General features: G+C 72.0%; 49 protein-coding genes (2 of these 49 only partly in view). 30 read left to right on the plus strand and 19 right to left on the minus strand.

Annotation, left to right across the window (positions count from 1 at the left end):
• From ACQPXD_RS04250 to deoC, 5 genes are all read right to left on the minus strand, one after another.
• Positions 1-1,511, minus strand: partial view of a hypothetical protein gene (locus tag ACQPXD_RS04250; RefSeq protein ID WP_432835007.1) — the start only. 1,924 nt of this gene lie to the left of the window's left edge; only the first 1,511 of its 3,435 coding nucleotides appear in the window; the start codon lies at positions 1,509-1,511; its stop codon lies beyond the left edge, outside the window.
• 234 nt (positions 1,512-1,745) lie between these two features.
• A complete protein-coding gene (locus ACQPXD_RS04255; RefSeq protein ID WP_432835008.1) occupies positions 1,746-2,825 on the minus strand; it encodes a DNA primase in 1,080 nt (359 codons plus the stop codon).
• Between the two features lie 159 nt (positions 2,826-2,984).
• The gene (locus ACQPXD_RS04260) at positions 2,985-3,854 is read right to left on the minus strand and encodes an aldehyde dehydrogenase family protein (RefSeq protein WP_432835010.1); all 870 of its coding nucleotides are present in this window, start codon (positions 3,852-3,854) and stop codon (positions 2,985-2,987) included.
• Positions 3,844-5,274: an aldehyde dehydrogenase family protein gene (locus tag ACQPXD_RS04265; protein WP_432835012.1), complete on the minus strand. Its 1,431-nt coding sequence runs from the start codon at positions 5,272-5,274 to the stop codon at positions 3,844-3,846. The genes ACQPXD_RS04260 and ACQPXD_RS04265 overlap by 11 nt, the downstream gene beginning before the upstream one ends.
• Before the next feature lie 5 nt (positions 5,275-5,279).
• Positions 5,280-6,215 carry a deoxyribose-phosphate aldolase gene (gene deoC, locus ACQPXD_RS04270; RefSeq protein ID WP_432835014.1) on the minus strand — a complete coding sequence of 312 codons (936 nt, stop codon included), beginning with the start codon at positions 6,213-6,215 and terminating at the stop codon, positions 5,280-5,282.
• A 25-nt stretch (positions 6,216-6,240) separates the two neighbouring features.
• On the opposite strand from deoC, the gene upp reads away from it, so the two are divergent.
• Complete coding sequence (upp, locus tag ACQPXD_RS04275) at positions 6,241-6,888, plus strand: uracil phosphoribosyltransferase (RefSeq protein WP_432835016.1); 648 nt, start codon at positions 6,241-6,243, stop codon at positions 6,886-6,888.
• A 266-nt stretch (positions 6,889-7,154) separates the two neighbouring features.
• Here upp and ACQPXD_RS04280 read toward each other — a convergent pair whose 3' ends face one another.
• A complete protein-coding gene (locus ACQPXD_RS04280; protein ID WP_432835018.1) occupies positions 7,155-8,882 on the minus strand; it encodes a phospho-sugar mutase in 1,728 nt (575 codons plus the stop codon).
• 19 nt (positions 8,883-8,901) lie between these two features.
• Positions 8,902-10,698, minus strand: a complete 1,797-nt coding sequence (locus tag ACQPXD_RS04285; RefSeq protein ID WP_432835020.1) for a serine/threonine-protein kinase — start codon at positions 10,696-10,698, stop codon at positions 8,902-8,904.
• Positions 10,699-11,507: 809 nt separating this feature from the next.
• Here ACQPXD_RS04285 and ACQPXD_RS04290 point away from each other — a divergent pair.
• Together ACQPXD_RS04290 and ACQPXD_RS04295 are read left to right on the plus strand one after the other, a co-directional pair.
• Positions 11,508-12,803, plus strand: a complete 1,296-nt coding sequence (locus tag ACQPXD_RS04290) for an amidohydrolase (protein WP_432843628.1) — start codon at positions 11,508-11,510, stop codon at positions 12,801-12,803.
• A gap of 36 nt (positions 12,804-12,839) precedes the next feature.
• Positions 12,840-15,074 carry a hypothetical protein gene (locus ACQPXD_RS04295; RefSeq protein ID WP_432835022.1) on the plus strand — a complete coding sequence of 745 codons (2,235 nt, stop codon included), beginning with the start codon at positions 12,840-12,842 and terminating at the stop codon, positions 15,072-15,074.
• Here the strand turns inward: ACQPXD_RS04295 and ACQPXD_RS04300 are convergent.
• Positions 14,992-16,191: a DUF4349 domain-containing protein gene (locus ACQPXD_RS04300; RefSeq protein WP_432835024.1), complete on the minus strand. Its 1,200-nt coding sequence runs from the start codon at positions 16,189-16,191 to the stop codon at positions 14,992-14,994. The genes ACQPXD_RS04295 and ACQPXD_RS04300 overlap by 83 nt on opposite strands.
• A gap of 124 nt (positions 16,192-16,315) precedes the next feature.
• Between ACQPXD_RS04300 and ACQPXD_RS04305 the strand changes: the two genes are divergently transcribed.
• From ACQPXD_RS04305 to ACQPXD_RS04320, 4 genes are all read left to right on the plus strand, one after another.
• Positions 16,316-16,945 carry an MBL fold metallo-hydrolase gene (locus ACQPXD_RS04305; protein WP_432835025.1) on the plus strand — a complete coding sequence of 210 codons (630 nt, stop codon included), beginning with the start codon at positions 16,316-16,318 and terminating at the stop codon, positions 16,943-16,945.
• Positions 16,946-16,957: 12 nt separating this feature from the next.
• The gene (locus ACQPXD_RS04310) at positions 16,958-17,746 is read left to right on the plus strand and encodes a hypothetical protein (protein ID WP_432835027.1); all 789 of its coding nucleotides are present in this window, start codon (positions 16,958-16,960) and stop codon (positions 17,744-17,746) included.
• 82 nt (positions 17,747-17,828) lie between these two features.
• Positions 17,829-18,578: an SCO6745 family protein gene (locus tag ACQPXD_RS04315; RefSeq protein WP_432835029.1), complete on the plus strand. Its 750-nt coding sequence runs from the start codon at positions 17,829-17,831 to the stop codon at positions 18,576-18,578.
• Positions 18,579-18,595: 17 nt separating this feature from the next.
• Positions 18,596-19,564 (plus strand): GNAT family N-acetyltransferase, encoded by a 969-nt coding sequence (locus ACQPXD_RS04320; RefSeq protein WP_432835031.1) that lies wholly within the window; start codon positions 18,596-18,598, stop codon positions 19,562-19,564.
• Positions 19,565-19,712: 148 nt separating this feature from the next.
• Here the strand turns inward: ACQPXD_RS04320 and ACQPXD_RS04325 are convergent, their stop codons facing one another.
• Positions 19,713-20,168 carry a gamma-glutamylcyclotransferase family protein gene (locus ACQPXD_RS04325; RefSeq protein WP_345124357.1) on the minus strand — a complete coding sequence of 152 codons (456 nt, stop codon included), beginning with the start codon at positions 20,166-20,168 and terminating at the stop codon, positions 19,713-19,715.
• Positions 20,169-20,333: 165 nt separating this feature from the next.
• Between ACQPXD_RS04325 and ACQPXD_RS04330 the strand changes: the two genes are divergently transcribed.
• From ACQPXD_RS04330 to ACQPXD_RS04340, 3 genes are all read left to right on the plus strand, one after another.
• Positions 20,334-21,737: an NAD(P)H-quinone dehydrogenase gene (locus ACQPXD_RS04330; protein ID WP_432835033.1), complete on the plus strand. Its 1,404-nt coding sequence runs from the start codon at positions 20,334-20,336 to the stop codon at positions 21,735-21,737.
• 129 nt (positions 21,738-21,866) lie between these two features.
• Entirely contained in the window at positions 21,867-24,716 is a 2,850-nt protein-coding gene (locus tag ACQPXD_RS04335) for a hypothetical protein (RefSeq protein ID WP_432835035.1), read from the plus strand.
• Positions 24,717-25,603: 887 nt separating this feature from the next.
• Positions 25,604-25,759, plus strand: a complete 156-nt coding sequence (locus ACQPXD_RS04340; RefSeq protein ID WP_432835037.1) for a hypothetical protein — start codon at positions 25,604-25,606, stop codon at positions 25,757-25,759.
• Positions 25,760-25,947: 188 nt separating this feature from the next.
• Here ACQPXD_RS04340 and ACQPXD_RS04345 read toward each other — a convergent pair whose 3' ends face one another.
• The gene (locus ACQPXD_RS04345) at positions 25,948-26,463 is read right to left on the minus strand and encodes a 2'-5' RNA ligase family protein (protein ID WP_432835039.1); all 516 of its coding nucleotides are present in this window, start codon (positions 26,461-26,463) and stop codon (positions 25,948-25,950) included.
• A complete protein-coding gene (locus tag ACQPXD_RS04350) occupies positions 26,463-27,275 on the minus strand; it encodes an Fpg/Nei family DNA glycosylase (RefSeq protein WP_432835041.1) in 813 nt (270 codons plus the stop codon). The genes ACQPXD_RS04345 and ACQPXD_RS04350 overlap by 1 nt, the downstream gene beginning before the upstream one ends.
• Before the next feature lie 200 nt (positions 27,276-27,475).
• Here ACQPXD_RS04350 and thrS point away from each other — a divergent pair, with 200 nt between their 5' ends.
• The 5 genes from thrS to ACQPXD_RS04375 all read left to right on the plus strand — a co-directional run bounded on the left by thrS (position 27,476) and on the right by ACQPXD_RS04375 (position 31,456).
• Positions 27,476-28,699 carry a threonine--tRNA ligase gene (gene thrS / locus ACQPXD_RS04355; RefSeq protein ID WP_432835043.1) on the plus strand — a complete coding sequence of 408 codons (1,224 nt, stop codon included), beginning with the start codon at positions 27,476-27,478 and terminating at the stop codon, positions 28,697-28,699.
• On the plus strand, positions 28,696-29,442 hold the full coding sequence (locus tag ACQPXD_RS04360; protein WP_432835045.1) for a DUF3152 domain-containing protein: 747 nt from the start codon (positions 28,696-28,698) through the stop codon (positions 29,440-29,442). The genes thrS and ACQPXD_RS04360 overlap by 4 nt, the downstream gene beginning before the upstream one ends.
• 46 nt (positions 29,443-29,488) lie before the next feature.
• Complete coding sequence (locus tag ACQPXD_RS04365; protein ID WP_432835047.1) at positions 29,489-30,010, plus strand: SigE family RNA polymerase sigma factor; 522 nt, start codon at positions 29,489-29,491, stop codon at positions 30,008-30,010.
• Positions 30,007-31,035 carry a hypothetical protein gene (locus tag ACQPXD_RS04370; protein WP_432835049.1) on the plus strand — a complete coding sequence of 343 codons (1,029 nt, stop codon included), beginning with the start codon at positions 30,007-30,009 and terminating at the stop codon, positions 31,033-31,035. Before ACQPXD_RS04365 ends, ACQPXD_RS04370 begins: the two co-directional genes overlap by 4 nt.
• Before the next feature lie 82 nt (positions 31,036-31,117).
• Complete coding sequence (locus ACQPXD_RS04375) at positions 31,118-31,456, plus strand: YbjQ family protein (protein ID WP_432835051.1); 339 nt, start codon at positions 31,118-31,120, stop codon at positions 31,454-31,456.
• Positions 31,457-31,463: 7 nt separating this feature from the next.
• Here the strand turns inward: ACQPXD_RS04375 and ACQPXD_RS04380 are convergent, their stop codons facing one another.
• On the minus strand, positions 31,464-33,215 hold the full coding sequence (locus tag ACQPXD_RS04380) for an acetyl/propionyl/methylcrotonyl-CoA carboxylase subunit alpha (RefSeq protein WP_432835053.1): 1,752 nt from the start codon (positions 33,213-33,215) through the stop codon (positions 31,464-31,466).
• 124 nt (positions 33,216-33,339) lie between these two features.
• Here ACQPXD_RS04380 and ACQPXD_RS04385 point away from each other — a divergent pair, with 124 nt between their 5' ends.
• The 6 genes from ACQPXD_RS04385 to ACQPXD_RS04410 all read left to right on the plus strand — a co-directional run bounded on the left by ACQPXD_RS04385 (position 33,340) and on the right by ACQPXD_RS04410 (position 38,982).
• On the plus strand, positions 33,340-33,975 hold the full coding sequence (locus ACQPXD_RS04385; protein ID WP_432835055.1) for a PadR family transcriptional regulator: 636 nt from the start codon (positions 33,340-33,342) through the stop codon (positions 33,973-33,975).
• Between the two features lie 82 nt (positions 33,976-34,057).
• Entirely contained in the window at positions 34,058-35,011 is a 954-nt protein-coding gene (locus tag ACQPXD_RS04390; RefSeq protein ID WP_432835057.1) for an ATP-binding cassette domain-containing protein, read from the plus strand.
• Positions 35,012-35,014: 3 nt separating this feature from the next.
• Positions 35,015-35,770: an ABC transporter permease gene (locus ACQPXD_RS04395; RefSeq protein WP_432835059.1), complete on the plus strand. Its 756-nt coding sequence runs from the start codon at positions 35,015-35,017 to the stop codon at positions 35,768-35,770.
• A gap of 58 nt (positions 35,771-35,828) precedes the next feature.
• Positions 35,829-36,992, plus strand: coding sequence for an MFS transporter (locus ACQPXD_RS04400; protein ID WP_432835061.1), 1,164 nt, complete (start codon positions 35,829-35,831; stop codon positions 36,990-36,992).
• A gap of 201 nt (positions 36,993-37,193) precedes the next feature.
• Positions 37,194-38,294 carry an ArsR/SmtB family transcription factor gene (locus ACQPXD_RS04405; RefSeq protein WP_432835063.1) on the plus strand — a complete coding sequence of 367 codons (1,101 nt, stop codon included), beginning with the start codon at positions 37,194-37,196 and terminating at the stop codon, positions 38,292-38,294.
• 22 nt (positions 38,295-38,316) lie between these two features.
• Entirely contained in the window at positions 38,317-38,982 is a 666-nt protein-coding gene (locus ACQPXD_RS04410; protein WP_432835065.1) for an O-methyltransferase, read from the plus strand.
• 122 nt (positions 38,983-39,104) lie between these two features.
• On the opposite strand, the gene ACQPXD_RS04415 is transcribed toward ACQPXD_RS04410, so the two are convergent.
• Together ACQPXD_RS04415 and ACQPXD_RS04420 are read right to left on the minus strand one after the other, a co-directional pair.
• Positions 39,105-39,764 carry an O-methyltransferase gene (locus ACQPXD_RS04415; protein ID WP_432835067.1) on the minus strand — a complete coding sequence of 220 codons (660 nt, stop codon included), beginning with the start codon at positions 39,762-39,764 and terminating at the stop codon, positions 39,105-39,107.
• Positions 39,761-40,372, minus strand: a complete 612-nt coding sequence (locus tag ACQPXD_RS04420) for a Maf family protein (RefSeq protein ID WP_432835069.1) — start codon at positions 40,370-40,372, stop codon at positions 39,761-39,763. Before ACQPXD_RS04420 ends, ACQPXD_RS04415 begins: the two co-directional genes overlap by 4 nt.
• Positions 40,373-40,395: 23 nt before the next feature.
• Between ACQPXD_RS04420 and mscL the strand changes: the two genes are divergently transcribed.
• On the plus strand, positions 40,396-40,953 hold the full coding sequence (gene mscL, locus ACQPXD_RS04425) for a large conductance mechanosensitive channel protein MscL (protein WP_432835071.1): 558 nt from the start codon (positions 40,396-40,398) through the stop codon (positions 40,951-40,953).
• Here the strand turns inward: mscL and ACQPXD_RS04430 are convergent.
• Positions 40,868-41,053 (minus strand): acyl-CoA carboxylase subunit epsilon, encoded by a 186-nt coding sequence (locus tag ACQPXD_RS04430; RefSeq protein ID WP_432835072.1) that lies wholly within the window; start codon positions 41,051-41,053, stop codon positions 40,868-40,870. The two genes, mscL and ACQPXD_RS04430, sit on opposite strands and share 86 nt — an antisense overlap.
• A gap of 167 nt (positions 41,054-41,220) precedes the next feature.
• Here ACQPXD_RS04430 and ACQPXD_RS04435 point away from each other — a divergent pair, with 167 nt between their 5' ends.
• Positions 41,221-43,356, plus strand: coding sequence for a prealbumin-like fold domain-containing protein (locus tag ACQPXD_RS04435; RefSeq protein WP_432835074.1), 2,136 nt, complete (start codon positions 41,221-41,223; stop codon positions 43,354-43,356).
• Positions 43,357-43,430: 74 nt separating this feature from the next.
• The gene (locus tag ACQPXD_RS04440; RefSeq protein ID WP_432835075.1) at positions 43,431-45,275 is read left to right on the plus strand and encodes a serine/threonine-protein kinase; all 1,845 of its coding nucleotides are present in this window, start codon (positions 43,431-43,433) and stop codon (positions 45,273-45,275) included.
• A 140-nt stretch (positions 45,276-45,415) separates the two neighbouring features.
• Here ACQPXD_RS04440 and ACQPXD_RS04445 read toward each other — a convergent pair whose 3' ends face one another.
• Both ACQPXD_RS04445 and ACQPXD_RS04450 read right to left on the minus strand, forming a co-directional pair.
• Positions 45,416-46,774, minus strand: coding sequence for an IS110 family transposase (locus ACQPXD_RS04445; protein WP_432824405.1), 1,359 nt, complete (start codon positions 46,772-46,774; stop codon positions 45,416-45,418).
• Between the two features lie 866 nt (positions 46,775-47,640).
• Positions 47,641-49,248, minus strand: a complete 1,608-nt coding sequence (locus ACQPXD_RS04450) for an acyl-CoA carboxylase subunit beta (RefSeq protein WP_432835077.1) — start codon at positions 49,246-49,248, stop codon at positions 47,641-47,643.
• Between the two features lie 34 nt (positions 49,249-49,282).
• Here ACQPXD_RS04450 and ACQPXD_RS04455 point away from each other — a divergent pair, with 34 nt between their 5' ends.
• Both ACQPXD_RS04455 and ACQPXD_RS04460 read left to right on the plus strand, forming a co-directional pair.
• Entirely contained in the window at positions 49,283-50,119 is an 837-nt protein-coding gene (locus ACQPXD_RS04455; RefSeq protein ID WP_432843630.1) for a biotin--[acetyl-CoA-carboxylase] ligase, read from the plus strand.
• Between the two features lie 68 nt (positions 50,120-50,187).
• A complete protein-coding gene (locus ACQPXD_RS04460) occupies positions 50,188-50,727 on the plus strand; it encodes a PH domain-containing protein (protein ID WP_432835079.1) in 540 nt (179 codons plus the stop codon).
• Between the two features lie 30 nt (positions 50,728-50,757).
• On the opposite strand, the gene ACQPXD_RS04465 is transcribed toward ACQPXD_RS04460, so the two are convergent.
• A complete protein-coding gene (locus tag ACQPXD_RS04465) occupies positions 50,758-51,399 on the minus strand; it encodes a GtrA family protein (RefSeq protein WP_432835081.1) in 642 nt (213 codons plus the stop codon).
• A 61-nt stretch (positions 51,400-51,460) separates the two neighbouring features.
• Entirely contained in the window at positions 51,461-51,937 is a 477-nt protein-coding gene (locus ACQPXD_RS04470; RefSeq protein ID WP_432835082.1) for a GtrA family protein, read from the minus strand.
• Positions 51,938-52,198: 261 nt separating this feature from the next.
• Here ACQPXD_RS04470 and ACQPXD_RS04475 point away from each other — a divergent pair, with 261 nt between their 5' ends.
• The 4 genes from ACQPXD_RS04475 to ACQPXD_RS04490 all read left to right on the plus strand — a co-directional run.
• Positions 52,199-54,025: a phosphoenolpyruvate carboxykinase (GTP) gene (locus tag ACQPXD_RS04475; RefSeq protein ID WP_432835084.1), complete on the plus strand. Its 1,827-nt coding sequence runs from the start codon at positions 52,199-52,201 to the stop codon at positions 54,023-54,025.
• A 135-nt stretch (positions 54,026-54,160) separates the two neighbouring features.
• Complete coding sequence (locus ACQPXD_RS04480) at positions 54,161-54,931, plus strand: isoprenyl transferase (RefSeq protein ID WP_432835086.1); 771 nt, start codon at positions 54,161-54,163, stop codon at positions 54,929-54,931.
• 1,151 nt (positions 54,932-56,082) lie between these two features.
• Positions 56,083-57,429, plus strand: coding sequence for a PhoH family protein (locus tag ACQPXD_RS04485; protein WP_432843632.1), 1,347 nt, complete (start codon positions 56,083-56,085; stop codon positions 57,427-57,429).
• Positions 57,430-57,655: 226 nt separating this feature from the next.
• A protein-coding gene (locus ACQPXD_RS04490) for a lytic transglycosylase domain-containing protein (RefSeq protein ID WP_432835088.1) crosses the window boundary here: on the plus strand, positions 57,656-57,671 show its start. It continues 698 nt past the right edge of the window; only the first 16 of its 714 coding nucleotides appear in the window; the start codon lies at positions 57,656-57,658; the stop codon falls past the right edge of the window.

A 57,671-nucleotide genomic window follows, 5' to 3' on the forward strand; every position in this document is an offset into this window, starting at 1 on the left:
TAGGTCGGCGTGGGTGGCGTGTACGGGGCGGGCGTATACGGCGGCGGGGCGGCGTGCGCGGCCGGCGTGTAACCCGGCGGGGTCGACGTCACCGGCGGGGCCGAGGTGACCCCGTAGGCCGGCGGCGCCGAGGACACCTGCCCGTAGGCGGGCGGCGCCGACGAGACCTGCCCGTAGGCGGGCGGGCCGGAGATGACGTGGCTCCCGGCGGCCGGCGTGTAGCCGGGCGGGGTCGAGATGACCGGCGGGGTGGACGTCACCGCGGCGGCGGGCGGCGCGGAAACCACCGGCGGCAGGGCCTGGCTCGGCATGGTGCCCGGCGTGCTCTGCGCGCGGCGACGGCCGCCGACGGCGCGCGCGGCGGCCGCCTCCTCGGCGCGAGCGGCCTCGGCGGCGCGGGTCGCGGCCCGGGAGCGGGTCGGTGCGGTGTCGGCGGAGGCGGCGGCCGGGCGGGCGTTGGAGGCCACCGAGGCGGCCCGCGAGCGGGACGGCATGGCGTCCGCGGCGCCGGCCGGGCGCAGCGGCGTGGCGGGGGCGAGCGGCGCGATGGGGCCGCCCGACGTGAGCTGCGCGGCCGGGCGGGGCCGTCCGGCCGTGGCGCGGTGCACGGCCGGGCTCATCTTGTCGGCCAGCACCGCCACCAGGGCGGCGGCCGCGGCGTCGCTCGCCCGCACGGCGGCGACGGACTGCCGGATCGTCTCGGCGACGGCCTCGGTCACGACCCGGTTGACGCCGGTGCGGCGCGGGGTCTCGGCGATCGCGACCCGCAGCGCGGTGATCGCCTCGCCGAGCGTGTTGGCGTCGGCGACGCCGGCGCCGGCCAGTTCCGTCACGACGGTGGCGTCGCGGGTGCGGCCGTTGGCGCCGCCGCCCAGGATGCCGGGCTCGGGCAGCGCGTCGAGGATGGCCAGCGGGATCGCCTCGGCCGGGTCCGGATACGCCCGCAGGGCCGCCGGGTAGAGCTCGCGCAGCACCTCGCGCAGCGTGGCCGCGGCGCTCTGCCGGCCGGAGACGACCGCCGCGTGCGCGGCGAGGACCGGCTTGAGCGGCAGCATGTCGCGCGGCGGGCTCTGCCCGACCGCGGAGAGCACGCCGGCCTGCAGCGCGCGGGCGAGGCCCACGGCGCGGCGCTCGGCGGCGTTGGACTGGATCTCTTCGGGTGACTCGTCGTCGGCGAAGCGCTCGGCGTAGTCGTCGGCCGAGTCGTCGTCGGTGAAGGCGAGGTTGCGGCCCGCCGCGGTGAGCAGCTGGGTGACGACGTGGTCGTCGCTTTCGGCCGCGACCGCTACGGCGGACGTGCCGCCGGAGCGCTGCGCCAGCAGAGCGCTCAGCTCGGCGTAACCGCCGGCGTCGTCGCTCACCTCGCAGATGTCGATGAGTCGGCCGGCGTCGTCGACGACCGCGACGGTCAACCAGATGTCGGAACCCGACTGCGGCTCGGCGAGATCAGCCGACGCCAGACCGCAGTACACCCGAACGAGCGCCACCGCGTCGTCCTCCTCTCGGGACATCAGTTGAGCTTTCGTCACGTCGGTAGGGACTGTCCCGGCGCCCTGCCGCCGTGTTGCCGCAGGTCAAACTGAACGACCTCTAGTGAACAGGTTGACGGCCAGTGACGCGATCAGCCGTTTCGGCTGAATGCCAAGTTGGCTGATCGTCGATCACCGCCGCCACCCGTCCGGCCAGCGGCCGAGTCGAGCCCGCCGTGCGAAAATGCCCACGGCTTAGATCCTGTCGGTCACAAATCAATCACGCCAGTCCACGGCGGCAGAAATCTTGCCAATAATCGTCCGCCAGCCCAGCGCTGCCTGTTGTGCCCCGATTTTCTTCAGCCGGCGCTTGGCGAAGAACCCGCCGACACCGCCCGATGCCGCAGCTCGGAGGCCCTCGTCAAGGTCGTCGAGGGGGGAGCCGGCGGCGAGCGCCGTGCGGACCGGTTCGAGCCGCAGGGCGTAAGCAAGGTCACGTGCCGCCTCGCCCGCCGCGAGGAGCAGGTCGGTGTCCCAGGCGTCCTGGCCGCCGCGCAGGTTCTCCACCACGAGGTCGAGCTCGTAGCGGTTCTCGTCGGTGGGCACGACCGCCGACACCGTGATCCGCGACTTGAGGCTCTCCCAGGTGTCGATCTGGGTCAGGTCGTGCTCGGCGTCGGACTTCACGAACTCGACGAGGCCCTCGACGCTGCGGAAGAGCAGCAGCTTGCCGTGGTGGCTGAGGAACGCGGGAACCTCCTCGGGCTCCTCCTCGTCCTCCTCTGCTTCGTCTTCATCCTCGTCGTCTTCGGCCTCCGCCTCCTCGGCGCCGGCCTCAGCCTCGTCCGTTTCGTCGGTTTCCGGAGATTCATCGGACTCGTCCGAATCCGCGGCGGCCGTCTCGTCGGAGTCGTCCTTCTTCCCCTTGCGCTTGGCGGGCGCGGGGGCCGGGGCGGGCTCCTCCTCTTCCTCGAACAGCTCCGCGTTTTCGAGGATCACGACCCGCTCGTCGTCATCGTCGGCGGCGCGCCGGTCGAGGATCGCGAAGTCGTCCTCCTCCTCGTCGACCTGCGTCGGGGTCAGCTCGTTGGAGAGCCGGTACGCGCGCAGCGTGTAGCCGACGCCCTTGGGCAGCGCCAGCTCGACGGGCTCGATCCGCACGTCGTTCCACATCGCGTCGGCCTGGGCCGAGCGCTCGCTGCCGCCGTCCTCCTCGTTGAAGTCGGCCTCGTCGTCGGCGTCGGCATCGTCGGCGTCGGCCTCGTCGTCGACCTCGACAACGTCAGCGACGTCGGCCTCGTCCTGCACCGCAACCTCGGCGTCGACGTCTTCGACGGCGTCGAGCTCCTCTTCCACCTGCTCGGTCTTCTTGGTCGGCCGCGACGGCGTTGACCGGGAAGACTGCGAAGACTGGCGGGCCACTGTGACCTCCGTAGTCGGGCTCGGCGTGCGGGCACACCAGGGACGTGTGTGGCCTCGCGCACAAAACACCCTAGTGTGCCTGGTCTGCGGCGGTCAGACCCCCTTGGGGTGCCAGACCGTCTTGATCTCCAGCAGCGAGAGCATCCGGGAAAGGCCAGGGTCGGCGGCCCAGTCCGGATCGCTCGGGCGGATCACCCGCTTCAGGTTCTCCGCCGCGGCGGCCTCGAGCTCCGCGGCGAGTGTGGGGTCCGTCACACCGGTCAGATCGATGGCGTTCACGTCCATGTGCGCCGCGAGCCACGGCGCCAGCTCGGCGACCGAGCCGGTCAGCAGGTTGACCACCCCGCCCGGCAGGTCCGACGTGGCGAGCACCTCGCCCAGCGTCACCGCCGGCAGCGGGCGCTCGGGCGCGGCGAGCACGACCACCGTGTTGCCGGTGACGATCGCCGGCGCGATCACGCTCACCAGCCCCAGCAGCGACGAGCCGGCCGGCGCGACGATCCCGACCACCCCGGTCGGCTCGGGCGCGGAGAGGTTGAAGTAGGGCCCCGCGACCGGGTTGGCCCCGCCGTGCACCTGGGCGATCTTGTCGGACCAGCCCGAGTACCACACCCATCGATCGATCGCGGCGTCGACGATTCCGGCGGCGTCACCCGGCGTCAGGCCCTCGGCGGCGGACACCTCGGCGACGAACTGCTCGCGCCGGCCCTCCAGCATCTCCGCGATCCGGTACAGGATCTGCCCGCGGTTGTAGGCGGTCGCGCCGGACCACTTGGCCACCGCCGCCCGGGCCGCCGTGACGGCGTCGCGGACGTCCTTGCGCGAGCCGAGCGCGGCGTTGGCGAGGAAGTCGCCGGAGGCGGCGTGCACCTGGTAGGACCTCCCGGACTCGCTGCGCGGGAACGCCCCGCCGATGAAGAGCTTGTAGGTCTTGCGCACCGCCAGGCGGGCTTCAGTGCTCAAGGTAGGCCTCCAGCCCGTGCCGGCCGCCCTCGCGGCCGTAGCCCGACTCCTTGTAGCCGCCGAACGGCGAGGCGGGGTCGAACTTGTTGAACGTGTTGGCCCAGACCACGCCGGCCCGCAGCCGGTCGGCGACGCTGAGGATCCGCGAGCCCTTCTCGGTCCAGATGCCCGCGGAGAGGCCATATGGGGTGTTGTTGGCCTTCTCGACCGCCTCGGCCGGGGTGCGGAAGGTGAGCACCGACAGCACCGGCCCGAAGATCTCCTCCCGGGCGATCCGGTGCGCCTGGGTGACCCCGGTGAAGATCGTCGGGGCGAACCAGAAGCCGCGCTCGGGCAGCTCGCACGGCGCCGACCAGCGCTGCGCGCCTTCCTCCTCGCCGACCTGGGACAGCTCGCGGATGCGGGCCAGCTGGGCGGCCGAGTTGATCGCGCCGACGTCGGTGTTCTTGTCCAGCGGGTCGCCGACGCGCAGCTGGGCCATGCGTCGCTTGAGCGCGGCCAGGAACTCCTCGGCGATCGACTCCTGCAGCAGCAATCGCGAGCCCGCGCAGCACACGTGGCCCTGGTTGAAGAAGATGCCGTTGACGACGCCCTCGACCGCCTGATCCAGCGCCGCGTCGTCGAAGACGATGTTCGCCGCCTTGCCGCCCAGTTCGAGCGTCAATTTTTTGGGGGTACCGGCGACCGCCCGGGCGATGGCCCGCCCGACCTCGGTCGACCCGGTGAAGGCGACCTTGTCGATGCCGGGGTGCTCGACCAGCAGCCGCCCGGTCTCGCCGGCTCCGGTGATGATGTTGACGACGCCCGGCGGCAGGTCGGCCTGCCGGCAGATGTCGGCGAACAGCAGCGCGGTCAGCGGAGTCGTCTCGGCCGGCTTGAGCACCACCGTGTTGCCGGCGGCGAGCGCCGGCGCGATCTTCCAGGCGAGCATCAGCAGCGGAAAGTTCCACGGGATGACCTGGCCGGCGACGCCCAGCGGGCGCGGGTCGGGCCCGAAGCCGGCGTAGGGCAGCTTGTCGGCCCATCCCGCGTAGTAGAAGAAGTGCGCGGCCACCAGCGGCAGGTCGACGTCGCGCGACTCGCGGATCGGCTTGCCGTTGTCCAGCGACTCGAGCACCGCGAGCTCACGGGAGCGCTCCTGGATGATCCGGGCAATGCGGAAGAGGTACTTCGCCCGCTCCCGCCCCGGCATCGGCCCCCACACGGTGTCGTAGGCGTGCCGGGCGGCGCTGACCGCGGTGTCGATGTCGGCGGCGTCGGCGCACGCGACCTCGGCGAGAGTCTCCTCGCTGGCCGGGTTGATCGACTTGAACGGCTCGCCCTTGCCGTCGACGAACTCGCCGCCGATGAAGAGCCCGTATGAGGCGCGGATGTCGACGATCGAGCGCGACTCCGGCGCCGGGGCGTACGAAAATTCCATGACGGCTAGTCCAGGGTGAAGTAATCGGGGCCGCTGTAACGGCCGGTGGCGAGCTTCGTGCGTTGCATGAGCAGGTCGTTGAGCAGCGTGGACGCGCCGAAGCGGAACCGGTCCGGATCGAGCCAGTCGGGCCCGGCCGTCTCGTTGACCAGCACGAGGTACTTGATGGCGTCCTTGGCGGTGCGGATGCCCCCGGCCGGCTTCACGCCGATGATCCGCCCGGTCTGCTCCCGGAAGTCGCGGACCGCCTCCAGCATCACCAGCGTGACCGGCAGCGTCGCGGCGGGCTGCACCTTGCCGGTCGAGGTCTTGATGAAGTCGGCGCCGGCCAGCATCGCCAGCCACGACGCCCGGCGCACGTTGTCGAGCGTGGCCAGCTCGCCGGTCTCCAGGATGACCTTGAGGTGCGCGGACCCGCAGGCCTCCTTGACCGCCGCGATCTCGTCGTGGACCTCCGCGTAGCGGCCGGCCAGGAACGCGCCGCGGGAGATCACCATGTCGATCTCGTCGGCGCCGTCGGCGACCGCGGCCCGGGTGTCCGCGAGCTTGACCGCCAGCGGCGCCTGCCCGGACGGGAACGCGGTGGCGACGCTGGCCAGGTGCACCTTCGTGCCGCGCAGCGCCTCGGCGGCGGTCGCGATCATCGCCGGATACACGCAGATGGCGGCGGCGCTGGGGCAGGTGGCGTCGGCCGGGTCCGGCCGGACCGCCTTGGCGCACAGTGCGCGCACCTTGCCCGGAGTGTCCGAGCCCTCCAGGGTGGTCAGGTCGACCATGCGGATGGCCAGGTCGAGGGCCTGGGCCTTGGCGGTGGTCTTGATCGAGCGGGTGCCGAGCATGGCGGCGCGCTGCTCGGCGCCGACCTGGTCGACTCCCGGCAGGCCGTGGAGGAAGGTTCGCAACGCGCCTTGTGAGCGCGCGACCTCGGCGGTGAGGGTCATGCGGAAAATACTAGGCTGTCGGCTCGTGGACGTACTCGTGGTGGATCATCCCCTGGCCAAGTCGCGGCTGACCGCGATGCGCGACGAACGCACCGACAACGGATCGTTCCGAGCCGCGTTGCACGAGCTCACGACGATGCTCGTGTACGAGGCCGCGCGCTCGTTCGCCACGGAGCAATTCCCGGTCAACACGCCGGTGGCCATGGCGGAGGGTACTCGGCTGGCCAACCCGCCGCTGCTGGTGCCGGTGCTGCGGGCCGGCCTGGGCATGGCCGACTCGGCGCTGGCCCTGCTGCCGGAGTCGTCGATGGGGTTCGTGGGGCTGGCGCGCGACGAGCACACGTTCGAGCCGCGCGCCTACATGGAGTCGCTGCCCCGCGACCTGTCCGGCATCCCGGTGCTGGTGCTCGACCCGATGCTCGCCACCGGCGGCTCGCTGGAGCACTGCGTGCGGCTGCTGGTCGACCGCGGCGCGACCGACATCACGGTGCTGTGCGTCCTCGCCGCCCCGGCCGGCATCGACCGGCTGGCCGCCTCCGGGCTGCCGATGCGCCTGGTCACGGCCGCGATCGACGAGCGGCTCAACGAGCGCATGTTCATCGTCCCGGGCCTGGGCGACGCGGGCGACCGCCAGTTCGGCGGCATGCCCCGCTTCGGCGACGACCCGGCCTAGCCGGCCCCGACGGCGCCTGGCGGTCGGAAACCGACCAAGCGCTAGTTCGGCGCCTCGAAGCGCCACAAGCGGACGACCGGCCTAGCGGCCCCGACGGCGCCTGGCGGCCGGAAGGCCGACCACGCGCTAGTTCGACCCCCAAAGCACCGCGACGCGGCCAAGCGCTAGTTCGGCCCGCAGGCCGCGGCGCAACGGAAGCGGCCAAGCGCTAGTTCGGCAAGCCGGCCGTCCAAGGCGAGACCGGGGCGCTGCCGCGTGGACAAGCGCTAGTTCGGCAGGCCCAAAGCGGTGGCCGTCTCGGTGCGCAGGGCGGCCAGCGAGGCCGCGGCCCGCTCGCGGGCGCCGGCGATGTCGCCGTCCGCGACCGGCTCGACGACCTCGAGGTAGGCCTTCAGCTTCGGCTCGGTGCCGGACGGGCGCACCACCACCCGGCTCGGGCCGGCCCGCAGGATCAGCACGTCGGACTCGGGCAGCCGGTCCTCGATCGCGGTCACCGGCTCGTCGAGCAGCTCGGCCGGCGGCCGGCTGCGGATGGTGGCCATCGCGGTGGCGATCTCGTCGAGGTCGTCGACGCGCACCGAGAGCTGGTCGGTGGCGTGCACGCCGTAGCGCAGCGCTAGCTCGTCGAGCCGGTCGCCGAGGGTGCGCAGCTCGGCCTTGAGCCCGGCGGCCAGCTCGCAGACCAGCAGGGCCGCGGTGATGCCGTCCTTGTCGCGCACCATGCCCGGCGCCACGCAGTAGCCCAGCGCCTCCTCGTAGCCGTAGACCAGGTCGTCGCCGGCCCGCACGATCCACTTGAAGCCGGTCAGCGTCTCGCCGTAGGGCAGCCCCCGGTCGGCGCACATCCGCGACAGCAGGCTGGAGGAGACGATCGTGGTCGCGTAGCGGCCCCGCGCGCCGCGGCGCATGAGGTGGTCGGCGAGCAGCGCGCCGACCTCGTCGCCGCGCAGCTGGCGCCACACGCCGTCGCGCTGGAACGCCACCGCGCAGCGGTCCGCGTCGGGGTCGTTGGCGATGGCGATGTCGGCGCCCTCCCGCGCGGCGAGCGCGAGCAGCAGGTCGGTCGCGCCCGGCTCCTCGGGGTTGGGAAACGCCACGGTCGGGAAGTCGGGGTCGGGCTCGGCCTGCTCGGCGACGACGAAGGGCGCCGGGTAGCCGGCCGCGGCCAGCGTCGCGGTGAAGACCTCGCGGCCGACGCCGTGCATGGGGGTATACGCCACGGAGAGCTCCCGCGGCACCCCCGGCTCGACGACCTGGAGCGCCGCGTCGACGTAGTCCCGCACGATCTCGTCGGTCAGCACCTCGCCGGGCGGCCCGAGCGGCACGTCGGCGAGCGGGCCGACCTCGCGGATCGCGTGCTCGATCGCGGCGTCGGCGGGCGGCACGAGCTGGGCGCCGTCGGCCAGATACACCTTGTAGCCGTTGTCCTGCGGCGGGTTGTGGCTGGCGGTCACCATCACCCCGGCCGCGGCGCCGTGCCGGCGGACGGCGAACGCGAGCACCGGCGTGGGCAGCGGGCGGGGCAGCAGCAGTGCCCGGCGCCCGGCGCCGGTGGCCACCCGGGCGGTCTCCACGGCGAACGCGTGCGAGCCGTGCCGCGCGTCGTAGCCGATGACCAGCGGCCGGTCGTCCGCCGCCGCGGTGGACGATGCCGCGGTGGACGCCGCCGGGGTGGACGCCGCCGGGGTGGACGCTGCCGCGGTGGACGCTGCCGCGGTGGACGCTGCCGGGGTGGACGCTGCCGAGCCGAGCCAGCGGACCAGGCCCGCCGCGGCGGCCCGCACGACCGCGAGGTTCATGCCGTTGGGGCCGGCGCGCAGCGGGCCGCGCAGGCCGGCGGTACCGAAGCGGAGGGGTCCGGAGAAGCGGTCCTCCAGCTCGGCGCCGTCGTCCAGCAGGGCCAGCAGCTCCTCGCGGCTGGCCGGGTCGGGGTCGTCGGCCAGCCAGGCCTCGGCCGCGGCCCGCAGGGGCAGATCACGCTCCGTGGAGGTCATCTGCCCTTCTTAGCATCCATCAGGGCCCGGTCGACGGCGTAGTGAGCTTGAACGACCGGACCATCTCGTCGAAGATCGCCTTGCTCTCGGTGAAGCGCGCGTCGGGCACGGTGACGAAGAAGTGGTACGCCTTGCCGTTGACCACGACCGCGTTCCACAGGGCGTGGCGCAGCTTGTCGCCGGAGCCGCACTGATACTCCAGCAGGGCCGCCGGCTGCCCGTCGAGCTTGTCCTCGGTCAGGTTGACCCGGTTGTACGGCGCCTCGCAGCTGGTCGGCGTGGCCTTGAGCCGGTTCTCCGCCGCCTCGAGGAAGGCCCTCGGGTTGGTCGAGGCCTTCTCGATGTTGACCCGGATCCGCCGGTTGGCGTCGGCCGGGTCGGTGATGTCGTAATACGGCGCGCTGGCGTTGCCGAGCTTGGTCATCCTCCAGCCCTTGGGCACGTTGACCGTGATGCCGCCCGGGTGGCTGAACGGTTCCACCTCGAACGGCGGCGCCGCCGGGGCGCTGGAGGCCGAAACGCGCGGCCCTTGGCCCTGCTTGTCGCCGTCGCCGCCGGAGAACAGCCCGGTCGCGGCGCCGATGCCGAGGAACAGCACCACCGCGATGCCGGCCGCCACGGCGACCTTCGCCCAGGTCGGGGCCGCCTTGGCGCGGCCGACGAACTGCCGGGCCAGGTCGCCGCCGCCGGGCTGGCTCGGCCCGACCGGCGGGCCCTGGGCCCAGTCGTCCTGTGCGTACTCGGGGGCATACGCGTTGTAGCGGTCGGCGCCGGTGCGCTCCAGCTCGCCCTCGTGGCCGCCGGCTCCGGCGGGGCCCCCCGAGTGCATGCGGCGCAGCGCGCCGCTGACCGTCTCGCCGGGCGCGATCATGGCCCGGCCGCCGATCTGGCCGCTGGGCTGCTGCGGGTGGACCATCGTCGGCTGGTGGGCCGGGCGGACCACCGCATACGGATCGGTGAGGTGGGCCGGCGCGTTGCTGGCCAGCGGCCCGGCGAGCAGGTCGCGCAGCACCGCGCGGGCCGTCTCGACGTTCCACCGGCGGGCCGGGTCCTTCTCCAGCAGCCCGTAGAGCACCCCGGCCAGCGGGCCGGCGCGCATCGACTGTGCCGGCGGCTCCTCGACGACGGCGCGCATGGTCTCGAACGGGTCGCGCTTGTCGAACGGCGGGCGGCCCTCGACGGCCGTATAGAGCGTCACACCCAGCGAGAACAGGTCGCTCGGCGGGCCGAACTTGGCGCCGATCGCCCGCTCGGGCGAGATGAAGTGCGGCGAGCCGAGCACCATGCCGGGCGTGGTCAGCTCGCTGTCGGTGGGCATCCGGGCCACGCCGAAGTCGGTGAGCACGCAGCGGCCGTCGCCGCAGATCAGCACGTTGGCCGGCTTGACGTCGCGGTGCAGCACCCCGGCGGCGTGGGCCACCTCGAGCGCGCCGAGCAGCGCGATGCCGATCTTGGCGACCGCCCGGGCAGCCAGCGGGCCGTCCTCGACGATCATCTCCGCCAGGCTGCGGGCCTGCAGCAGCTCCATCACGATCCACGGCCGGCCGGCCTCGGTCACCACGTCGTAGACCTGCACGACCGCCGGGTGGGAGAGCGCCGCGGCCGCGCGGGCCTCGCGCAGCGTGCGCTGATACATCGAGTCGCGGTCGCTGGGCGCCAGCCCCGGCGGCAGGATCACCTCCTTGACCGCCACGTCGCGGCGCAGCAGCGTGTCGCTGGCGCGCCAGACGGTGCCCATGCCGCCGTGACCGATGGCGGTGCGTAATGCATACCGCCCCCCGATCACCACGCCGGGCGCGGCGCGCTGCCCCGGCACGGGGGGAGCCGTCGAGCCCGGCTCGCGCGGCTCGCGAGCGGGTCCGTTGGAGGGAGAGTCGGTGCCGCGCGCAGGATCACGCCCGGCTCCGGCGGAGGCCAGTGCACCGGTGGGTGGCAGGGGCTCACCATGCCACGTCGGAAGCTGAGTCACAGGCAGTAAACCGTCATGGGAGGGGGAGGTTGACTTCTCGCCCCACTATCTTGCTTGCTGCTGCTCGGTTAAGAAAGGTGGGGTCCGCTCCTTCACCGTACCGTGACCCGCGGACAACCGAACGTGCCGATCATGTCGCCCTGCGGACCCCTCGCAGGATTGAACCGGATTGAATTCGTTCATCCGGGGAACCAGGGCAGGCGGATGGAGCGTCTAGGCAGGTGACGGAAACGTCGGTGGAACATCGGCGCACTAGGTTTGCTGGATTTCCGATCGCCACCGCCGATAGTCGGACGAGCGGTGCGTCGCCGGGCCTCGCGTTCATGCCACCCTGCGACGTCTCTCGTCACTGTGCGTCGAACAGCGACGACTGAAGGCTTGGCGCCGCTGCGGAAGTTTGTCGCGACACCACGTGACCGTGGCGCCTGTCACCCGTTAAAGGAGGTGGGGGGTCTTTGTCTGGATGGGAGGCCGCTGTCCCGGCCGGGCCTGCTGATTTGCGCCTTCATGGGGGTCTGAGTGACGCTCAGCTATTTCAACATCACGAGAATGATGTTGCGCTCCGTCACCTTGACCCGGTTAGTCTGTCCATGGCACGCATGAGGCGCGCCGCTCCAATAGACCGAAATAGAGAACTCACCGTGACGAGAGCGCTGATGCTGCCCGATACCGCCGCCGCCACGGCGCGACCGGTCGGCCGGTTGACGTCGTCGAGGGCCGAGCGCCTGAGCGAAGGCTGGCCCGAGACGCCACCCGGAGCCGACCCGCTGCCGGGACAGCTCGACCGCTGGCTCGCCTCACGCGGCGCGGAGCTCGTGGCCTTCCGGCGTCACCTGCATGCCCACCCCGAGCTGTCCGGCCAGGAGTTCGAGACCGCCGCGCTGGTCGCCCGGGAGCTCACCCGCGCCGGGCTGTCGCCCCGCCTGCTGCCCAAGGGCAACGGGGTCATGTGTGACATCGGTTACGGCGACCGGGTCATCGCGCTGCGGGCCGACCTCGACGCGCTGCCCCTGCCCGACACCAAGGACGTGCCCTACCGCTCCACCGTCGACAACGTCTGCCACGCGTGCGGTCACGACGTGCACACTACCGTCCTGCTCGGCGTCGGCCTGGCCCTGGCCCAGCTGGCCGAGCGCGGCGAGCTGCCCGGCCGGGTCCGCCTGCTGTTCCAGCCGGCCGAGGAGACCATGCCCTCCGGCGCGCCCGAGGTGATCGCCGCCGGCGGGCTGAAGGACGTCGCCGCGATCTTCGCGCTGCACTGCGCGCCGCAGCTGCCGGTCGGCCTGGTCGGCGTGCGCTCCGGCCCGTTCACCGCGGCCGCCGACAAGATCGAGGTCCGGCTGACCGGCCGCGGCGGGCACACCGCCCGGCCGCACCTGACCGCCGACCTCGTGCACGCCCTCGGCCGCATCCTCGTCGACGTGCCGTCGCTGCTGGACCGCAAGCTCGACGCGCGGGCCGGGGTGTCGATGGTCTGGGGCGCGGTGCGGGCCGGCGAGGCGGCCAACGCGATCCCGATCGAGGGCGTGGCCCGGGGCACCATCCGGGTGCTGAGCCGCGACGCCTGGCGCGACGTCCCCGAGCTGGTCACCAAGCTGGTGCACGACGTCATCGCGCCGACCGGCGCCGACGTCGAGGTCACCTACACCCGCGGCGTCCCGCCGGTGGTCAACGACCGGCTCGCCACGGCGATCATCGCCGGCGCGGCCGGCGCGGCGCTGGGCCCGGAGCGGGTGGTCGAGGCCGAGATCAGCATGGGCGGCGAGGACTTCGCCTTCTACCTCGACAGCGTGCCCGGCTCGATGATCAGGCTCGGCACCGGCGTGCCCGGCGCGGAGACGAAGTTCGACATCCACCAGTCCGCGTTCGACGTCGACGAGCGCGCCATCGGCTACGGCGTGCGGATCATGGTCCACACCGCCCTCGCCGCGCTCAGCGCGGGCGCGTTTTAGACAGACATCCACGCCGGTATGTGGTAACCCGTACCCGTGGTTACCGAGTTGCGGGTCCACGGGGTCCAAGGGTCGCCCGCGGAGGAAGTTCTCGATCGGCCCCTGCTGCACCAGGTGGCCGGTGACAGTGACGCGGGGTTCTTCCGGCCCCGCCCCGAGTACGGCTCCACCACCGGCCCCGGCGGTGCGACCCTGGAGGCCTACCGGTGGGGCAACCTCACCGCCGGCGCCGCCGCCCGGGCGCTGTGGCTGTTGCTGCTGCCGTTCATGTTCGCCAACGTCGCGCTGTGGCTGCGCCCGGACACCCGGCCCGGCCCGCGGGCCGCGGTCCGGGCGCTGACCCGGATCTTCGCGCTGAGCGTGACCGGCTCCTTCGTGCTGTCGTTCGTCGAGATCTCGGTGGACCTCGTCGGCTGGCAGTGCGCGAGCCTCCCGCGCTGCCTCGACGGGCGGCCGTATCTCGGGCTGCTCGCCCACGGCTTCTTCGCCACGACCAGCCGCCGCCTCGCGCTCAGCGCGCTCCTGCCGGCGCTGGTCATCGGGTTCCTGTGGTTCCTCGGCCGGCGCACCTGGGTTCGCTACGAGGCGTTCCAGGTCGACACCGACGGCGACGGCGACGGCCTGGCGCACCCGTGCTTCTGGAACGGCAAGCCGCTGGTGGGCCGGCTGCGCTCGCTGCACATCGCGTTCGCGTTCGGCACGCTCGACGCGATCCTGCTGGGCGTGCTCGTGTCGCACGACCCGCACCCGATCGGCTACACGCTCGCCGGGCTCACCGCGCTGATCCTGGTGGCGTGCGTCGTCGCGGTGACGCTGCCGTCCGTCGTCGACCGGGACGCGCCGGCCCCCTGGGCGCTGCCGTTCACCCGCCTGCTCAGCCACGCCGCGGTGGTGCTCAGCGTGCTCGTGGCCGGCTACGCGCTGCTGGCCCGCGACCCGTGGACCGCCACCGGCCGGATGCCGATCCTCGGCGGCACGGTGACCGTCCTGTTCGCCGTCCAGGTCGTGCTCATGCTGATCCTCGGCGGCGTGGTGCTCGCCAGCCGCCCGTCCGGCACCTTCCTGCAGGGCCTGGCCGGGCCGCTCATCGCCAGCACCGGGCTTGGCGTGGCGGTCGCCTTCTCCGCCGGGCTGTCGTACCGCGTCGCCGACTTCCTCGACCGCCGCGCCCTGCCCTCCTCGGCCGACTACGCGCGGGGGCAGCTGCTGCAGCCGCCGGCCGCCTACGAGTGGGCCGCCGCCGGCTTCGTGCTGCTGATCGTGCTCATCGTGATCGTCGCGCTGGTCGGCGGGCTGCCGCTGGTGCGCCGGCTGCGCCGCGACGCCCGGGCGGTCACCGACGCCGACTTCCCCGGCGACCGCGGGCGCGGTCCGCGGCGGGCCGAGCAGATCGACGTCGCCGTCGCCGACGCCCGGGTGACCGACCACATCGGACAGCTGCTGGTCTGGGTGTTCATCCCCACGGCGATCGCCGCCGTGGTCGCGACGGGCTTCGCGCTGGCCGGGGTGCGCCCGATCCGGCTGGCCGCCTCCGGCTCGGTCACGGCCGAGGTGCTCTCCTTCGTGGTCAACCTCGGCACGTACCTCATCGGGCTGGCCACCCTGGCGCTCGTGCTCATCGGCGTGCTCGCCTACCGGTACCAGCGCTTCCGCCGCATCGTCGGGGTGCTGTGGGACCTCGGCACGTTCTGGCCGCGCGCCGCCCACCCGCTCGCCCCGCCCTGCTACGCCGAGCGGGTCGTGCCGGAGCTGGCCAAGCGCTCCGCGTGGCTGGCCACCGCGCCGGGCGGCGTGATCCTGTCCGGGCACAGCCAGGGCAGCGTGCTCGTCGCCGCGACCGTCCTGCAACTACCGCCGGAGGCACGGGCCCGCACGGCGCTGCTGACCTACGGCTCGCCGTTGCGGCGGTTGTACGCCCGGCTCTTCCCCGCCTACGTCAACGACAAGGTCCTCGAGCAGGCCGGCGCGGTGCTGACCCGGCCCCAGACGGAGCCGGGCCAGCACACCCCCCGTTGGGTCAACCTGTGGCGGGACACGGACCCCATCGGCGGACCGGTGGAGTCGGACACGGCGCGCGACGTGCGCCTGGCCGACCCGCCGGGCTTCGACATGCAGCCCGGCGACACGGTGTTCCCCAAGGTTGACGGTCATGGCGCCTACCAGCAGCGGCCGGAGTTCGGCGCGGTGATCAGCGAGCTGATGCAGGACCTGACGGACCTTCCTCCGCAGGATCCGGCCGAGGCCCGGCCGCAGCCTCCGGTGCCCGCCTAGACTCCGCCCCTGCCCCCGCCGCCGGGTCCGAAACCGCGGCCGCCCCGGGCTCCCCCGGTTCATCCGCCGGGGGACGGGCGGGCGGCGCGGAGACCGGCGGCTGCGGCCGCGGCGGGAACGGGCCACCCGGCGGCGGGAACGCACCGGCGGCGACCGGGGCGGCCGGCACGAGCCCGCCCGGCACGGGACGGACCGGGCGCGGGTGTGTCCGGCGGTACCGCCGGGGAAGCCAGACGATCAGGAAGATCGGCAGGCCGACGAAGACCAGCCAGGGCAGCAGCCAGCCGAGCACCGTCAGCGCGACGCGCAGCGACGCCACGAAGGCCTTCCAGCCGTTGCGCAGGCCGACCGTGATGCCGGTATCCTCTTCGGACACCACCGGGGCCTCGGGGCCGCGCAGCACCACGGTGATGGTGGACAGCGCGGTCAGGCCGTCCAGCCGCCGCTTGCGCGCCTGCAGCGACTCCAGGTCGGACTCGCGCCGGGACAGCTCCGACTCCAGCGACGTGATCTCGCCGATCGTCTGCGCCTTGGCCATCAGCGCCCGGATGCGCTCGACGCTGGCCTGCGCGGTCTGGATCCGCGAGTCGACGTCGGCGACCTGGTCGGTGACGTCCTGCGCGGAGAGTTGCCGGCTCTCCTCCTCGCCGAGGGTCTTGCTGAGCGCGTCCAGGGTGGCCTGGAACTTCGCGGCCGGCACCCGCAGCGTGATCGTGCCGGTCGAGCTCTGGCCGTTGATCTGGCGGTTGTCGGCGCCGATGAAGCCGCCCGCGCCGGTGGCCAGCGCGATCGCCTGGGCGGCGGCCGCGTTGACGTCCTTGACCCGCACGGTCATCGTGCCCGAGTAGATGATCGCCCGGTCCTGCGTGTCGATATTGTCCGGTACCTGCTGCTGCGTGCCCGAGCCCTGGGCGGTGTTGCCTTGCGGGTTGCCCTCGAGCTTGTTGTCCATGGCGGGCCCGGCGCCGGCGTCGCCCTGGGCCGGCACGGCCCCCTCGGGCGCGGCCTGTTTACTGCTGGGCGCCGAGTCGCTGCTGCTCGATCCGCAGCCGCTCAGCGCGAGCACCACGGCGGTGGCCGCCGCCGCGATGAACACGGTGGTGCGCCTGACTGACATGACGCCTCCTGGGTAGGGTCGATCCGGAAGCCGGTCGGGTCGCGGTAGTGCCTTTCGGACGCGAGCGGGTACCGCCGCGGTTCCACCCCGCCGGGTCACGGTTCTGCCACGAGGAGGTCACCGGATGCGCATCACGAAGTACACGCACGCCTGTCTCCGCCTGGAGCACGGCGGCGGGGTGCTGGTGATCGACCCCGGCGTGTTCAGCGAGCCCGAGGCCCTCGACGGCGCCGACGCCGTCCTCATCACCCACGAGCACATGGACCACGTCGACGTCGACCGGCTGCGCGCCGCGGCGCACCGGCACGAGCTGACCGTCCACACGCACCCCGACGTGGAGGCGCTGCTGACCGACCTCGATGCGGACGTCTACGGGGTCAGGCCGGGCGACTCGTTCGTCGCGGCCGGCATGACCGTGCGCGCCCACGGCGGGCAGCACGCGATCATCCACGCCGACATCCCGCGGATCGTCAACGTCGGGTTCGTCATCGACTCGCCGGACGGGACCATCTACCACCCGGGCGACGCGTTCCACGTGCCGGACGAGGCCGTCGCGACCCTGTTCGTGCCGGTCTCCGCGCCGTGGCTCAAGCTCGCCGAGGCGATCGACTTCACCCGCTCGGTCAAGCCGGAGCGGGCCTTCGCCCTGCACGACAGCCTGCTCGTGGAGGCGGGCCAGCAGATGGTGACCGGGCACATGACGCGGCTGTCGGGCACGCAGTACACGCGGCTTGACCCCGGTACCACCATCTGATTTGTAGCGGGTATGGAGGATGCGCTCTCGGCCGTCACGGCCCGGCTCTACTCGGCGTCGCCGGAGGAGTTCATCGCGTTGCGTGCCGAGGAGGTCGCCAAGGCCCGGCAGGCCCGCGACACCGCGCTCGCTGCGGCCATCGGCAAGCTGCGCAAGCCCACGGTCGCGGCGTGGCTGGTCAACCGGCTCGCGCACGAGCGGCCGGACCTCGTCGGCGAGCTGCTCACGCTGGCCGAGCAGCTGCGCACCGCCCAGCGCGAGCTGCGCGGCGCCGAGCTGCGGGAGCTGTCGACGCGGCGCCGGGCCACGGTCTCCGCGCTGGCTCGCGAGGCCACCCGGCTGGCCGGACCGGCGCGGGGCGGCAACCTGCCGGTGGCCGAGGTCGAGGCCACCCTGGCCGCGGCGCTCGCGGATCCCGAGGTCGCTTCGGCGGTACGCCAGGGAAACCTGACAAAGGCCCTGGAATACACCGGATTCGGCGAGACGCCCCGCCCCAACCTGCGGCTCGTGCACGGCGGACCGTCGACCGTCACGCCGATCCGTTCGGCACCGGACGAGAGCGAGCGCGAGCGGCGCGCCGAGGCCCGGCGCCGCGAGGACGAGCGTCGCAAGGCCGAGGAGGAGCACGCCCGGTCGGTGAAGCAGGCGCGCAAGGAGCTGATGACCGCGCTGCAGCAGCTCTCCGACGCCGAGACCGCCAAGGCCGAGGCCGAGCGCGCCGTGGTGTCCGCCGGCAAGGCCGTCCGCCAGGCCGAGAAGCGGGTGAAGCTGGCCCAGGACGCCCTGGCCGACCTCGGCTGAACCGCCCGTCCCGTCGCGCGCATGGTTAGTCCTCGAACGAGTGCCTTCACCGTGATCCCGGCGGGAGGGCAGAATGACGCGGGTGACACCCGAGCAGGCGGCCGCGGCGGCGAAGCAGGCGGTGCTGGTCCTGGGCAGCGCCTTCAGCGACGACCCCAAGACCATGCGCCGCGCCCGCCAGATCGGCCTGACCGGCTGGGCCTTCTACGTCGCCGGCCGGGGCGGCGCCCTGGGCGACGTGCGCGCCGACACGGTGGCCGCGGCGCTGGGCTTCATCGCGCCCGAGGCCGTGCAGGACGGCTGGGACGCGGCCCGCAAGGTCGCCCCGCCCGAGCAGATCGCCGCCGACAACCTCGACGAGTGCTGCCGCTGGGGCCGCGAGCACCTGGAGAGCTTCTACGCCCTGCCGAAGCTCGTCGAGCTCGCCGAGCGGGTCGTGGTCAGCGCCGAGACGGCCGGGATGCCGCTGTTCGCGGCCTGGCGGGCAATGCCGCTGCCGGACGACTCCCCGGGCGCCCGCGCCGCCGTCCTGGCCCACCTGCTGCGCGAGCACCGCGGCGCGGCCCACCTGCTGGCCGTGCGGGCCAGCGGCCTGACCCCGCTGGAGGCGATCATCGCCGGCCCGGAGGGAGAGTCGGGCGCGACGGCGTTCGGGTGGCAGCCGCCGTACCCGGCCTACGAGCCCCTGGTCCGCCGCCGCAGCTGGGCCGAGGCGCTGACGGACCGCATCGCCGGCGAGGCCTTCCGCTCCCTGAACACCTCCGAGCGGATCGAGCTGGTCAACCTGCTTGACGCGGCCGTCATCTCGGTCAAGGACGCGCTGCCGTCCTGAGTGGTGAGGTTCGTCGCATGGAGTTGGCGGGACTGCCCGGGTGGACGGTGCGGGGCTGCACCCTGCACGACGTGGCCGCGATCCTGTCCGTGACGCGATCCAGCGATGTGGCCGCGCTCGGCGAGCCGGACTGGACCGAGGACGAGGTCGTGGCGACGCTGACCGCGCCCAACCAGGACCCCGCCCACGACTGCTGGCTCGCCCTGGACCCGTCCGGGACGCCGCTGGCCTGGGCCTATGTTGACAATCCGGCGGGGGGTACCCGGGACAACGTGGAGGTCTACGCCGCGCCCGGGGCCCACGCCGCCTACGACCCGCTGCTCGACCTCGCCCTGGCGCGCGTCGCCGAGCGGGCCCGGTCGGCCGGGCACCCGTCGGTGACCTTGCGCGCGGGGGCCGTGCCCAGCGAGACCGCGTACATCGCCGCGCTCACCGGCCACGGCTTCGTCTTCCGCAAGCGGCACGCGCGGATGACCCGGGTGCTGACCGGGCCGGAGCGGGCCGGCTCGGGCCCGTCCTCCCTGGTGATCCGCCCGGTGCGGGCCGACGACGAGGCGGAGCTGCGACGATTTCACGCGGTGCTGCAGGCGGCGTTCGCGGACACGCCCGACTTCGAGCCGGTGTCGTTCTCGGCTTGGCGGGCTTCGGTGGCGGCGGCGCCGTCGGTGAGCTTCGACGAGTGGTTTGTATCGGAAATTTCCGGACAAATCGTCGGGGTGTTGCAGTCCTCGGACCAGGCGCTGGACCGCAACGAGGGCTGGGTGAAGAATTTGGCGGTGCTGCGCGAGCACCGCAAGTCGGGCGTCGGGACGGCGCTGCTGCGGACCGCTTTCGCCGCGTATGCGGCGAAGGGCCGCACCTCGGCCGGCCTGGGCGTGGACCTGACCAACCCGACCGGCGCCTACAGCCTCTACACGTCCGCCGGCATGGCCGTTGCCTTCGCCGCCGACATGTTCGAACGCTCCGTCCTGGCCACTTTTCCATGATCGCGTTTTCCGTGATCGCGGAGACTTGTGGCCGTTTTGTGGGCAACACCCGCCCGCCGCACGCGCTGATCCGGGCCGGGTGCCGGGTTTGCCCTATTTGTCCGGACTTGTCCCGCTACGGTCGCTCGGTCCACCGCGGCCGGCGCGGTTAGGGCATCGCGGTCTTGGTGGGGCGGGCGCGCAATGCGTCCAGGTAGTCGGCCGGGGCGCCGGCCTTCGCGGCGGCGTTGGCGATCTCGGCCAGATACCACGCGGTGGGCAGGCCGCCCTCGTAGCCGTTGAACACATACACCCAGGCGGTCTCCTCGCCGTCCAGGGTGGCCACGCGCAGGTGGAGCTTGCGGTATGTGCCGGCCAAGGCGCCCTCGACCTCGTCGAGTTGCTTCTCGTCGTTGGGGTGCACGTCGTACAGCGCGACGAAGACCCGGTCGCCAGGGGACTCGACGATCGTGGTGACCGAGCCCTCCCAGCCCAGGACGTCCTCCCCGGCGAAGGTCAGGCGCCAGCCTTCCAGCCAGCCGGTCCCGATCATCGGCGAGTACGGACAGTAGGCCCGCATGCGGGCAGGGTCAAGGTTCGAGCCATACGCGGCGTAATGACGCACGGCGATGACGATAAACCCGACCGGGTGTGCGAGAGAATACTGCACAGCGTGTCGGATTCGGATCCACTCGTCGGCGCGGCATGCGCCGTTCGGGTGGGGCGGCGGGCGATGGCATTCCCGGCGGGGGAGAATACAGGGGGAGAGAGCCTGGGAGGGGTGGCTGGCGTGGGCCGGATCGTGATCATCGGGGGTGGCCCGGCGGGCTACGAGGCGGCCCTGGTCGCCGCGCAACTCGACGCGCAGGTCACCGTGGTCGAGGCCGAAGGCGCAGGTGGTGCCTGCGTGCTGCACGACTGCGTGCCCTCCAAGACGTTCATCGCCAGTTCGTCCGTGGTCACCGCGCACCTCGACACCGAGGCGTTCGGGGTGATCGGGCCGGCAGGGCCGGACGTGCGGGTGGACGGGCCGGCGGTACACAAGCGGGTGAAGCGGCTGGCCGCCGCGCAATCCGGCGATATTCACGCCAAACTGGTCAAGGCCGGGGTCGAGTTCGTCACGGGCACGGCGCGCCTCGGTGAGGATACGCTCGGTCACACTCACGCGGTGCGGGTGACGCCGGCCGATGGTGACGCTGCGTATGTGATCGACGCGTCGACCGTGCTGATCGCGACCGGGGCGACGCCGCGGGTGCTGCCGACCGCGGTGCCCGACGCGGAGCGCATCCTCGACTGGCGCCAGGTGTACGACCTGCCGAAGCTTCCCGAGCGGCTCATCGTGGTCGGCTCGGGCGTGACCGGGGCCGAGTTCGCCTCCGCCTACCTCGCCATGGGCGTCGAGGTGACGCTCGTCTCCAGCCGCGACCGGGTCATGCCGCACGAGGACCCCGACGCCGCCATGGCGATCGAGCGGGTCTTCCGCACCCGTGGCATGACGATCCTCAACAACTCGCGCGCCGCGGCCGCCCGGCGCACCGCGGACGGCGTCGTGGTCGAGCTGGCCGACGGGCGCACCGTCGAGGGCTCCCACGTGTTGATGGCGGTGGGTTCGGTACCGCAAACCAAGCCCCTCGGCCTCACCGAGTACGGCGTCGAGATCGCGCCCGGCGGCTACGTGCACGTCGACCGGGTCTCGCGCACCAACGTCCCCGGCATCTACGCCGCCGGCGACTGCACCGGCCTGCTCCCGCTCGCCAGCGTCGCCGCCATGCAGGGCCGCATCGCCATGTGGCACGCGCTCGGCGAGGCGGTCGCCCCGCTGAAGCTCAGCACGGTCGCCGCCAACGTGTTCACCGATCCGGAGCTCGCCTCGGTCGGCATCACGCAGTCCGACATCGACGGCGGCCGGGTCCCGGCCCGGGCGGTCATGCTCCCGCTGGCCGGCAACGCGCGGGCCAAGATGGACGGCATCGAGGACGGGTTCGTGAAGATCTTCTGCCGGCCGGCCTCCGGCCAGGTCGTCGGCGGCGTGGTGGTGGCCCCGAAGGCGAGCGAGCTGATCATGCCGATCGCGATGGCGGTGGAGAACCACCTGAGCGTCGACCAGCTGGCCCACACGATCACGATCTACCCGTCGGTGTCCGGCTCGATCGCCGAGGCGGCCCGCCAGCTCATGCAGCACGAGCAGGACTAGGCGGGGCGTTCGGCCGTCGACCCGGTTTGTCCACATTGGACCCGTGGGGCAAAAACTGTCGTACCCCGCGTCTACGATCCCCGATGTATCGCGCCGCCTCGGCGGCCGTTCACGGGGAGGAACAATTCCATGAGACGCACCGCATCGGCGTTGCTGGCGGCCACCGTCGCCGCGGCCACGGTGGTGTTGGCCACCGGGCAGGCCGCCCACGCCGGCATGTCGGCTGCCAATCTGCCGCGGCTGAGCTGGGCCTATGTCGACTCCGCCAGCCCGAAGACGAAGGTCGTCGACGCCACGGTCGCACCGCCGGTCGGCACCATCGCCGCCGCCGGCAAGGCGCACACCTACCGTTCCTACTTCACCTACGACCTGTCCAGCCTGAAGGGCCAGGTCGTGCACACCTCCTACCTTTACACCAACGAGGACACGGTCACGGACTGCTCGTCGGCCACCACGATCGAGGTCTGGCGGACGGCGCCGGTGCGCGACAACACCAGCTGGAAGAATCCGCCGAAGGAGCTGGAGCGGCTGGCCCAGGTCAATCGGGGCGCCGGCGGCTACTACTGCCCCGGCTATCTGGGCATCGACATGGTTGCGCAGCTCAACGCGGCGATCGCCCGGCACGACAAGTCGATCACGGTTGAGTACCGGATCGCGGCGGCTCAGGAGGGCGACGTCCACACCGGACGCACCTTCGAGCAGCCGACGTTGAGCTCGTTCAGCAACCACCCGCCGGTCGCCAGCAAGCCGCGGTTGGTCAACCCGGACCGGCCCTGCGGCACGCCGGAGAAGCCGTCGCCGGCGGCCGCGCAGGCGGCGCTCACCGTCGATGCCACCGACGCCGACGCCGGCGACTTCGTCTCCGTCACCTACGCGGTGTGGCCGGTGGACCACCCCGACCAGCGGCGGGAGCTCGGCGGCGGCTACGGCACGGTGGACCTCAGCCAATACGACACCGGCACGGTGCTGGGCTGGCAGGCGCGCGGGTATGACTACACCGACTACGGCGCGTGGAGCAAAACCTGCTACGTGGTGATGGACAAGCAGCGTCCGCACCCGCCGGCGGTCGCCTCGAAGCTGTATCCGGAAGGGTATGTGCAGAGCGGCGGTCAGGGCATCAAGGGCCGGTTCCGGCTCGACGCCGACGGCGAGACCGACGTCATCGGGTTCAGCTGGCGCGACTGGTCCGGCCGCTACGGGACCGTCGACGCCCACCACGGCTCGGCGGTGCTGGAGTTCACTCCCGACCGCTCGGGCCCCAACGACCTGTATGTTCGCTCGATCGACGCCGCGGGCAACTACGGCGATGAGACGGACTACCGGTTCTGGGTGGCGGCGACGGCGCCGTGGGCCGGCATCGACGTCGCCGGCGTCGGGCTGACCAGCCACATCTCGCTGCGGGCGGCCGGTCAGACCACGCCCGCCTCGTTCGGCTACCTGGTCGAGGGCGGCACCGAGACCCGGGTGCCCGCGGTCGACGGCAAGGCGACCGGCGACATCGTCTTCACCGAGCCCGGTTATCTGGCCGTCCACGTGCGTAGCTACGCGAAGAACGGCAAGCTGATCGGCGAGGACGTGCTGCACGTGCAGGTCAGCGACGCGCCCGACGTGCAGTCGGCCGAGTTCAACCTGGAGCGATCCGCCATCGAGGGCGACACCGGCTCGTTCACGTTCCGGCCGCGCAGCAACGATGTCGTGGCCTACGCCTACGACTTCGGCCAAGGCGAGCAGCGCATCCCGGCCGGCGCGGACGGCTCCGCCGTGCTGAGCTGGACGGCCGAGCCGGCGGGCTGGAAGTATCTGCGGGTCCAGTCCGTCCGCGCCGACGGCGGGCTGTCGCAGGAGAACTACTACCAGTTCGACGTGATCGACCCGCATCCCACGGTGTATACGTCGCAGCTGGGGACGATCGCCGACGGGCCCGGCCTGCCGCTGGGCTTCTACCTGTTCAGCCGGCTGGCGGGCGCCTACGGCTTCGCATACACGCTCAACGACGGTCCGGAGCAGACCGCGGACAGCTTCGGCGGCTCCGCCGACATCACCGTCGTGCCGCGGCTGGGCGACAACACCCTCGTGGTCCGGGCGCTGCTGCCCGACGGGAAGCGGTCACCGTCCACCACGTTTACGTGGCAGCCGGACACCGCGCCGATCGTCACCTCCGACCCGGACCCGGGCGCCATGGACCACCCGACCACGCTGACGTTCCGCTCGGTCCTGCCGAACACCAAGGAGTTCCACTACACGATCAACTGGGGCGAGGTGACCGGCGTCGTGGCCGCCGAGCCCGACGGCACGGCCACCGTGCAGTTCACGGCGCACAGCAACACCAGCCTCTCCGTCGCCGTGCGCAGCGTCGACACCGACGGTGTGGAGTCGCCGGAGCGCACGCGGTTCTGGAGCCTGCGCACGACGCACGTCGATGTCTACAGTTCCTACAGCGAGTACTGGACCAGCGGTGGTCTGGGCGTGCCCGGGACGGTCACGTTCCGCACCGAGTATGAGCCGGAGACCACCGAATTCGTCTACAGGCTCAACGACGGCCCCGAGACCAGCACGCCGGCCGACCCGGAGGCGTTCGGCACGACGGTCACCCTCATCCCCGACCGCAACGGCCTCAACACCCTGACCGTCCGCGGCCGCACGGCCACGGGTGAGCTCTCCCTGCCCACCGAGTTCAACTTCCTGGTCGGCGCCCTGCCCTACGTGACGTCGCAGGAATATCCGAGAGGCACCTGGTCCGGCGGCGCCGGCGTCGAGGGCCGCTTCGAGGCCAGCGGCGGCCTGCCCGGCGTGACGTCGTTCGACTTCACCTTCGACGATGCCGCCCCGATCACCGTCCAAACCGACAGCCAGGGCCACGCCGCCGCAACCTGGACCCCCGAAGCCCCAGCCACCGTCCACCTCCTCAAGGTCGTGGGCCACACGGCCGACGGCACCCCCACCGAAACCTCCTACTACGACATCTACGTCAGCCCATAACCCCAACCCCAGCCCCGGCGGGGGCCGGGCCCAACCCCAGCCCCGGCGGGGGCCGGGCCCAACCCCAGCCCCGGCGGGGGCCGGGCCCAACCCCAGCCCCGGCGGGGGCCGGGCCCAACCCCAGCCCCGGCCGGGCCGGGCCGCAACCCCAGCCCCGGCCGGGCCGCAACCCCTGCCCCGGCTGGGCTGGGCTGGGCTGGGCTGGGCTGGGCTGGACCCGGCTGGGCTGGGCTGGGCCCCAACCCCCGCCCCGGCCGGGCCGGGCCCCAACCCAGCCCGGCCGGGATGGCGCACCCAGGGCCGTATGCTGCCGGCTTAACCTTGATCCACCGACGCGTCTGCCGCGTGGCTTGAACCACCTGGGCGCCGCGATCAGCACCCCGGACGCGGCGCCGGCGACCTGGCCCGCGATCCGGTTGCACCCGTCGGTGTCCGGCTCGATCGCCGAGGCAGCCCGCCGGCGTCGATCTCGCCGATGCCGACCGTCACGGCGGCGTCGGCTCATGCAGCACCAGCAGGACTGAAGCCCGCCGGTTCAGGGCGGCACGAGCGGGACTACAGCCCGCCGGCTGCCGGCCGGCATGACGGCCATGTGGTGCCTGACCTGCGCGTCCCAACGCTTGGCGGGGCGCGGTTGGCGATCACGTCTCACCCGCCGGGCGCTGGCCGCTGTGGACCACGGCACACCGGCCGGAAGTCTCCGCGATCATGCGCAACTGGCCCCGACACCAACGGTTTTTCATGATCACGGAGCGCTGATGTACCCCCGTGTACCACAAGTCTCCGGGATCATGAAAAACCCGTGGTGCGGCCACCGCGGGCAGCATGATCACGGAGACATACATCCGCCCCGGGCCGCCGCGCCACGTCGGGGGCGGGCGGGGCGGATGACCGCGGTGCTCCCGCCGGCGGCCATCGACGCCCAGCCCGCGGCGCCGCCCGACATGAACCAGCAAGATCAGGCGCCACCCGCGTACACCATGCCAGCGGACGCGGCCGCGGGACTGAAGCCCGCCGGTTCAGGGCAGCGCGAGCGGGACTGAAGCCCGCCGGTTCAGGGCAGCGCGAGCGGGACTGAAGCCCGCCGGTTCAGGGCAGCGCGAGCGGGACTGAAGCCCGCCGGTTCAGGGCAGCGCGAGCGGGACTGAAGCCCGCCGGTTCAGGGCAGCGCGAGCAGGACTGAAGCCCGCTGGCTCAGGGCAGCACGAGCGGAACTCAAGCAGCAGGGGGATCAGGGGATCTCGCGGAAGATGCCGCGGGCGTAGTCGGCGACCGCGGCGCGGGTGACGGTGGCCTCGATCGGTAGCGACTCCAGGCAGCGGCGCAGCGCCTCGGTCAGCAGCGGGCGCGGCACGCGCATGGCGACGGTGGAGTGCGGGACCCACTCGCCCGGGGTGTAGAGCGGTAGCGACGCCATCCCGGCCGCGTCGAGGAGGCCCCACACGCGGGCCTGGTGCTCGATGAGCTGCGGGGTCGGCGCCGGGCCGAGGAACAGCACCCGGCCGACGAAGACGCCCGCGAACTGGAAGTTTATCCGCAGCGGCGGGGCGACCCGGACGCTGGCGAGGGCGTCGGCCACCACGGACGGATCCAGCTCGCGGGCCACGGTCAGGGCGACGTGCGGGCGGTGCCGTCCGTCGTGCGGGGTGCGCAGCGACTGCACGCCGAGCTCCTCCAGTTGGTCCCACAGTACCCGGATGCGCCGCGAGGCGCGCTCGTCGAGGTACATCTCAACCGAAGCGACCATCAGGTGGCCTTTTGGCAGCGCGGGCACCAGTAGGCGTTGCGGGCGTTGAGCACCGCCGTCTGCACCGGGGAGGCGCAGACCAGGCAGGGTTGTCCGGTGCGGCGGTACACGTAGACCTCGCCGCCGTGGCGGTCCACCCGCGGCGCGCGGCCCATCGCCTCCGGCGTGTGTGCACTGTGGACGGTGTCGATGCGGCCTTCCAGCACGCCCGCGCGCATCAGTGTGCGCAGGTCGTGCCAGATGGCTAGCCACTGCGGGCGGGTGAGCGCCTTGCCGGGCGCGGTCGGCGGCAGGCCGGCCCGGAACAGTGCCTCGGTGACGTAGATGAGCCCGGCGCCGGCCACCACGGACTGGTCCATGAGCAGCGCCATGAGCGGGCGCCCCGATTTTTCGATGATGTGGTACGCCGGGTCGCCGTTGCTGTCCTCGTCGAGCGGGTCCGGCCCGAGGCGGGCGTGCAGGGCGTCCAGCTGGGCCGGGTCGAGCACCTCGCAGGCGGCCGGCCCGCGCAGGTCGAGCCAGCGCTCGGCGTTGGCCATCCGCATCCGGACCTCGCCGACCGGCGCGGGGGCGTCGCCGTCGCCGTCGCTGAACTTGCCGTAGAGGCCGAGGTGGACGTGCACCGTCGCGCCGCCGGCGTAGTGGTGGAACAGGTGCTTGCCGTGCGCCGAGGTGTCCTCGAGCACGCGCCCGTCGACGCGCGCCGCGTCCGTGGCGAAGCGGCCCTGCGGGCTGGTGACCGCGGCCGGGCGGCCGGCGAAGAGCTTGCGGTGCCGCTCGGCGAGGCGGTGGATGGTGTGACCTTCGGGCACCGAACGTTTATACCCGGCCGCCCGCGCGAACGGCGCGCTATTGTTGCGTCATGAGTCGCAGCGCACTGTCCACGACGACGCCGGGCCTTCCCCGGCGGCGCTGACCGACGTTCAGCTTTGCTCCGGGGCGATGCGCTCCGGAGCTTTTTTGTGCCCGAGTCGCGCGCTCCCGGGGTACCGAACCCAAACGAGGAGTCGTCATGCAGGACCACCGCCGGCTCGGGCGCGAACTCGAGCTGTTCCATTCCGATCCGCTCGTCGGCGCGGGGCTGCCGCTCTGGCTGCCCCGCGGTGCGGCCGCGCGCCGCGCCGTCGAGGACTATCTGCTCGACCTGGAACGCCGGCACGGATATCAGCACGTCTATTCGCCGCCGCTGGCCAAGGCCGAGATGTACTACCGATCCGGGCACCTTCCGCATTACGCCGACGACATGTTCCCGCCGATGTCGCTGGGCGCCGACGACGCATTCGTGCTGCGGCCCAGCCTGTGCCCGCATCACGCCGCCGTGTTCGCCGCGCGCGGGCGGTCGTACCGTGAGCTGCCGCTGCGCATCGGCGAGATCGGCGGGCAGTACCGCGCCGAGCGCTCCGGCGTGCTCGGCGGCCTTTCCCGGGTGCGCGCGATATCGCTCAACGACGGGCACGTCTTCTGCGCCGAGGAGCAGGTCGAGGGCGAGGTCGTCGCGGCGCTCGAGCTGATGCGGGAGGCGCATTCCGCGCTCGGGTTCGCGCCGTCGTCGTGGCGGTTGTCGCTGCGCGGCGAGGGGCCGAAGTACGTTGACGATCCGCCGATGTGGCAGCGCGCCACCGCAGTACTGCGCCGGGCGCTGGAATCGGTCGGCGTCGCGTATGTCGAGGCGCCCGGCGAGGCGGCGTTCTACGGGCCGAAAATCGACATCCAGCTCGTCGACCACGCCGGCCGGGAGAGCACCTTGGCAACCGTGCAGGTCGACTATTTCCAGCCGGCCCGGTTCGATCTGTCCTATGTGGACGCCGACGGTTCCCGGAAACGGCCGGTGATGGTGCACCGCAGCGCGGCCGGCAGCATGGAGCGGCTGTTCGCCCACCTCATCGAGGTGCACGACGGCGCGTTTCCGGCCTGGTATGCGCCGGTGCAGCTGGCGGTGCTGCCGGTCGGGGAAGCGGAGGTGCGCGGGTTCGCCGGCCGTGCCCGGGCGCTGGGGCTGCGGGTGGAGGAGTCCTACGACGGCAGCCTCGCTTCCCGCATCCGGGACGCCTCGGTGCGCCGGATCCCGTTCGTGGCCGTGCTCGGCGCGAACGAGATCGCCGCCGGCAGCGTCTCGCTGCGCTCCCGCGACGGGGGCGTGGTGTCGCTGCCGGTGCCCGCAGCCCTGGACCGGCTGGCCTCGGCGGGCCGGGCGCCTAAACAACCCGAGTCGCTGGGGTCGTCTGTCGCTGTGTGAGCGTCCTTCGCATCCTGGGTGCGGGGCTCGCGGTGCTCTGCCTGGCCGCGTGCTCCGCACCGCCGTCGTACTCCGCGCCGGCACCCGTGTCCGCCGTCTCATCCGCCGCACCGTCGGCAATGGCCCCGGCGGTGGCTGTGGCCGAGATCTCCTACCCCGCCGCGGGCGGGGGATCATTCGAGGTCGCGGCCGCCGGCGGGCCGGTCGTGGGCGTGTCGGGCACGTTGTTGAGCTATCGCATCGCCGTCGAGCGCGACATCACCGGCATCACCGCCGCCGAGTTCGCCGCGGCGGTGGAGGCGGTCTTCGCCGATCCGCGCAGCTGGCCGGGCACCGGGCAGTGGCGGCTGCGCCGGGTGGGCAACGGCGAGCACTACGACTTCACCATCTACCTGGTCACCCCGGCGACGCGGGACCAGCTCTGCGGCAGCTCCTACGACCGGTACACCAGCTGCCGCAAGGACAACAGCGTCGTGATCAACGTGGCCCGCTGGGTGCGCGGGGTGCCGGACTACGGCGCCGACCTGGCCACCTATCGGCAGTACGTCATCAATCACGAGACCGGGCACCGGCTCTATCACGGCCACGAGCTGTGCCCGGGGCCGGGCAAGCCCGCGCCGGTGATGCAGCAGCAGACGCTCGGCCTGCACGGCTGCGTGGCCAACGCCTGGCCGATCGTCGACGGGCGGGTCTACGCGGGGCGCTCCGGGCAGTACAGCGATCCAACCCCGCGCGACCCATAAACGCCCGGGGCCTCCCCGCTCGTCTACCCCATCGGGAGGGAGGCCCATGCCCGTCGAGTTCACCGAGTTCGTGCTCGGCCGGTCACACGCCCTGCTCCGGTTCGCATATCTGCTGACCGGGGACCGGCACCTGGCCGAGGATCTCACCCAGGAGGCGCTGGTGCGGGCGCATCGCCGCTGGGCGGGCATTGTCAGCGACGAGGGGCCCGAGCCGTATGTGCGCAAGGCCATCCTCCGGCTGTATCTGTCCTGGCGGCGGCGCCGTTCGTCGGGCGAGCGGCCGTTCGCCGAACTGCCCGAGGGTCTGCCCGGGACGGTGGCCGCCGACCCGGCCGAGCACGTCGCCGCCGCCGACGCGATGTGGGCGCTGCTGCGGAAGCTGCCGCGATCCCAGCGGGCCGTCATGGTGTTGCGGTACTACGAAGATCTGCCCGACGCGGAGATCGCCCGGCTGCTGGGCTGCTCCACCTCCACCGTCCGAGTGCATGCGTTCCACGCCCTGCAGAAGCTCCGGGTGGCCCTGGCGGCCGGGCCGGGCCGAGTCCACGCGCCGGGAGGCCGAAGATGATCAACGACGACATCGAGGAGCGGCTGCGCGAGGCGCTGCGCCTGCACGCCGCCGAAGCCCCGCCCGGCGCGAGCATGCTCGGCGCCGTCACCGCCGAGTCGGTCCGCCGCGGCCGCCGGGCCCGGCTCGCCTCCCTTTCCGCCGGCGCGGCGGTGTTCGTCGTGGTCGGCGCGGTGCTCTCGATCGCGCTGCGCGGCCCCGCCGGCGAGGAGCCCCCGCCGGCCGTGGGCGCGCCGCCGCCGGTCACCGCCGTGGCGCCGGCCTCGGCGGTGGTGCTCGTCCGGTCCACGGTCCTGCCGGCGGTGACCTTCCCGTTCTCGCCGCCGTCCGGGCCCGGCTACGGCCCGCCGCTGGTCACGATCACCGCCGGCCGGCCGACCCTCGCCCAGCGGCTGCCCGGCGCCGACGGCGGCACCGCGACGCTGACCCTCTACGACGCGGCGCCGCCGCGCAAAGCGGTCGCCGCGCCGGCCACCGTGCACGGACAGGTGGCGACGCTCTACGACTGGTCCACCGCCGGCGCCGGCCCGCAGCGGATGCTGGTCTGGCAGCCGGCGCCGTCGACGTGGCTCACGCTCACCGAGGACGGTCCCGTGCCTGCCGCCGGCGACCTGGTCGCCTATGCCGAGGCGGTCACGGTGGGCGCGGTCAAGGCCCAGGCGCCGTTCACGTTCCGCTCCGTGCCGGACGGCTGGACCGTCGACAACATCACCTCGGGGGTGATCACGTTCTGCCCGCCGGGGGTGCGCCCGGACGGTAGCTTCGTGGACAAGCTCGCCGTGATGCTGGACGACTCACCGAGTGTCGAGCCGCGGCCCGGCGTCGAGTCGGTGGCGGTGAAGGTCGGCGCCCGCACCGGCACGCTCACCACGTCCGCCGAGGCCCAGGTGCTCCACGTGCCGCTCGACGAAGGCCGGTCCCTGGCGCTGCAACTCGGGCCGAAGGCGGCCCTGCCCACCGACGTGCTGGTGGCGTTCGCGGCCGGGATCGAGGTGACGCCGTCGGCGCAGGTGAGCCGCGGCTGACCGGGGCGAGGGCCGGGAGCAGATACCGGATGATTCGGGGTACATCCCCTCGAAGGCGGATATATCTGCATACGATCATTTCGTGCTGGTTGTAACGACGGAGGGCCTCCCCGGGTTCGAGATCACGACGGTGCTCGGGGAGGTGTTAGGGGTGGTCGCCACCTCGCGGAACCCGTTCGCCGCCGGGATCCGCTCGACCGAGGGCGGGCCGGGGCAGGACATGTCCCAGTTCCTCGTGCAGACGCGGTCGCGGGCGGTGGGGCAGATGGTGCAGGCGGCCGAGCACCGCGGGGCCAACGCGATCGTCGGGATGCGCTTCGACCACCGGGACGTGACGAACACCTGGGTCGAGCTGTGCGCCTACGGCACGGCGGTGGTGGCGGTGCCCATCCACGTGCGCTCCGGGGCGCACGCCGCGTAAGCGGGCGCTACTTCAGCTCCGCGATCACGGCGCCGGCCGAGACCACCTCGCCGACCGTCGCCTTCAGCCCCGTCACCACGCCGGCCTTGTGGGCATTCAGCGGCTGCTCCATCTTCATCGCCTCCAGCACGACGATGAGGTCGCCCTCCGCCACCGTGTCGCCCTCGGCCACCGCGATCTTGACGATGGTGCCCTGCATCGGGCTGGTCAGGGCGTCGCCGCCGGCCGCGGTCGCGTGCTTGGCGGCCGAGCGCTTGCGCGGGGCGGCCGCCTGCGCCTGGGGTGCGGCGCCGGCGATGGCGCCGAGGCCGGAGGGCAGGGTGACCTCCAGCCGCTTGCCGCCGACCTCGACCACGACCGTCTCGCGGGCGGGCGCCTCGGCGGCGGGCTGGGCCGGCGCCGAGAACGCGGGCACGCCGCCCGCCCACTCGGTCTCGATCCAGCGGGTGTGCACGCGGAACGGCTCGTCGGTGAAGGCCGGGTCGCGCACCACCTTGCGGTGGAACGGCAGGGCCGTGGCCATGCCCTCGACGACCATCTCGTCGAGGGCCCGGCGGGAGCGCTCGAGCGCCTGCTCGCGGGTCTCGCCGACGATGATGACCTTGGCCAGCAGCGAGTCGAAGTTGCCGCCGATGACGCTGCCGGCCTCGATGCCGGCGTCGACGCGGACGCCCGGGCCGGTGGGCAGCGTCAGCGTGGTCACCGCGCCGGGCGCGGGCAGGAAGTTGCGCCCCGGGTCCTCGCCGTTGATCCGGAACTCGATCGCGTGGCCGCGCGGGGCGGGGTCGGCGTCGAAGCGCAGCTTCTCGCCGTCGGCGACGCGGAACTGCTCGCGGACCAGGTCGACGCCGGCGGTCTCCTCGCTGACCGGGTGCTCGACCTGCAGGCGGGTGTTGACCTCGAGGAACGAGATGGTCCCGTCGTTGCCGACGAGATACTCGACCGTGCCGGCGCCGTGGTATCCGGCCTCGCGGCAGATCGCCTTCGCCGACTCGTGGATCTGGCCGCGCTGGGCGTCGGAGAGGAACGGCGCGGGCGCCTCCTCGACCAGCTTCTGGTGGCGGCGCTGGAGCGAGCAGTCGCGGGTGCCGACCACGATCACGTTGCCGTGCTGGTCGGCGAGCACCTGGGCCTCGACGTGGCGGGGGCGGTCGAGGTAGCGCTCGACGAAGCACTCGCCGCGGCCGAACGCGGCCACCGCCTCGCGGGTGGCGGACTCGAACAGCGCCGGGATCTCCTCCAGCGTGCGGGCGACCTTCAGGCCGCGACCGCCGCCGCCGAAGGCCGCCTTGATGGCGATCGGCAGGCCGTAGGTCTCGGCGAAGGCGGTGATCTCGGCGGCGTCCTTGACCGGCTCGGGCGTGCCCGGCACCAGCGGGGCGCCGGCGCGCTGGGCGATGTGCCGGGCGGTGACCTTGTCACCCAGGTCGCGGATCGCCTGCGGGGTGGGGCCGATCCAGGTCAGCCCGGCATCGATGACCGCCTGGGCGAAGTCGGCGTTCTCGGACAGGAAGCCGTAACCGGGGTGGACCGCGTCGGCGCCGGAGCGGGCGGCCACGTCGATGAGCTTGTCGATGCGCAGATACGACTCCGCCGCCGTGTCGCCGCCCAGGGCGTAGGCCTCGTCGGCCAGGCGCGCGTGCATCGCGTCGCGGTCGGAGTCCGCGTAGACGGCGACGCTGCCGAGGCCGGCGTCGCGGCAGGCGCGGATGACCCGGACGGCGATCTCGCCGCGGTTGGCGATGAGTACCTTGCGCACAGAACGCTCCCCCTTGGGACTAACCCTCGGTCCTTCGGCGCAGTCTATGCCCGGTGTGAGGCCGTCGACCTGCCAACAAAGTCACTAGGCGCCATTAGTCAAGTTTTCCTATTACGCTTGTGTCGTGAGCACTACGCGTCTGATGATTCTCGGCCTGGTGTCCTTCCTGCAGCCCGTCCACGGCTACGACATCCGCAAGGAGCTGGCCAGCTGGAATGTCGAGAGCTGGGCCAACGTCCAGCCGGGCTCGATCTACCACGCCCTGCGCAAGATGACCGAGGAAGGACTGCTGGCCGAGGTCAAGACCGAGCAGGTCGGCAACCGGCCGGCCCGCACGCTGTATGAGCTCACCCCGGCTGGCGCGGCGCAGTATCAGGAGTTGCTGCGCAAGTACTGGTGGGAGTACGAGGAGCCGGTCGACCCGTTCCTGGCCGCGTTCTCGTTCCTGCCGAGCCTGCCGCGGGCGGAGGCGGCCGGGGCGCTGCGGGCCCGGGCCCGGCTGCTGGACGGCTGGGCCGCGACCTATCGCGACAATCGTGACGAGTGGGCCGGCGACAAGCCGCCGCACGTCGGCTGGCAGTTCGAGCTGACCATGCTGCGCTGCGAGGCGGAGGCGCGCTGGTGCGTGGACGTGGCGGCCCGGATCGAGGCCGGGGAGGGGTACCACGTCAATGAACAGCCCGACGGCGCCGGCGCCGAGGAGTGGCGCAAGGCGATCCGGGCCGAGCACGGTGAGCCGGTCGACGAGGAAGACGAGTAGTACGCGACATATTGAAACCTTGACCTTCGAGACTATATCGCGTTATGGTCTCCCCGCGAACATCACGACAGGGGAGACGGACATGATCGAGACGAGGGGGCTGCGGAAGTCGTTCCGCTCCCGCGCCGGTCGCGAGACCAAGATCGTCGAGGCCGTCCGCGGCGTCGACCTCTCCGTCAAGGAGGGGGAGATCTTCGGGTTCCTCGGGCCCAACGGCGCCGGCAAGACCACCACGCTGCGCATGCTGGCCACGCTCATCACGCCCGACGGCGGGGAGGCCCGCATCGCCGGCGCCGACCTGCTCAAGGACCCGGGCGAGGTGCGCCGCCGGATCGGCTACGTGGCCCAGGGCGGCAGCACCTGGGACGAGAGCACAGCCCGCGAGGAGCTCGTCCTGCAGGCGCGCTACTACGGCATCTCGAAGTCCGAGGCGCAGCGGCGGGCGGCGAAGGCGCTCGACGCGTTCCAGCTGGCCGAGTATGCCGACCGCCGCTGCAAGACCTATTCCGGCGGCCAGCGGCGCCGGGTCGACATCGCGCTCGGCATCATCCACGAGCCGCGGATCGTCTTCCTCGACGAGCCGACCACCGGGCTCGACCCGCAGAGCCGCGCCCACATGTGGGACGAGGTGCGCCGGCTGCGCGAGGAGGGCATGACGGTCTTCATCACCACGCACTACCTCGACGAGGCCGACGCGCTCTGCGACCGGATCGCCATCATGGACCACGGCGAGATCGTCACCGAGGGCACCGTCGACGCGCTCAAGCGCGAGGTCGCCGGCGACGTGGTCACCGTCGGGGTCAACGGCAGCCTCGACACCGCCGAGGGCCTGCTCGCCAACCAGGACTACGTGCGCAAGGTCGAGCGCGCCGAGGGCCGGCTGAGGCTGTATGTCACCGACGGCGCCACCGCCATCCCGCACGTCCTGCGCCTGCTCGACCACGCCGGCGTGACGCTCGGCGAGATGGAGCTGCACCGCCCGAGCCTCGACGACGTGTTCCTCACCAAGACCGGCCGAACCCTTCGGGAGAGCTGAGCGATGAAATTCTTCCGCGACACCTGGCTGGTCTTCTCCCGCCAGATGCAGCTCATGCTGCGCAACCCGGTCTGGCTGATCGTCGGGATCATCCAGCCGCTGTTCTACCTGCTGCTCTTCGCGCCGCTGCTCAAGCCGGCCCTCGGGGTGAGCTCCAACGCCGACGCCTACAAGCTCTTCGTCCCGGGCCTGCTGGTGCTGCTGGCCATGTTCGGCTCGCTGTTCACCGGCTTCGGCCTGATCGCCGAGCTGCGCGCCGGGATCATCGAGCGCAGCCGGGTCACCCCGGTCAGCCGGTTCGCCCTGCTGGTCGGCCGGTCGCTGCGCGATGTCGTGTCGCTGCTGTTCCAGGCGCTGCTCATCGTGCTCATCGCGGTGGCGTTCGGGCTGAAGGTCAACGCGCTGGACGTGCTCGCCGCGTTCGGGCTGATGGCCGTGATCTCGCTGATGCTGTCCGCGTTCTCGTATGCGATCTCGCTCAAGCTGCGCAGCGAGGACGCCCTGGCACCGCTGCTCAACACCATCTCGCAGCCGCTGCTGCTCACCGCCGGCATCCTGCTCCCGCTGACCCTCGCGCCGAAGTGGCTGAAGACCGTCGCCGACTGGAACCCGTTCTCCTGGGCCGTCGACGGGGTGCGCGCGCTCTTCGACGGCCACCCCGGCGCCGACGCGGTGTGGCAGGCGGCCCTGGTGATCGGCGGCCTGACCGTCGTCACCGTGGTGTGGGCGTCCCGGGCGTTCGCCAAGGGCGTGCGGTAACCGGCGCAACCGGCCATGGCCCCTTCCGTACCGGAGGGGGCCATGACAGCGTTGCGGCGTGCCGAAACTCGTTCGCGACCGCCTCACCTGGGTCATGTACGTCGAGCTGGCCCTGTGGGTCTATTTCCTCTACGGGTTCGGCCCGGTCGCCCCGCTGCTGCGCGACGAGCTGCACGTCAGCCGCGCCCTGGTGAGCCTGCACGGGACGGCCTTCGCGGTGGGCGGGGTGGCCGGCGGCCTGATCATCCCCGCCCTGACGCCCCGGCTCGGCCGCAACCGGCTGATCTGGCTGGGCCTGGCGCTGATCTGCGCGGGCGCCGTCGGGATGTACGCCGCCCACCACCTCGCCCTCACCCTGACCTGCGCCGTCCTGGCCAGCCTCGGCTCCGCGTTCGAGGTCAACGCGATCAACGCGGCGCTGACCGAGCACCACGGCTCCGCCGCGCCGGCCGCGATCAGCGAGGCCAACGCGGTGGCGGCCGGGGCCGGGCTGATCGCACCGCTGATCGTCGGCGCCACCTACGCGGCCGGGCTGGGTTGGCGCCTCGGCCTGGTGCTGGTCGTCGGCCCGGTGCTGCTGACGTGGTGGTACGTCCGGGTGAAGGCGGTCCGCCCGCCCGAGCCCGAGGCCTTCGGTCGCCCCCGCCGCGCCGACCGCCCGCTCCCGCCCACCTTCGCGCTGGCGCTGACCAGCCTGTTCGCCACCGGCTCGATCGAGACCTGCCTGACCTTGTGGGGCGGCGACGTCCTGCGCGACCACGCGCACGTCTCCGCGGGCGTGGCCACCGCCGCGGTGTCGGCGCTGATCGGCGGCATGGTCGCCGGCCGGCTCGCCGGCGGCCGCCTGCTGCTGCTCTTCCGCCCGACCCGGATGCTGCTGGCCGCCCTGGCGGTGACGGTGGCCGGTTTCGCGCTGTTCTGGTGGACGACGGTACCGTGGCTCGCCATGGCCGGCCTGTGCGTCTGCGGCCTCGGCATGGGCCTGCACTACCCGCTCGGCATCGGCCTGGCCCTGGCCCACTCCGACGGCCAGCCCGACCTGGCCGCGGCGCGGGCGTCCTTCGCCGTGGGCATCTCGTTCGCCGCGGCGCCGTTCGCCCTCGGCGCCCTCGCCGACCGGATCGGCCCGCACCCGGCCTTCCTGCTGGTCCCGCTCTTCGCCGTGGTGTCGGCCCTGGCGATCTTCCGCCTGGACCGCCTGACCCTGCCCGCCCCGGCCTGAGTCGCGCTGGGCGGGGCGCGCTCGGCGATCACGTCTCACATGCCGGCACCTGCCGCCGCGGAGCACCACGTAGCGGCCGGAAGTCTCCGATCACGGAGACATATGTCCGCACTGGTCCGCCCCGCCGCGCGCCCGGGGTCGGCGAGGACGTGCTGGCCGCCGCTGGTTGCGGTGGGAGCGTGGTGGGGCCACATTTGCCGGGTGATTCAGATCGAGCTGAGCGGCACGACGCTGGCGTCCACGCGCATCGCGATCAGTCCGCTGACCGAGCTGATCGGCGCGCTCGAGCTGCTGCACCGGCACGGGTCGGCGCGGGTGCCGTGGCCGTACACCGAGTGGGCGGAGCAGGCCCGGGGCGTGCTGCGATCGGTGCACCGCGGCGCGCCGCTGTGGGTCTACGGGCGGCTGCTGGAGCTGCGGGGACGGCAGCGGACGCCGGACGTGTTCCACCCGATCGCGCCGTCGCCGGCGCCGCGGCTGGAGGACGAGCTCGAGCTGCTGCGGTGCACGCCGCGGCCGGCGATCGACGCGCAGTTCGCCGTCCACTGCCCCGACGGGGCGCCGGGCTGGCTGGCCGCCTACCAGCGCGACCCGGCCGGATCCTTCGCCGCGCTCGCCGACAGCCTGTACGGCTTCTGGCAGCGGGCGATGCGGGCGTTCTGGCCGCGGATGCTTGCCGCGCTCGACGAGGAGGTGCAGCTGCGGGCGCGGACCATCGCCACCGGCGGGGCTGAGACGATGCTCGGCGACCTGGCCGGGGTCGCCCGGTGGGAGCCGCCCGTGTTGATGCTGCCGAAGCGGAGCGATTCCCGGATGATCGCGGCCGGCCGGCGGTTGCTGCTCGTCCCGGTCCTGTTCGCCGATCGGCAGGTCACCTGCTCGACCGACCATCCCACCCTGCTCCGGCTGACCTACCAGTGTCGCGGCGCGGCGGTGCTCGCGCCCGGCGCGGAGCGGGCGACCGCGCCCGGCACCGACCGGCTCGGCGCGCTCGTCGGCGAGCGGCGGGCCCGGCTGCTGCGCGCTCTGGCCGTCCCGGCCACCACGTCGGGCCTGGCCGCGGCCCTGGGGCTGCCGGCGAGCACGGTGTCGGAGCAGCTGACGACGCTGCACGCGGCGGGCGTCGTGCACCGGCGGCGGGCCGGGCGGCGGGTCTTCTACGGCCTGGAGCCGGCCGGCCTGGCGCTGCTGTCGATGTTCGATCCGGCCGCTGATCCGGCCGCTGATCCGGCCGCTGATTCGGCCAGGCCGAATCGTTTCCCTCCGGGCGCCGCGACCCCTAGCGTTGCCCCGGACCGGTGACGTGGAAGGGGTCGACGCAGAGGTGAGCAACCAGGAAACGTGGACAGCCGTCGATGAGTACTTCTACTCCGGACTGTTCAAGGGCGACGGCGTGCTGGCGGACGTGGAGCGGGCCAGCGAGGCGGCCGGGCTGCCGGCGATCAGCGTGTCGGCGGCGCAGGGCAAGCTGCTCGGGCTGCTGGTCCGGGGCGTGGGGGCGCACCGGATTCTGGAGGTGGGCACGCTCGGCGGGCACAGCGCCATCTGGATGGCCAAGGAGATCGGCCGGCCGGGCCGGCTCGTCACCTTCGAGCTGGACCCCCGGCACGCCGAGGTGGCGCGGGCCAACGTCGACCGCGCCGGCGTCGGCGATCTTGTGGAGATCCGGGTCGGGCCGGCCGCGGAGGGCCTGGGGAAGCTGCTGGACGAGCGGCCCGAGCCGTTCGACTTCGTCTTCATCGACGCCGACAAGGCGTCCAACGCCGTCTACCTCGACTATGCGGTACGCCTCGGCCACCCCGGGACGGTCATCGTCGTCGACAACGTGGTCCGCGGCGGCCGGGTACTCTCCGCGCCCGACGAGGCCTCGGTGGGGGTGCGCGAGCTCGTCGACGTCCTCGCGGAGCGCGCCGACGTCGACGCGGTCGCGATCCAGACCGTGGGCAGCCGCGGGTACGACGGATTCATCCTGGCCGTCGTGACCGGCTGACGGTGTCCCGGTGTTCTTGGCACCGCGGACCTGGCAGGGCCCGGCCGCCCGTTCAGGGCAGGCCGGGCCCGGTGTCTGACGGGAGCAACGGTCGTGCGTCGCACGGACCGGAGTCAAAGTTCCTAAAGGCGGCGGGCGATGGTCAGGCCGTCGGCGATCGGGACCAGCACGGACTCGACGCGGGGGTCGTCCAGGACGCGGCGGTTGAACTCGATCATCGCGACCGTGTTCGGGTCGGTCGGGGCGGGGTCGACGATGTGGCCGTGTCGCAGCACGTTGTCGACCAGGATCAGGCCGCCCGGGCGCATCCGCGGCACGATCTGCTGCCAGTAGTCCAGATAGCCCGTCTTGTCCGCGTCGATGAAGACCAGGTCCAGGTGCGGCTCGGCGGGCAGTGTGGCCAGCATCTCCGTGGCCGGGCCGAGGCGCAGCTCGATGCGGTCGGTCAGGCCGGCGCGGGCCCAGTAGCGGCGGGCCACGGAGGTGAACTCGTCGGAGATGTCGAAGCAGATCAGCCGGCCGTCCTCCGGCAGTCCGCGGGCGATCGCGATCGAGGACAGGCCGGTGAAGGTGCCGATCTCGACGGCGTTGCGGGCGCCCAGGATGCGGGTCAGCAGGGTCATGAAGGCTGCCTGCTCGGGGGCGATCTGCAAGCCCGCGACGTCGGGCAGGACGCGTTCGGTCTCCGCGATGAGGTCGCGGAGGATCTCGTCGGGTTCGCTGCCGTTGGCCACGACGTAGTCGCGCAGCGTGTCGGTCAGCGTGAGCGTCGCTTTCGTCATGGGTCCATCCTGCCGCGCGCCCACAGGGAGGTGATCGGCACGCCGAGGCGGGCCAGCAGCAGGCGCAGCGTCGGTACCGACAGGCCCACCACGTTGGTGTGATCGCCCTCGATGCCGCGGACGAACGCCCCGCCCAGGCCGTCGATGGTGAACGCGCCGGCCACCTCGAGCGGCTCGCCGGAGGCCACGTAGGCGGCGATCTCGTCGTCGTCGGGCTCGGCGAAGTGCACGGTGGTCGCGACCACCTCCTCGGCGGCCGCGCCGGTGGCGGCGTCGACGAGGCAGTGGCCGGTGTGCAGGACGCCGGAGCGGCCGCGCATCGCCTTCCAGCGGGCGGTGGCGTCGGCCGGCGACTCCGGCTTGCCGAGGATCTCGCCGTCGAAGGCGAGCACCGAGTCGCAGCCGAGCACGAGGACGTCGGTGCCCTCGATGGTGGACGCGACCGCCCGGGCCTTGAGCCCGGCCAGGGCGCCGGCCAGCGTGGCCGCGTCGCCGGCCTGCACCGCCGACTCGTCGACGCCGCTGACGACGACCCGCGGCTCGATGCCGGCCTGGATGAGCAGCCGGCGCCGGGCGGGGCTGGCCGAGGCGAGAATGAAGGTCTTCACGCTCTATCCGTACCATCAAGGCCGTGCGGAAGCTCTGGGCGGAGTTCAAGGCGATCGCCATCGGGGGCTCGGTCCTCGACCTGGCGCTCGGGTTCATCATCGGCACGGCGTTCGCGACGCTGATCCAGTCGTTCGTGACGAACCTGTTCCTGCAGGCGGTCGCCGCGATCGTGGGCGAGCCCGACTTCAAGAACCTCGCCTTCACGGTGCATCACACGCCGATCCGGTACGGCACGTTCCTCAACGACCTGCTGCAGTTCATGCTGCTCGCCCTCGGCCTGTTCCTCGTCATCAAGCTGATGACGCTGATCGGCGTCGAGCGCGGCCGGTCGCTGGAGCTGCGCAACTGCCCCTACTGCCTGGACCGCATCCCGGTGGCGGCGATGACCTGCCGCGCCTGCGGCCAGCAACTGGTCGCCGAGCTGCCCACGCCCGAGGAGGCGGAGCGGCTGCAGCTGGAGCGGGAGGCGCGGAAGTGGCCGACGCTGCCGTCGATCACGATCCCGCGACGGCGCTCCAGCGGCGGCGCCGACCAGGACGAGCGCTATCCGCCCAGTGAGACCGGGGCGCCGGGGGTGTAGCGGGCGGCGGCGCGAGGCTGAACAGCGCGCCCACGATCGCCGCGACCTCCTCGGCGGTCGGCGTGCCACGCACGACCCTGAACAGCGGCTCCTCGGTCACGTAACCCTCCCGCACATGTTCGCGAAACGTTGCCGTCCTGCGAGCATACGCACACCCCGGCAGCGCATACTCGACGGAACGGGAGTCGATGGCGCGTTTGGGGGGCCGCATTGACAAACGTCCGGATTCGCCGACTCTGTGCCATTATATTGATATCTGTCGCTGGGGTGTTCCTCGCCCCGGCCGGATCGGCGTCGGCGCTGGAGGGCGAGCAGCCCGCCTCCGTGTCGGCATCCCTGCGCTACCAGGTCACGTTCGTGGCCCGGGCCTGCAACGACTACCAGAGCGTGATGGGCAACCGGGTCCGCGACGACCACGCCGAGAGCGCGGCGCCGACCGGGCGGGACAACGTCTACAAGGACGGCGACCCGGTCGACCCGGACGTCGAGGCGGCCGGCTCGGCCGGGTGCGCGCCGCTGAACGGCTGGCAGTTCTCCCTCGGCGGCGGCCACGAGAAGAAAGGCGCGCTGTCCACGGTCACCGCGCCGGCCGCCGGCGCCGGGCCGACCGCCGCCGGTGCGCAACTGCTCGACGCCACGGGCCAGAAGACCGGCAAGACCATCGACGGCGCGGTCACCGTGCCGCTCACCGACGACCAGGCCAAGGCCGCCGCCCGCCACCAGCTATGGGCGCAGGGCGGCACCCCCGGCGACCCGCTGCTCGCCGCGGCGCAGGCCGGTTATGGCTTCGGCGCCCTGCGCTGCGGGGTCGACGACCACACCGGTGGCAACGTGCAATGGATCGGCTTCCCCAGCGGCGTGCGGCACGTGTTCTGTTTCGCGTACTACGTGAAGTCTGCCCCGGCGACCGGCACTCTCATCGTGCGGGCCCGCACCACCCGCGCCGCCGGGTATCCGCAGGCGTTCGCGTTCGACGCGAGCCCGAGCTACGCGTCCGACAAGCGGATCACCGTCGACGCGGCCACCGACGCCACGTTCGTGCGCAGCTCCGGCGGCAAGCCCAGCACGGTCGTGTCGCGCACGCCGGCCGGCTGGACGCTGGCCGACCTCGGCTGCACCAAGAGCGGCGCCGGGCGCAGCCTGGTCACCACCGACGTGCCGACCGGCCAGGCCACCGTCACGCTGGCCGCCGGCGAGGTCGTGACGTGCACGTTCACCTACACACCGCCGGTGAGCCCGCCCGGGTTGACGCTGCGGCTCTACGGTGACAGCCCCGGCGGCACCTTCGGCCTCTCCGTCGCCGACCCCGCGGGCGGCGCGCCCCGGCTGCTCACCGCCACGCCGACCGGCGACGGCTCCGCGACGCCCGCGGCCGGCGCCGACCTCTCCGCGCTGCTGCCCGGCGCCTACGCGGTGACCCTCACCGCGCCCGCCGAGGACGCCGCGGCGTGGAGCCTGTCCGGGGCCGCCTGCGGCGAGACCGAGCTCAAGCCGGACGCCTTCACCGTGACCGTGCAGGTCACCCCCGACCAGCCCGTCGACTGCACGCTGCGGGTCAGTCGCAAGGCCGGCGCGCTCGAGCTGCACGGAATCACCGTCGGCGGCACCGGCGCCACGTCCTTCGCGGTCACCCCGCGCGACCAGGCTGTCGCGGGCTGGTCCGGGGTGGCCACCACGGCGGGGCCCGGGGCGGCCGCGGTCGCCCAGGGCGACGTGCCCCAGTCGCTGCGGTTCGGCGGCTACCTGGTCACCCCGATCCCGCCGCTGGCCACGGCGGACGGCACCTGGCGGCTCACCTCGTTCGCGTGCGACCCGGGGGAGTCGCAGGAGCTGCCGAATCTGGGCGCGGATGTGGTACCGCTCACCGTCGCCGATGCCGCCGGCCGGTGCACGGCCTCGTACCTCTTCGAGCCCGCCCGGCAGCTGCAGGTGACGCTCCGCTTCGCCGGCAGCGTCGAGGGGCGGGCCGGCCCGGTGATGCTCGACGTCGACTGCGCCGACGGCTCGACCGGCCGGGTCGTGCTCGACGCTGGCGACAACGGCGAGGCCTCGCTGCCCGCCCCGCTGGCCTTCCTCGGCCCGACGCGGTGCACGATCGGGCAGCCCGACGCGCCGGCCACGAAGGACGCCTCGGTGACGTTCGCGGCCACGCTCGACCCGGCGGCGGGCAGTTCGCAGCTGGTCGTGCCCGGCCCGGTGGAGATCGGCGCCGACAACGCGCAGGACGGCCAGCAGTACACCGTGGTGGTCACCGTCACGTTCGACGCCGCCCAGGCGGCGCCGACCCAGCAGAAGGTCCTCGATACGTTCCGCGTTCTGCCGGTCGCGCTCATCGGCGCCGGCCTGGTCGGGATCGGCCTGGTCATCCTGCTGATCATGGTCCTGCGCTCGAGAGTCGACTGAGAGGTGAGCAACGCCGGATCGTCACCGGAATCGGGGTTCATTCCGGGTGCGGGCGTTGGGTAGCGTTCTTGGTGATGACGCAGCCCCCGGGCCAGATGATCGCCGAGCGGTACCGATTGATTCAGTCGCTCGGTGCCGGCGGTATGGGCCGCGTCTGGCTCGCCCGCGACGAGATGCTGCGCCGCGACGTGGCCGTCAAGGAGGTCGTCCCGCCCGAGGGCCTCACCGCCGAGGAGCGCGTCGAGCTGCGGCTGCGCACGCTGCGCGAGGCGCGGGCGGCGGCCCGGCTCAACGACGCCAACGTCGTGCGGATCTACGACGTCGTGCACACCGAGCAGACGCCGTGGATCGTGATGGAGTACGTCCCGTCGCGTTCCCTGCACCAGGTCATCACCGAGGACGGCCCGCTGCCGCCCGAGCGGGTCGCGCAGATCGGCCTCGCCGTCCTCGGCGCGCTGAAGGCGGCCCACGCGGCCGGCGTGCTGCACCGCGACGTCAAGCCGGGCAACGTGCTGCTCGCCGACACCGGCCGCGTGGTGCTCACCGACTTCGGCCTGGCCGTGTTCGAGGGCGGCGACGGCGCCGTGACGCGGCCCGGGCTGATTCTGGGTTCGCCGCAGTACATCTCGCCGGAGCGCGCCCGCGAGGGCACCTCCGGCCCGGAGGCGGACATGTGGTCGCTCGGCGCCACGCTGTATGCGGCGGTCGAGGGTCGCTCGCCGTATGCCCGCTCCACCACGTTCGCGACGCTCACCGCCTTGGCCACCGAGGAGCCCGACCCGCCGACCCGGGCCGGTGTGCTGCGCCCGGTCCTGAGCGCGCTGCTGCGCAAGGACCCGCGCTCGCGCGCCGGGGTGGCCGAGACCGAGCGGCTGCTCACCCGGGCCGCCGCCGGCGAGGGCCGGGCCGGCTGGCCGTGGGGCCGCCCGGCCCTGCCCCGCCCCCGCCGCTCGCGCGAGGGCCACTCCCGCGGCTCGTCGTCCATCGGTTCGGGTCCGTCTTCGGGTTCGTCTTCGTCTTCGTCTTCGCGGTCGTCTGGGGGCTCGGGTGCGCCGCCGCCCTCGGCCGGTTCGGGTTCGCGGTCGTCTGCGGGTTCGGCTTCGGGGCCGAGGTCGCGCGTCGGGGAGGCCGGGTCGGCGGTTGCCTTCGACATGTCGCCGGTGCCGGCGCCGCCGCTCGTTGTGTTTGTCTCCGAGGACGACGACCTCGACCGGACGGTTCCCCGCGACCACCGTTGGCGCTGGGTCGCGGCCGCCGTGGCACTGCTGGTCCTGGCCGTGGCCGTGACGCTGTTCCTGACCAACTCCGACTCGCGCCGCGGCGCCGATGCGACCGACCGCGACGGCGCCGCCCCGCGGACCGAGGCCGCCCCCGCCTCCGCACCCCCGAGCCCAAGCCCGACCCCGTCCCCGATGGTGGAGGGCTCGATCGGCGGCAGCGCGATCCAGCTTCCGGCCGGCTACGAGTGGGTGACCGACCCGAAGTTCGGCTGGCGGGTGGGCCTGCCGATCGGCTGGATCCGCACTCCGCACCCCACGTCGCCGACGATGGTGTACTACGTGAGCAACACGGACCCGCGCATGCGCATCGGCTTCGACACGACCGACAAGCCGAAGTCCGACCCGGTCCGGGACTGGGAGGCCCAGGAGCAGGACCGCCAGCGCTCCAACCTGTACCCGAACTACCAACGCATCAAGATCGCCAAGGTCGACGGCTACCTCGGCGACTGCGCCGACTGGCAGTGGTTCTACGACAGCTCCCAGGGCGGCCGCATGCACGTGTCCAACCTGGGCTGCCGCGTCCGCTCAAACCTGGGCCAGGCCATTTACTGGGAGTGCCCGGCAGACATGTGGAACTCCCCACCGGTCCAGCAGATCTACAACATCATCAAGGTCACTTTCCAACCCCGCCCCGCCTGACCTCGCCGTCGGCGCTCCGATAAGTCGGGCGCTCCGCGCCACGACTGACCGGAAAATGACCTCAACCACTGCGGGCCTGGGCGTGTGGGATCGGCCCGGGATCCTCTCGGGGGTCCGGGCGGTGGGTGTTCGGTTTCGAGCTAGGCGGCGGGTTGCAGGGTGACGGTGTGGCCGAGGGCTTCGAGTTGGCGGATGAGGTTGCGGATCTTGCGGTCGGTGTTGACGCGGGTGGTGTGGTAGTCGGGGCCGAGGTCGTGGTAGCGGGCGGTGGGGTCGGCCAGGAGGTGCCAGACGATGACGAGGATGGAGCGGGCGACGGCGACGAGGGCTCGGCGTTTGCCGCGGCGTTTGACGATGCGGCGGTAGCGTTCGCCGAGGAAGGTGTGGGTTTTGGCGGCTGCGGCGGCGGCTTCGCCGAGGAGTCCTTTGAGGTAGGGGTTGCCTTTGCCGGTCCGGCCTGTGGTGTGGGTGGCCCCGGACTGGATGGTGCGGGGACACAGTTTGCTCCACGAGGCCAGGTGGCCGGGGGTGGGGAAGCGGGTCATGTCCAGGCCGATCTCGGCCAGGATGATCTGCGCCCCGCGGGGGCCGATGCCGGGGATCTCGACCAGCCGGTCCAGGGCACCCAGCCCGGCAGGGGCGGCCTGGCCGGGGCTGCCCGCGGGACTGTCGTGGCTGTCGTGGCTGTCGGGGCTGGCCGGGGTCGGGATCGCGGCGATCAGTTCCTCGATCCGGGTGGTGAGGGTTTCGATCTGCCGGTCGAGTGCGTCGATCTGGTCGAGCAGGATCCGGGCCAGCTCGCCGTGGTGGTCGTCGAACCGGCCGGTCAGCGCCTCGATCAGGGCGGCGTGCCGGGCCTTCATCTTGCCCCGGGCCAGCCCGGCCAAGGTCTGCGGGTCGCGTTCACCGGCGATCAGCGCCTCGAACATGTCCCGGGTCGACAGCGTGTCCAGTCTGCTGGCCACCGACGACACCTTGATCAGCGCGTCTTCGAGGAGCTTTTCCAGGCGCTGCCAGTGCCGGGTCCGTTCCTGGGTCAGGTCGATCCGCATCCGGGTGTAGTCCCGCAACACCCGGATCTCGCCGGGCGGCACGAACGAGGGCCGCAACAGCCCCTTCTCGGTCAGCTTGGCCAGCCACACCGCATCCAGCTTGTCGGTCTTGGGCCGGCCCGGCACGTTCTTCACGTCCCGGGCGTTGACCAGCTGCACGTCCAGCCCGGCCGCTTCCAGCAGATAGCACCAGATCCGCCAGTAGTCCGACGTCGACTCGACGGTCACCTTCTCAATCCCCGACCCCACCAGCTGGCCGGCGAGCTCGGCGACCGCCCGGGTGGTGGCCGGCACGTCCCACACCCGGCTGACCCGCCGGCCCGCTACGCCCGGGCCCGGCAGCCGGGTACACACCTTCCCGAACTCTTTGGCCACATCGATCGCGCAGACCCGCTCCACGAGCTGCTCGTACTCCTGATCGGCAATCTCTTCGGGCTCGTCGATCACCGCGGCCAGTCCTCCATCACCAGTACCGAGGGCAACAATGGCGGGCCGCCCGGGGGCCACGGTCGGGAACCGAAATGCTGACCGGCGTGCTCAAGGCAACAGTGCGTGACCCTTCAGGGTCGGGCCCCGACGTCAAACTTATCGACGGGCTCCTACGTCCCAGGTAACGGACCGACGTCAGCGGGCAACCCGGCACCATCCTCCCGCGGGCCGACCTACCAGACCGGCGACGGCGCGCAACCCGCCCCCGTTTTCACGCCTGCGCGGCGTCACCCGAAGGGACAGGAAAACTTATCGGATTTTTCGCCTGACGGGGCATATGTCGGATTTGGCGGCGGTAAGTCTCCGCGATCATGCAGGCGACCGCGCCGACACCCCGGGTTCGCCATGATCGCGGAGACTTTAGGTACACAGGCGTACGTTTTGGCTCCGTGATCATGAAAAACGCGTGTGCGCGCGGCCGGTTCAGCATGATCGTGGAGACATAACGCAGCGTCGGGTGGGTTCGTGCCGCGCGGAGGGTGAGGGCGGCGGCGCGGATCGTGGAAGAAGCCGGGAGACGTGGTGGTGCAGCAGGACATCGCGGCGCGCGGAGGCGTGCGGACTGGCGGCGGATCGTCTGTTGTGGGCTGAGTTTGCCCGCGTGCTGGCGGCGAATCGGCCGTTGTGGCCCGAATCGGTCCGTGCGTCGCCGGCGGAATGGCTGTCGTGGCTTGAGTTGGCCCGCGTGTTGGTGGCGGATCGGCCGTTGTGGCGCGAAGTGGCACGTGCGAGTGGTCTGCGCCCCGCAGAGTCGGGCAAATACGAAATGTCGGATATGTCGGGCGCGCTCTTTGCGCCCGACATATCCGACGTGAGGGTTTGTGCTATAGAGGGATGTTGCCGTGCTTCTTCGGGGGGAGGGATTCGCGCTTGGTGCGCAGCAGGCGCAGGGCGCGGACGATCTCGACGCGGGTCGTCGACGGGGGGATGACGCTGTCGACGTAGCCGCGCTCGGCGGCGATGTACGGGTTGGCCAGCGTGTCCTCGTACTCCTGGATCAGCTCGGCGCGTGTCGTGGCCGGGTCGGCGGAGTCGCGCAGCTCCTGGCGGTACAGGATGTTCACCGCGCCCTGGGCGCCCATCACCGCGATCTGGGCCGTCGGCCAGGCGAAGTTGAGGTCGGCGCCCAGGTGCTTGGAGCCCATGACGTCGTAGGCGCCGCCGTAGGCCTTGCGGGTGATGACCGTCACCTTCGGTACCGTCGCCTCGGCGTAGGCGTAGAGGAGCTTGGCGCCGCGGCGGATGATGCCGTCCCACTCCTGGCTCGCGCCCGGCAGGAATCCTGGCACGTCCACGAACGTGAGGATCGGGATGTTGAAGGCGTCGCAGGTGCGCACGAAGCGGGCCGCCTTCTCCGAGGCGTCGATGTCCAGGCAGCCGGCGAAGTGCATGGGCTGGTTGGCCACGATGCCGACGGGGTGGCCCTCGACGCGGCCGAAGCCGACCACGATGTTCTGCGCGAACAGGGGCTGCACCTCGAGGAAATCCTCGACGATCGCCTCGATCACCAGGTGGACGTCGTACGGCTGGTTCGCCGAGTCCGGGATGACGCTGTCGAGCGCCAGGTCCTCGTCGGTGACCTCCAGCGCCGCCGGGGCGGGCACGACGGGGGCGTCGTCCATGTTGTTGGACGGCAGGTAGGAGAGCAGGGCGCGCACGTATTCGATCGCGTCGTCCTCGTCGGCGGCGAGGTAGTGCGCGTTGCCCGACTTCGTGTTGTGCGTGCGCGCGCCGCCCAGCTCCTCGAACCCGACGTCCTCGCCGGTCACCGTCTTGATGACGTCCGGGCCGGTGATGAACATGTGCGAGGTCTGGTCGACCATGACGGTGAAGTCGGTGACAGCGGGGGAGTAGACCGCGCCGCCGGCGCACGGGCCCATGATCAGCGAGATCTGGGGGATGACGCCCGAGGCGCGGACGTTGCGGAAGAAGATCTCGCCGTACAGGCCGAGCGAGACGACGCCCTCCTGGATGCGCGCGCCGCCGCTGTCGTTGATGCCGACGACCGGGCAGCCGATCTTCATGGCCAGGTCCATGACCTTGACGATCTTCTCGCCGAACACCTCGCCGAGGCTGCCGCCGAAGATGGTGAAATCCTGCGCGAACACGCACACCTGGCGGCCGTCGACGGTGCCGTAGCCGCTGACGACGCCGTCGCCGTACGGCCGGGTCTTCTCCAGGCCGAAGGCGGTGGACCGGTGCCGGGCCAGCTCGTCGAGCTCCACGAACGAGCCCGGGTCGAGCAGCAGGTCGATGCGCTCGCGGGCGGTCTTCTTGCCCCGGGCGTGCTGTTTCTCCACGGCGCGGGCGGAGCCGGCGTGGACCGCCTCCTCGGAGCGGCGAACCAGGTCGGCGAGCTTTCCGGCCGTCGTGTGGATGTCGCTGGTGCTGCCGGCGTGGGTACCGACCTGCTCAGTGGTCACGCTCGGCATCGTAGTTGGGCCGGCATAGGGTCGGCTTGTGAACATTTCCACCGGTGCGTACTCGGACCTCGATCGTCCCCCGCTGCACGCGGCGGCGCTGCGCCGAGCGCTGGTCGTGCCCGGCGGGCTGTGGACCGACCTGCGGGTCGTCGAGGAGACCGGCTCGACCAACGCCGACGTCACGGCCGCGGCCCGCGAGGGCGCGCCCGAGGGGCTGGTCATCGTCGCCGAGCGGCAGACCGCCGGGCGCGGCCGGCTGGGCCGGCAGTGGCAGTCCCCGGCCCGGGCCGGCATCGCGGTGAGCGTGCTGCTGCGCCCCGCGGTACCGGTGGGGCGGCTGGGCTGGCTGCCGCTGCTCGCCGGGGTCGCGCTGACCGAGTCGGTGCGCCGGGTGGCACGCGTCGACGCGTACCTGAAGTGGCCCAACGACCTGCTGCTGCACGGCGACCGCAAGACGGCCGGCATCCTCGCCGAGGCGGTCGGCGACGGGGCCGTGGTGGTGGGCATCGGGCTCAACACCACGCTGCGCGAGCCCGAGCTGCCGCGCCCCGACGCCACGTCGCTCGCGCTCGGCGGGGCGGAGAGCACCGACCGCGACCCGCTGCTGCGGGCGCTGCTGCGCGCGATGGCCGAGTGGTACTCCCGCTTTACCGACCACGACGGCGACCCGGAGGCGTCGGGGCTGCGGGAGGCGTACGTCTTCCACTGCGGCACGATCGGCCGCCGGATCCGCGCCGAGCTGCCCGGCGGCGGGGCGCTGGAGGGCCTGGCCACGGGGGTGGACGGCGACGGCCGGCTACAGGTCAGCGACCGGTTCGGCACGGTGCACGCGATCGCCGCCGGGGATGTCGTACACGCGCGGTTGGATACGACCGGGTAGTCAATGCCGCGCAGTGGCGCCCAGGGTCTAGCCTCACCTGCGACATTCATGAACGAGGAGGGGTTGGCGTGGGGTTCCCGGAAAGCGTCCTGACCAAGGACGAGCAGGTGGTGCTGCACCTGCACCCCCACTGGAAGGCGCTGTTCCTGCCGGTGGTCTGGACGGTCCTGGCCGTCGCGGCCGTCATCGCGGCCGCGATCTTCACCGGCTGGGCCGCGATCGTGCTGCTCATCCTGGCCGGCGTGGCGGTCGTGCTGATCGTGGTGGTCACCGTGTGGCCGTGGATCAAGTGGCGGACCACGCACTATGTCTTCACCAACGAGCGGGTGATCATGCGCAGCGGCGTGTTCTCGCGCAGCGGCCGCGACATCCCGCTGGGCCGGGTCAACGACGTGTCGTTCTCGCACACGCTGTTCGAGCGCATGCTCGGCTGCGGCACGCTGACGATCGAGTCGGCCGGTGAGCGGGGTCAGGTCCAGCTCACGGACCTGCCGCAGGTGGAGAAGACCCAGAGCGTGCTCTACGAGCTGGTCGACGCCGACCGGCAGAAGCACACCTTCGGCGACGACGACCGCGACGCGCTCGTCAAAGAGATCAAGAACGACTGAGACTGAGCCGGCCCCCGCCGGAGCGGCGCGTCAGCGCTTCGCGGCGGGGGTCTCCAGCTCGTCGGCCGGCTGCCGGGGCGCCGGGGCCGGCACCGCGGAGTCCTTGAACGCCGCCTCCAGCTGCTCCATCTGGCGCTCGTCCGGCGCGACGACCGCGGTCTCGGAGAACGCCACCTCCAGGGCCTCGATCTCGCGCTCCTCGGCGCTGAGGGCGGGCTGCTTGCCGGCGGTGAAGACGAACGTGCGGTACGCCCAGAATCGGAAGATCATCGCGAGCCCGATGCCGACGGCGTTGGCGATGTTGAACGCCAGCCGGTCGCCCGGGTTGGACTCGCTGAAGTGCAGGCCATACTTGGCCACCGCGAGCCCGGCCTCCTGGATCAGCAGGCCGACGCCGTTGAGGGCGAAGAACATGGCATATTCGCGGCGCACCCCGGTGCGGTCGCGGTCCTGATAGGTCCACTGCCGGTTGAGCACATAGGACACCGTCGTCGCGACGACCGCCGCCACGATCTTGGCCTTCAGCGGGCCGACGAACAGCAGGACGTTGACCAGGGCGAAGTCGACGACCGTGTTCACCGCGCCGACCGCCGCGAACTTGAACAGCTCGGTCGCTAGTGAGCGGTACCGCTCAGGGATGTAACGATCGCGAAGACTGCTGGCAAAGCGCACCGGCCCACCTTACGGTAAGCGACCAAACCCCGTGCGCCCTGGCCGCCGGATGCGGGCCAGGTCACCCCGCGGGCTCGTGCTCCGGCTGCTTACGGAAGACGATGTGGCGGTACGACAGAAACCGGAACGTCGTGCCCAGGACCAGCCCAACTCCGTTCTTGGCGATGTTGTCGGCCAGCTGCGAGGTGTACCCCAGGCCGTAGTGGGACACCCACAGGCAGGCCATCGCGATGCCCCATCCGCAGAGGTTAAAGAGGAAATACAGAGCGTATTCACGGCGGAGGTCGGTGCGCGCCCGGTGGCGCCAGGTCCAGAACCGGTTGCCGAGGAACGCGGCCGACGCCGCGACCGTCATCGACACGGTGCCGGCGGCGATCGGTGGCATGAGGTGGTAGAGCAGGTTGAACACGCCCGTATCGATGACGAAGGTCACCGCGCCGATCGTGCCGAACTTGCCCAGCTCGTGGACCAGGCCTTCGAAGCGCGTATAGAGCCGCGACACCAGCGAGGCGCGCGGCGTGGACTGTAGGTCCGTCACGTTGCACAGGGTAAGCCACGCAGTGATTGCGCAGTGGTGCGCGGGAAACGAAAAGTTCGCGCGGAATTCTGCGAACGGGCACGAGATTCTCCGGCTCTTGTGCAGCTTTTCACAAGCTCCCGCGGTGCCGGGCCCAGCTCACCGGCATACGCTGATCCAAATCGGTTGGAACTTTCACGACGCGCTTCGCACCATCGCGCGCCGCGCTGCAGCGCATCTTCCAACACGTGTAGGTCAATGCCGACCACGAGGAGTCACGCAATGGTTGCCCCGGTTTCCGTGTCCGGCCTGGATCAGGCACCGACTGCCCATCCCCAGCTGCTCGCGTGGGTACGCGAGGTCGCCGAGCTGACCACACCCGAACGGGTGGTCTGGTGTGACGGCTCCGAGCAGGAGTGGCGCCGCATCACCGACGAGCTGGTCGAGCGCGGGGCCCTGGTGCGCCTGGCCGCCAAGCCGAACTCCTTCTGGGCCCGCACCGACCCCTCCGACGTGGCCCGGGTCGAGGAGCGCACCTTCATCTGCTCGGTCGACGAGGCCGACTCCGGGCCGACCAACAACTGGCTGGCGCCGGATGAGATGAAGCGGCGGATGACCGAGCTGTACGACGGGTGCATGCGCGGCCGGACCATGTACGTCATCCCGTTCTGCATGGGCCCGCTCACCGCGGAGAACCCGATGTTCGGCGTCGAGATCACCGACTCGCCGTACGTCGTCGCGTCAATGCGGATCATGACCCGGATGGGCGCCGCCGTCACCGAGCGGATGGGCACCGACGCGTCGTTCATCCCCTGCCTGCACTCGGTCGGCGCGCCGCTGGAGCCCGGGCAGGAGGACGTGGCCTGGCCGTGCAACGACACGAAGTACATCTCCCAATTCCCGGAAACCCGGGAGATCTGGAGCTACGGGTCCGGCTACGGCGGCAACTCGCTGCTGGGCAAGAAGTGCTACTCGCTGCGCATCGCCAGCGTCATGGGGCGCGACGAGGGCTGGCTTGCCGAGCACATGCTGATCCTCAAGCTGACCGCGCCCACCGGTGCGGTGAAGTACGTCGCCGCGGCCTTCCCGAGCGCGTGCGGCAAGACCAACCTGGCGATGCTGGAGCCGACGATCCCGGGCTGGAAGGTCGAGACCCTCGGCGACGACATCGCCTGGATGCGCTTCGGCCAGGACGGGCGGCTCTACGCGGTCAACCCCGAATACGGCCTGTTCGGCGTCGCGCCTGGCACCGACTGGAAGACCAACCCCAACGCCATGCGTACCCTGGCCAAGGGCAACTCGATCTTCACCAACGTGGCGCTCACCGATGACGGGGACATCTGGTGGGAGGGCATGGGCGAGCCGCCCGCGCACCTGACCGACTGGCGCGGCGAGGACTGGACGCCCGAGTCCGACCGCCCGTCGTCGCACCCGAACTCGCGCTTCTGCACGCCGATCGAGCAGTGCCCGATCCTGGCGCCGGAGTACCAGGACCCCAACGGCGTGCCGATCGACGCCATCCTCTTCGGCGGCCGGCGCAAGACGACGATCCCGCTGGTCACCGAGGCCCGCGACTGGGTGCACGGCGTCTACCTGGGCGCCACGCTGTCCAGTGAGACCACGGCCGCGGCCGTCGGGCAGGTCGGCGTGGTGCGCCGGGATCCGATGGCGATGCTGCCGTTCATCGGGTACAACGCCGGTGACTACTTCTCGCACTGGATCGACATGGGCAAGGGCGACGGCGGGGACGCCGACAAGCTGCCGCGGATCTTCTACGTGAACTGGTTCCGCCGCGGCGAGGACGGGCGCTTCCTCTGGCCCGGCTTCGGCGAGAACTCCCGGGTGCTCAAGTGGGTCGTCGAGCGCATCGACGGCACCGCGGCGGCCGTGGAGACCCCGATCGGCGCGGTGCCGGCGCCCGGCTCGCTCGACGTCGACGGCCTCGACGTTTCCGAGGAAGATCTGGCGGCGGTACTGCGGGTGGACCCCGCCGAGTGGCGTGCCGAGGTACCCCAGATCGTGGAGTGGTTCGAGAAGTTCGGCGAGAAGTTGCCCGGCGTCCTGTGGGCCGAGCTCGACGCCCTGCGGGCCCGCCTCGGCGACGCCTAGCCATATCCCCACATAACAGCAGGTCAGCGGCCGGTCACCCAGGTGATCGGCCGTTGGTGGGTTTATTGATTCGGTACTGTCCAGTCCCCGGCAGGCGGTGTTGCTTCGCCCGGGAGGTCGCTAGTCTTTGCTGCCGTGAGTCTGCGTGACGCGGTTTACGCGCTGTACGAGAAGCGTCTCGCCCGAAGGCTGCTCGGCAAGCCGAAGCCGCATCACGTCGGCGTGATTGTCGACGGTAACCGCCGCTGGGCGCGCGAGATGGGTTATGTCGACCCCAATGACGGCCACCGCGTCGGCGCCGAGCGGATCAAGGAGCTCCTCCGCTGGTGTGACGGCGCGGGGGTGAAGCACGTCACCCTGTGGCTGCTGTCCACCGACAATCTCTCCCGCTCCGCCCAGGAGCTCGACCCGCTCCTGCAGATCATCGAGAACCTGGCCGCCGACCTGGCCTCGGAGCGCAACCCGTGGCAGCTGCGCATGGTCGGCGCCCTGGACCTACTGCCCAGCTCCACCGCCCACGCCCTGAAGGCGGCCGAGGAGAAGACGGTCGACCGCACCGGCGGCGCCCAGGTGAGCCTGGCCGTGGGCTACGGCGGCCGCCGCGAGATCGCCGACGCGGTCCGCTCGCTGCTGCACGAGCACGCCAAGGCCGGCACGACGATCGAGGAGCTCGCCGAGATCCTCGACGTCGACCACATCTCCGACCACCTGTACACGCGCGGCCTGCCCGACCCGGACCTGGTGATCCGGACCAGCGGGGAGCAGCGGCTGTCGGGCTTCCTGCTGTGGCAGAGCGCGCACTCGGAGTTCTACTTCTGCGACGTGCACTGGCCGAGCTTCCGCCGCACCGACTTCCTGCGGGCCCTGCGCTCCTACGCCAACCGCCAGCGCCGCTACGGCGCCTGACCGCGCCTCTCCTGCCAGCGCCGCCCCGAACGATAAATCCAGACGCTCCGCGTCCGGATTTATCGGACTTATACCCCGACAGGCGAAAAGTCCGATAGGCGGCTTCCCGCGCCACGCCACGCCGCGGGCGGCCGGCGGCGCGGCCGGGCGGGAGGGGCGGCCGGGCGGGAGGGGCGGCCGGGCGGGTGGCGCGGCGCGGGCGGGAGGCCGGGAGGGGCGGGCGGGGCGGCGGGGTGGAGACCGGTCGGTGGTCCGTCGAGGCCGGGTCGGTGGTCCTTCGCCGCACGGTCGCCGCGGCTGGCGACGGTTGTTGCCGCGGCCGGCCCGAGTTGCCCCGCCAGCCGGTCGAGGCCGGATCGCGCCTGCTTCGGCCCGCGCGAAGCGCTGCGGCGGAGCGCACCGGCGTCGTGCGGGCGGATATCTCCGTGATCATGCACGTTGCCGCGGCCGCACCATGGGTTTGCCATGATCCCGGAGACTTGTGGTACACGGGGGTACATCAGCACTCCGTGATCATGAAAAACCGTTGGTGTCGGTGGCGGTGCGGCATGATCACGGAGACTTCCTGCCTCCACCGCGCTTCGCGCGAACCCGTGGCTGGGCGGGGTGGTGGCGCGGCGCCGGATCGGTTCCGGTGGCGTGCCTGGCCGGCCCGCGCGAAGCGTTGCGGGGGTCAATGGTCCGTCGGAGCATTGGGGCATCGTCGTTGTGTGTAGGGTAAATCGGGCGAATACCCCGTCGGGCGAAAAATCCGATAAGTCGTGGCGCGGAGCGCCCGACTTATCGGGGGCTGGACCAGTGGGCGAAGCGGGGCGGAAAGAGCACGAGGGCTGCAGTTTGTCGGGCGTTAGGCCCTGATCGGTTGGGAATCATGGTCACGATCTAGTGGATTTTGCCGGTACCGGTTAGCGTCATTGCTGTGGCGGGGGTTTTCCCCGGCATCCGAGGCCCGGACCGAGCGAACGCATGTGAAGCCACGGGGCCAAGCACCCGACCCCGTGCGGGCGTCGGAGGACGCGAGAGCGGGCGGCGAGGTGCCCGCCCCCGGAGATCCCGTGACCGTTCGCCGTAGTCCGTCAGCATCCTCCCCCTCCTCCACCGCGGAGCCGGCGCCAGCCGCCGCGACACCAGAGCAGCCCGCGGTGCGACCCGTGAAGGCCGTCCGGCGAACCCGGAAGAAGGCCGAGGAGGCCGCCCTCCCTCTGCGGCGCACGTTCGTGTTGGACACCTCCGTGCTGCTGTCCGATCCCGGCGCGTTCCTGCGCTTCGGCGAGCACGACGTCGTCCTGCCGCTCGTGGTCATCTCCGAGCTCGAAGGCAAGCGCCACCACCCCGAGCTGGGGTACTTCGCGCGGCGCTCGCTGCGCTTCCTGGACGATCTGCGGGCCAAGCACGGGCGGCTGGACGAGCCGCTGCCGCTGACCGACGCGGGGGGCACGCTGTGGGTCGAGCTCAACCACGCCGACCAGCACGTGCTGCCGGCCGGGTTCCGGGCCGACACCGACGACGCGCGGATTCTGGCCGTGGCGCTCGCGCTGCAGGCCGAGGGCAAGGACGTCCTGCTGGTCACGAAGGACATGCCGCTGCGGGTGAAGGCCGGCTCCGTCGGCCTGGCCGCCGACGAGTATCAGCCCGGGCCGGCCGGCGATCACACCTGGACCGGCATGGTGGAGCTGGGCATCGGCGAGGGCGACGTCAAGCGGCTGTACGCGGGGGAGGCCGTCGACCTGGACGGCGCCGGGGACCTGCCGGTGCACACCGGGCTGGTGCTCGCCTCGCCCAACGGGTCGGCGCTGGGGCGGGTCGGGGTGGACAAGTCGGTGCGGCTGGTGCGCGGCGACCGGGAGGCGTTCGGGGTGCGCGGTCGCTCGGCGGAGCAGCGGATCGCGCTCGACCTGCTGCTCGACGACTCGGTCGGCATCGTGTCGCTGGGCGGGCGGGCCGGCACCGGCAAGTCGGCGCTGGCGCTGTGCGCGGGGCTCGAGGCCGTCATGGAGCGGCGCAAGCACAAGAAGGTCATCGTCTTCCGGCCGTTGTACGCCGTGGGCGGCCAGGAGCTGGGCTACCTGCCCGGCAACGAGGCCGAGAAGATGTCGCCCTGGGCGCAGGCGGTCTTCGACACGCTGGGCGCGCTCGTGCACGACAACGTGATGGAGGAGGTCGCGGCCCGGGGCATGCTCGAGGTACTGCCGCTGACCCACATCCGCGGTCGCAGCCTGCACGATGCATTCGTCATCGTCGATGAGGCGCAGTCGCTTGAGCGAGGGGTACTGCTGACCGTCCTGTCCCGGATCGGGTCCAACTCGCGAGTGGTCTTGACCCACGATGTTGCGCAGCGTGACAACCTCCGGGTGGGTCGGCACGACGGTATCGCCGCGGTGATCGAGGCGCTGAAGGGCCATCCGCTCTTCGCACATGTCACCCTCACCCGTTCGGAGCGTTCTCCGATCGCCGAGGTCGTCACGGATCTGCTGGAAGACCTGCCGTTCGAGCGGTAGGCGCCGCCAGACTTCAGGGGAACCGCCCGAAATGCGCCGTGATTAGAATCACATAAGGTAGCGTTTGGGTTCTCACCTTCGAATGCACTAGGCGAAGGTGGGGCTTGAGCGCGTGACGCCCGAACATCGGCATCAGGCGCTCACGGTGCGTAATGGCCCGGATGGGTGATCCCGTCCGGGCTCATTCCCGAAAGGGATCTCGGCACCGTTTCCCTGTCCCCGACGAATGGATGACTTCGTGA

The organism is Dactylosporangium sp. CA-092794, from assembly GCF_050948465.1.
Lineage (GTDB): Bacteria > Actinomycetota > Actinomycetes > Mycobacteriales > Micromonosporaceae > Dactylosporangium.

Coding starts and splice junctions, on each gene's coding strand:
- ACQPXD_RS04310 (WP_432835027.1), top strand. CDS start 16,958: ATGGAGGATGCGCTCTCGGCCGTCACGGCCCGGCTCTACTCGGCGTCG.
- ACQPXD_RS04450 (WP_432835077.1), bottom strand. CDS start 49,248: ATGCCGAGCGTGACCACTGAGCAGGTCGGTACCCACGCCGGCAGCACC.
- ACQPXD_RS04365 (WP_432835047.1), top strand. CDS start 29,489: ATGCCCGTCGAGTTCACCGAGTTCGTGCTCGGCCGGTCACACGCCCTG.
- thrS (WP_432835043.1), top strand. CDS start 27,476: ATGCAGGACCACCGCCGGCTCGGGCGCGAACTCGAGCTGTTCCATTCC.
- ACQPXD_RS04345 (WP_432835039.1), bottom strand. CDS start 26,463: ATGGTCGCTTCGGTTGAGATGTACCTCGACGAGCGCGCCTCGCGGCGC.
- deoC (WP_432835014.1), bottom strand. CDS start 6,215: ATGACCCTCACCGCCGAGGTCGCGCGCTCACAAGGCGCGTTGCGAACC.
- ACQPXD_RS04290 (WP_432843628.1), top strand. CDS start 11,508: ATGCTGCCCGATACCGCCGCCGCCACGGCGCGACCGGTCGGCCGGTTG.
- ACQPXD_RS04300 (WP_432835024.1), bottom strand. CDS start 16,191: ATGTCAGTCAGGCGCACCACCGTGTTCATCGCGGCGGCGGCCACCGCC.
- ACQPXD_RS04320 (WP_432835031.1), top strand. CDS start 18,596: ATGGAGTTGGCGGGACTGCCCGGGTGGACGGTGCGGGGCTGCACCCTG.
- ACQPXD_RS04305 (WP_432835025.1), top strand. CDS start 16,316: ATGCGCATCACGAAGTACACGCACGCCTGTCTCCGCCTGGAGCACGGC.
- ACQPXD_RS04370 (WP_432835049.1), top strand. CDS start 30,007: ATGATCAACGACGACATCGAGGAGCGGCTGCGCGAGGCGCTGCGCCTG.
- ACQPXD_RS04415 (WP_432835067.1), bottom strand. CDS start 39,764: ATGACGAAAGCGACGCTCACGCTGACCGACACGCTGCGCGACTACGTC.
- ACQPXD_RS04340 (WP_432835037.1), top strand. CDS start 25,604: ATGACCGCGGTGCTCCCGCCGGCGGCCATCGACGCCCAGCCCGCGGCG.
- ACQPXD_RS04280 (WP_432835018.1), bottom strand. CDS start 8,882: ATGACCTCCACGGAGCGTGATCTGCCCCTGCGGGCCGCGGCCGAGGCC.
- ACQPXD_RS04475 (WP_432835084.1), top strand. CDS start 52,199: ATGGTTGCCCCGGTTTCCGTGTCCGGCCTGGATCAGGCACCGACTGCC.
- ACQPXD_RS04440 (WP_432835075.1), top strand. CDS start 43,431: ATGACGCAGCCCCCGGGCCAGATGATCGCCGAGCGGTACCGATTGATT.
- ACQPXD_RS04395 (WP_432835059.1), top strand. CDS start 35,015: ATGAAATTCTTCCGCGACACCTGGCTGGTCTTCTCCCGCCAGATGCAG.
- ACQPXD_RS04335 (WP_432835035.1), top strand. CDS start 21,867: ATGAGACGCACCGCATCGGCGTTGCTGGCGGCCACCGTCGCCGCGGCC.
- ACQPXD_RS04390 (WP_432835057.1), top strand. CDS start 34,058: ATGATCGAGACGAGGGGGCTGCGGAAGTCGTTCCGCTCCCGCGCCGGT.
- ACQPXD_RS04265 (WP_432835012.1), bottom strand. CDS start 5,274: ATGGAATTTTCGTACGCCCCGGCGCCGGAGTCGCGCTCGATCGTCGAC.